We start from the raw sequence: 54,197 nt of genomic DNA on the forward strand, positions 1-54,197 counted from the left end.
GGTGGCGGCGTCGTCACGGGTCCGGAAGGACGTGACGAGCAGGCCCAGGGTCGGCAGGCACCACATCAGGCCGAGGATCGTCAGGGTGACGATCGAGACGATGCTGCGGCGGCGGCCGTCCTTCATGGTGCCCTTGGCGCGGGTCACCTGCTGGGGCTCGGTCGTGCGAGCCGCCATGGTGCTCGTGCTCATCGGTTGGCCTCCTGCTCACGGAACATCTTCACCTGGTAGATGAGGACGGGGATGATCAGCGCGAGCAGGATCACGACGATCGCCGAGGCCTTGCCGGAGTCGCTGTTGGCGAACATCTCGTTGAAGAAGAGGTTCGCGATCACGTTGGTCTTGTCGCGACCGTTGGTGAGGACGTAGACGATGTCGAAGACCTTGAGGACGAGGATCACGGTCGTGATGAAGACCGACAGGATCGTGCCCCAGATCTGCGGGATGATGACCTTCCAGAAGATCTGCCACTCGCTGGCGCCGTCGATGCGGGCCGCCTCGAGGGTGTCGTCCGGGACGCCCTTGATGGCCGAGCCCAGCAGCACCATCGCGAAGCCCACCTGCAGCCAGATCAGGATGACCATCAGCAGCAGCGAGTTGAGGCGACCGCTGGAGATCTGCAGCCAGGTCTGCGGGGTGCCGCCGAAGGCCGTGACCACGGCGTTGAGCAGACCGGTCTGGGAGGAGCCCGCGGCGTTCCACGCGTAGACGAGGTTCCAGATGGCCGAGGCACCGACGAAGCTGATCGCCATGGGCAGGAAGATCGCCGACTTCGCGATCTTCTCCCCCTGCGGCGAGAGCTTGTCGGCCAGCACGGCCACGATCACGCCGAGCGCCACCGTCGTCGCGGGGACGATCAGCAGCCACAGGAAGTTGTTGAAGATCGACGTGCGGAACTCCTGGTCCGCGATGACGTCGCGGTAGTTCTGCAGGCCGACCCACGCGGTGCTGTCCTGGTTGGCGAAGGAGTACACGAAGGTCTGGACCGTCGGGTACAGCAGCATCAGGGACATCAGGCCGAAGCCCGGCAGCAGGAAGGCGTAGGGGATGAGCCCCTCCGACAGCCGGCGCGGCAGGGCCTCGACGAACATGTTGAGGAAGTAGAAGAGGATGGCGGCGCCACCCACCCCGGCCACCAGGGCCAGCAGACCGATGATGATCTTGCTGCTGAGGAACCACTGGGGGTAGTAGGCGAAGGCCAGGAAGAGGTTGGCGATGAGCCAGACCACGACGACCATGCCCAGGAATCCCAGGACGAGGCGGCCCGGCTTCAGCCGGCCGTCGTCGACCTTGGGAGCGCTGTGCGGCGAGGCGCTGTGCCCCGCCGGGCGTTCGGTGACGGCGGTGCTCATGACTTCGGCCAGCTCTTCTCGATCTCGTCAGCGGCCTGCTGCGAGGTCTTGCTGCCGTTGACCCAGGAGACCATGCCGGTCCAGAAGCTGCCGGAGCCGACCTCCTTGGGCATGAGGTCCGACCCGTCGAAGCGGAAGATGTCGGCCTCGGTCGCCATCTTGGCCACGTTGCGCGTCGTCTCGTTCGGGTAGTTCTTCATGTCGAAGGTCTTGTGCGGGCTGAGCCAGCCGCCTGCCTTGGCCCACTCGGCGCCGAACTTGTCGCCGGCCAGGAACTCCATGACCTTCTTGGCGTCGGGGTCGTTGCCGTTGAACAGCGCCGCGAGGTCGCCGCCGCCGAGGATCGGCTTCCCGTCATACCCACCCTGGTAGGGCGGGAAGGGGTAGGTGCCGACCTGGTTGTCGAGATCGGACTGGACGTTCTTGGGGTAGAACGTCGTGGCGAAGTTGCCCTGGCGGTGCAGCATGCACTTGGGCGGGGTGGCGAAGGCCGGGGTCATGGCCTCGCCGAACTTGGTGTTGAGGATGGCCTGCGTGCCGCCGTAGACGCTGCCGGGGGCCTTGAGGATCTTGCCCATCTCGTCGAGGGCCTTGACGACGCGCGGGTCGTTGAACGGGATCTCGTGCGAGGTCCACTGGTCGTAGACCTCGGGGCCGTACATGCGCAGCATGTACTCCTCGAGCCAGTCGGTGCCGACCCAGCCGGTGGCCTGGTCGGAGTTCCAGGCCACGCACCAGGGGGCGACGCCCGTGCCCTTGATCTTGTCGGCGACCCCGTAGAGCTCCTGGATCGTCTTGGGCTCCTTGTTGAAGCCGCCCTTGTCGTAGGCGGCCTTGGGGTACCAGACGATCGACTTCACGGCCATGCGCATGGGGGCGCCGTAGACGCGGCCCTTGTAGCGCGAGGCGTCCATGAAGCCCGACACGAGCGTGCTGTCGAGCTTGTCGTAGTCGAGGTAGGTGTCGATCGGCTGGATCTTGTTCTGCCCGGCCATCTCGAGCAGACCACCCGGCTGGGGGAACAGGCCGATGTCCGGCGAGTCGCCCGAGCTGACCTTGGACTTGATGGTCGTCGTGAAGTCCGTGTCGGCGGTGTACTGGATCTTGATACCGGTCTCCTGCTGGAACTTCTGCAGCGACTGGACGAAGAACTTCTCCTCGTCGCCACCGAAGGCACCGAGGATCGTGACGGTCTTGTCGCCGTCCGCCGTCCCACCGTCGACGGTGCCGGAGAGGCCACCGCCCTCGCCACCCGCACCGCCTTGGGGGTTCTGCAGACATGCACTCGTCGACATCGCGACGACGCCGCACAGGAGCGCCGCCGTGGAGAGCTTGCGCACACGCATTTGGACTTCCTCATCCCTAGGTCCCGGGCCGTGTGCCGAGCCGGGACCCGGGAGCCTGGGGCTCCGGGTGCACGCGACGCTGCGAGCGGCCTTTGACGTTTTAGTGACCCCATAGTGGTTGCGCGCGCTCCCCCCGTCAACGGGCTGAACGCAATGCAACGAACCTGTGACATCGCCCGCTCGAACGATGTGCTGAACGATCAACATGGTTAACGTTGCCCGCTATGGAGCTACGCAGGGGTGGCCGACGACCGACCCTGGCCGACGTGGGACGTCGGGCCGGGGTGTCCGCGACGACGGTCTCCTTCGTGCTCAACCCCGACTCCAAGCAGACGATCAGCGCCGCCACCCGGGCGCGGGTCCTGCAGGCCGTCAACGACCTCGATTACCGCCCCAACCGCACGGCGCAGGGGCTGCGCCGCAAGCGCAGCGGCACCATCGGCGTGGTGGTGGACGAGCCGGCGATGGAGGCCTTCTCGGGCGAGACCGTCAACGGCGCGCACGACCTCGCCTGGAGCGAGAGCACGGTGCTGCTCGTGACGCACACCGGGCGCCGGCCCCACGGCATGCAGTCGGCGATCGAGGAGCTCGCCGACCGCCAGGTCGACGGCCTGGTCATCACCTGCTCGGGCACCCGAGGGATCGAGCTGCCGGACCGTATGCCGAACCTGCCCTGGGTCCTCGCCAACTGCTTCGACCCGGCCGGGCGCGGGCCGTGCTTCCTCCCCGACGAGGAGTTCGGCGGGCGCGAGGCCGCCCGGCTCGTGGCCGAGCAGGGCCACCGCCGCATCGCCTACCTCAGCGGTCACGCAGGCGCCTGGGCGACCCCCCTGCGGATCGACGGCTTCCTGGCCGAGCTGGAGGAGCTGGGCGTCCCGACGAGCACCGGCGACGTCGTGGTGCGCGAAGGCTTCTACTACGTCGACTCGGGCTACGCCCTGGCGCGCGAGCTGCTCGCCGGTCCCGATCGGCCGTCCGCGATCGTGTGCGGCAACGACCGGATCGCCCTCGGCGTCTACCTCGCGGCCGCGGAGGCGGGGCTGCGGATCCCCGACGACCTGTCCGTCGTCGGCTACGACGACCACGAGCCGGTGATCCAGCAGCTGACGCCGCAGCTGACGACGGTGCGGCTCCCCCTCTACGACATGGGGCGGCTCGCGGCCGAGGCGCTGGTGCACGCGACGGTGGGGGCGCTGCCCGAGCGCACGCTCCTGCCGTGCCCCGCCGTGCCCCGCGCGTCCGTGGCCCGACCCGGGGCGGCATACGGCAGCTCCCCGGCCTAGGCTGAAGGGTGACAGGCCGCCGCTCACCGACGAGGGCGAGGGTCGGCCCACCGCAGCTGGATCGAGGAGCAGGAGCACGACCATGCCCGAGTTCGCCTACGAGGCCCTACTGCCGCACGGCGCCGACGAGACCCCCTACCGCAAGCTGACCTCCGAGGGCGTCGAGCTGGTCGAGGGCCCCGACGGCAGAACGTTCCTCAAGGTCGCGCCCGAGGCGCTCACCCTGCTGTCCGAGACCGCGATGCACGACATCGCGCACTACCTGCGACCGGCCCACCTGGCCCAGCTCCGCACGATCCTCGACGACCCCGAGGCCAGCAACAACGACACGTTCGTCGCCCTCGACCTGCTCAAGAACGCCAACATCTCCGCCTCCGGCGTGCTCCCGATGTGCCAGGACACCGGCACGGCCATCGTCAAGGGCGAGCGCGGCCAGCACGTCGTCACCGACGGCGTCGACGAGGAGCCCCTGGCCCGCGGCGTCTACAACGCCTACACGCGCCTCAACCTGCGCTACTCCCAGAACGCCCCGGTCTCGATGTTCGAGGAGAAGAACACCGGCAACAACCTGCCGGCGCAGATCGAGCTGTATGCCGACACCGAGCGCGGGCACGAGACGGAGTACTCCTTCCTCTTCATGGCCAAGGGCGGCGGCTCGGCCAACAAGTCCTATCTCTTCCAGGAGACCAAGGCGATCCTCAACCCGGACGCCATGATGAGGTTCCTCGACGACAAGATCCGCTCGCTCGGCACGGCGGCCTGCCCGCCCTACCACCTCGCCATCGTCATCGGAGGCACGAGCGCCGAGTTCGCCCTCAAGACGGCGAAGTACGCGAGCGCGAAGTACCTCGACACCATGCCCACCACCGGCAACGCCGCGACCGGCCGCGGCTTCCGCGACCTCGAGCTGGAGGAGCGCGTCCTCGAGCTCACCCGCAAGCAGGGCATCGGCGCGCAGTTCGGCGGCAAGTACTTCTGCCACGACGTGCGCGTGATCCGGCTCCCCCGCCACGGCGCCTCGTTGCCCGTCGCCATCGCCGTCTCCTGCTCGGCGGACCGCCAGTGCCGCGGCAAGATCACGGCCGAGGGCGTGTTCATCGAGCAGCTGGAGATGGAGCCCGGCCACTACCTGCCCGACACGACCGACGAGCACCTGCTCGAGGGTGTGGCGGGTGGGGCTGACGGCGGCCCTGGGGCTGACGGTGCTGCGCGTCCCGACGTCGTCGAGATCGACCTGTCGCGCCCCATGGACGACATCCTCGCCGAGCTGACCAAGCACCCCGTCAAGACCCGGCTGTCGCTCACCGGCACGCTGGTCGTGGCCCGCGACATCGCGCACGCCAAGATCAAGGAGCGCCTCGACGCCGGCGAGGACATGCCGCAGTACCTCAAGGACCACCCCGTCTACTACGCCGGACCCGCCAAGACGCCCGACGGGATGGCGTCCGGGTCCTTCGGCCCGACGACCGCCGGCCGGATGGACTCCTACGTCGACCAGTTCCAGGCCGCGGGAGGCTCCAAGGTCATGCTCGCCAAGGGCAACCGCTCCAAGCAGGTCACCGACGCCTGCCAGGCGCACGGCGGGTTCTACCTCGGGTCCATCGGCGGCCCCGCCGCCCGCCTCGCGCAGGACTGCATCAAGAAGGTCGAGGTGCTGGAGTACCCCGAGCTCGGGATGGAGGCCGTGTGGCGCATCGAGGTCGAGGACTTCCCGGCGTTCATCGTCGTGGACGACAAGGGTGACGACTTCTTCGCCGAGTTCTCCAAGCCCACCGTCATGACCATCACGACCCGCGCGGACGTCGACGCATGACCGAGCGGACCACCCTGACCCCTGCCGAGGCCTGGCAGCAGCTGGTCGAGGGCAACGCCCGGTTCGTGACGGGGCGTCGCGAGCACCCCAACCAGGACGTCGACCGCCGCGCCGAGCTCGCCGCCGGGCAGGGGCCCTTCGCGGTGCTGTTCGGCTGCTCGGACTCCCGCGTCGCCGCCGAGATGATCTTCGACCAGGGCCTCGGCGACCTGTTCGTCGTCCGCACCGCGGGCCACGTGCTCGACCCGTGCGTCCTCGGCACCGTCGAGTTCGGCCCCGGCGTCCTCGGCACCCCGCTCATCGTCGTCATGGGCCACGACACCTGCGGCGCGATCAAGGCCGGGATCGAGGCGACCGACACGGGCACCATCCCCGGCGGCTACATCCGAGACCTGGTCGAGAAGGTCATGCCCTCGGTGATCCAGGCCCGCTCCTCCCACGGCGCCGGCCCCGACGCCACCCCCGACGAGGTCAACGCCTGGCACGTGCGACGCACCGTCAACATGCTCGCCGAGCGGTCGGCGCTGCTGCAGCAGCTCGTCGAGGACGGCCGGCTCGCCATCGTCGGCATCAACTACCGCCTCGCGGACGGGGACGTCCGCTACATCGCCCACCTCGGCGACATCGGCGACGCGCGTCCCGGGATCGACGTGGCGCCGGGGGTCGGGGTGGCGCCCGGGGTCGGCACGGGGCCTGGCGGCGGCACGGCGCCCGGGGTCGGCGCATGACCCGGGTCACCGACCTGGCCTACTACCCGTTGAAGTCCGCCGGCGGCGTGCCCGTGCCCGAGGCCGTCGTCGAGCACTGGAGCATCCGGCACGACCGCCGCTGGATGCTGCTGCAGGACGACGGTCGCATGATCAGCGCCCGCGAGGCCCCCACCCTGCTCCTGCTCCGCGCCGAGCACCGGACGCACGACGGGGCGCTGGTGGTTCGGCATACGGCCGGGGCGGTGGACCCGCTCGAGGTGAGCGTCCCGGACCAGGGCGAGCATCGCGAGGGCGTCGTCTGGGGCGCGGCCGTCCGTGGCCGGGAGGCGTCGCCCGAGGCGAGCGCGTGGTTCGAGGACTACCTCGGCCGCACCGGCCTGCACCTCGTGTGGTGCGACGACCCGACCTTCCGGCCGGTGGACCAGCGGTATGCCGAGCCCGGCGACACCGTGACCTTCTCCGACGGCTTCCCGTTGCTGCTGACCAGCACCCCCTCGCTGGGGCGGCTGCAGGAGTGGGTCGACGAGAGCACCGACCGGCGCGGCGAGCCGCGGGTCGAGCTGACGATGGACCGGTTCCGGCCCAGCGTGGTCGTCGACGGCGGCGAGCCGCTCGAGGAGCAGGGCTGGGACCGGGTGCGGATCGGCGAGATGACCTTCCGCATGGCCAAGCACTGCGGTCGTTGCGTGATGACGACCTACGACACGACGTCGCTGGACCGCACCAAGGAGCCGCTGCGGTCGCTTGGCGAGCACAACGCGATCGACGGCCGGCTGGTGTTCGGCGTCAACCTGGTGCCCGAGGGCACGGGCACGCTGCGCGTCGGCGACGAGGTCACCCCCATCCAGGGATCGTGAGGGTTTCGTCCAACCTTCTTGGACCGAACCCTCACGATGTCGGGGGCGGGGAGGTGCTCGGCGGGGATTGCGCACCCCCTGCCCGGGGTAGGTGAGCAGTCAGGGACCCTCGCCCACCTCGCCCTCAGGAGATCCGATGACCACCGGCCCCACCGGCACCCCGCCCCAGCAGCCCGGCCCCTCCGCCCTCGACACCTTCCTGCAGGGTGCCAAGGGGGCGGCCGTCCAGGCTCGCACGCAGGTCGCCCAGACCACCCAGGCCAACCGCGGCAAGATCTCCAGCGCCCTGGACAAGCTCGTGCGGACCGTCGACGACAAGACCGGTCGCAAGTACCACTCGCAGGTCGAGTCCGCCAAGGGTTGGGTCGAGAAGGGCGTCGACGTCGTCGCCGGCGGACCCGCGTCCCCGGGGGCCACCGGCGCGCCGGGCACCGCAGCCCCCTCCACGACCTCGTTGCCAACGGCGTCCGCTGCGTCGTCGTCGGTCCCTCCCGTCGCCCCGGCCTCGCCCTCCACCCCGGTGACGCCCCCCTCCACCACTCCCACCCCGGCTCCCGACAAGCCCAAGGAGGGCTGGCACCGCGGGCCGGACGGCCAGTGGACCCGGACCTCCTGAGGCCGAGCCGACGATGAGCTGTCCCCACTGCGGCGCCGCGATCTCCGAGGGCGCGACCTTCTGCCCGTCCTGCGGCGAGATGGTCCTGGCGACGCCCCCGCCCGCGGCGCCTGCCCCCTCGGCCCCGCCGAAGGGATCGAGCCCGGCGACGGGCGCGACGCCTGGCCCCGGGGCCGCCCCTGCCGGTAGCCCACGCCAGCAGCGTCCGCGCCCCCAGGTCGTGCCCGTGCCCCAGCGACCGACGCGCCAGCGACCCCCGAGCCAGCCTCGTGGCCGCACCCGGCAGCAGGTCCCGCAGAGCCGGCCCTACCCCGGTCAGCAACAGGGACCGTATGCCGGGTACCCCGGTCAGCAGCGCCAGCAGTACCCGCCCCAACAGTTCCCACCCCAGCAGTTCCCGCCCCAGGGCGGCGGTCCCGGCTACCCGGGCGGCTACGGCGACCGTCGTCAGGTCCGGCGTGGGCCGGGCTGCGGCGGGATGCTCCTGCGCCTGATCCTGCTGGTCCTGGCCATCCCGGTGCTCCTGACGCTGGCCGGTGCGGTGCTCGGCTTCGGCCTGCTCTCCGGCGGCCAGGACGACACCGCGTCGCCCTCGCCCACCTCGTCGTGGAGCGCCTCCCCGACCGAGAGCCCGACCGACAGCGCCACCGAGAGCCCGACCCCGACCGACGGCACGTCCGGCGCGAGCTCGGGCACCACCGGTCCCACCGGCTCCGCGTCGTCCTCCCCCGTCACCAGCGCGCCCACGACGGCCGCGGCCTACCCGGCGGCCAGGATCACCGGTCGCGAGTGCGCCCGCACCGGGACCGGACCGTATGCCGCGACCGCCGCCGGCAACGACCGCACGTCCTGCGCGTTCGCCGTCGCGGTGCAGCGTGCGTACGTCGCCGCAGGCGGAGCGGGCTCGACCACCACCGTCACCGCCTACAGCCAGGCCCGCGACGCGAACGTCCGCCTGCTCTGCACCGACGACCAGCCCGCGCAGTGCGTCAGCAGCACGGGCGCGCTGGTCTTCCTCTACGGCGGCGAGGCCGTCGTCGGCTGACCCGCCCGCACGCCTCACCGTCCGCACCCGCCACTCATCAGCCATCACCCAACAACCCACCACGGAGGATCCGATGACCCAGCCCCCGACCGACCCCACCCAGCCGCAGCCGACCCAGCCCGTCCCCACGGAGCCCACCGCGCCCGGCGTCCCCACCGCACCCACCACCCCCGGCATGCCCGCGGCACCGGTCGGCGCCCCGGCGAGCGAGCCGGGCGGCACCCCGGCACCCGGCTCGACCGAGCCCACGCTCCCCACCCCCGGCCAGGGCCCGGCACCGGTCGACCCGACCCAGCCGATCCCGGCGCCCGCCGAGCCGACCCAGCCCATCGCCACGCCGGCCCCCGTCGAGCCCCCGGCCCCGGTCGAGCCGCCCGTCCCCTCGCCGACCCCGGCGGCCACGCCCGCGCCCGCGGCCCCGGTTGCTCCGCCCGTGCCCGCCGCCCCCGCGCAGCCCGTGCCGAGCTCGATCGACACCCCCGCGCCGCAGGACGACAAGGCCAAGCTCCTGCCGTTCTACCTCGTCTGCGACGTGTCCCACTCCATGGTCGAGAGCGGCGCCCTCACCGAGGCCAACAACATCCTCCCGAGCCTCGTCCAGGCGCTCGAGAAGGACCCGATCATCTGCGACAAGGTGCGCTTCGGGGTCATGGACTTCAGCGACGACGCCCGCATGGTGCTGCCGCTGTGCGACCTGCTCGAGCAGACGACCCTGCCGCAGCTCGAGGGGCGGGGGCGGACGTCATACAAGGCGGCCTTCGACCTGCTGCGCACCCAGATCGAGCGGGACGTCAACCAGCTCAAGGCGGACGGCTTCGCCGTGCACCGCCCGGCCGTGTTCTTCCTCTCCGACGGCGCGCCGACGGACGCCGAGCCGGACTGGAAGGCCGCCTTCGCCGCGCTGACGCAGTACGACAAGGCGTCCGGCACGGGCAACCGGATGTACCCCAACATCATCCCGTTCGGCCTCCAGGGCGCCGACCCCCGCATCCTGCAGGAGGTCATCCACCCCAAGAACCCGCCGGAGCGCGCGATGCGCCTCTTCATGGCCGACCAGGACCAGACCGCGGCGTCCGCCGTCACCAAGATGGCCAAGCTGCTCGTGACCTCGGTCATCCAGTCCTCGACGGGTCTCGCCCAGGGCAGCAACGGGATCGTGCTGCCCAAGGCCGAGGACGGCGTCAAGTCCTACGCCGCGGACGACGATGTCTTCCTCTGAGCCGACCGGCCACGCAGGCGAGGGCGCTCCGGCGGGATCCGCGAGCGCCCCGCCGGCCAGCCCGTCCCAGCCGGCAGCGCCCCCGCAGCCGGAGACGTCCGACCAGGCTCCCGCCGAGCCGGACACATCCCTCGAGGCTCCCGCCATGCCGAAGGCTCCTGCTGAGGCGGGCGCTTCCGCCGAGCCCGAGCCGGCTGCGGCAGTCCCCGCGCCGGCCGCGGAGCCGATCCGGCGGACGGGCGCGTTCGAGGCCTACACGATCGGCGACCCGGGTCGGGCCTTCTCCCACGCGGTCTCGCTGACGGAGCTCAAGCACCGGGACGCGCACGACATCGTCATCGACGCGGCCACCATCCCGGACCCCGAGGGCACACCGCGGCTGATCCTGCGCGGGGCCAGCTCGCGGGGGCTGGCGCACCAGCAGTATGCCGACCCCCGCCAGGACGACCACTGCACGGTGCTCTCGCGCGACGGCGAGTGGCTCGTCTGCCTCGTGGCCGACGGCGTCTCCGCCGGGGAGTGGTCGCACCTCGCCGCCAAGATGGCGACCGAGGAGGGCGCGGCGCAGGTCATCACGATGCTCGAGACGCACGAGCCGGCCGAGATCCCCTACCGCGAGATCTACACCCGGCTCGCGGACCTGCTCGCCGACGTGTGCGCGACGCTGCCGGACTCCGAGCCGACGGTGGACCTCACGCAGCGGGACGTCGCCAAGCGGATGGCGACCACGCTGGTCATCGGCATCGTGGCCACCCGGCCGAGCGACGACGGCACCCACGCCGTCACGGTCGTGCGCCTCGGTGACACGAGCGCCTGGATCGTCGACGACGAGCGCGGCTGGATCGCGCTCGGCGAGGTCAAGAACGCCGGCAACGTCATCGCCGAGTCCGCCACCGCCTGCCTCCCGCTGGTGCCGGAGGCCGACCCGGTGCCGGTGCAGACGACGCTCGGCGAGGGTGCGGCACTCGTGCTGATGACCGACGGGGTCGGCGACCCGCTGGGATCCGGCGGGGGCGAGGTCGGTCGCGAGCTCGCACGGCTGTGGGCGCGGCCGCCGCACCCGCTCGAGTTCGCGGCGCAGGTGGCGTTCGGGCGCAAGACCTTCGACGACGACCGCGGCGCGATCGGCGTCTGGCTGGTGGTGCCCGAGTGAGCCTGTCGGCCGGCGAGCTCATCGAGCGGTCGCAGCTCGGGCAGCTGGAGTACATCGCCGAGGGCGGTCAGGGCCGGGTCTACCGGTGCCTGACGCTCCAGCTGCCCGACGTGCACCACCGCCTCGCCTACAAGGAGTTCAAGGCGGGCCAGCTCGCCAGCGGCGGCCTCGAGGCCATCGTCGGCGTGCGCTCGCGCATGAGCGCCCCCGACCGGGACCTGCTGGACTCGCACGCCGCGTGGCCGATCCGGTTGGTGCGCGACCAGGGTCGCGTCGTCGGCCTGCTGATGCCGCTCATCCCGGACTCGTTCGTCCAGGTGGGGCGGTCCATCACCGGATCCGCCATGCGCAAGGAACGCGAGATCCAGTTCCTCTTCCTCGCGGCCAACCGGTGCGCCAAGCTCGGCTTCCCGCTGGTCAACCTGCACCAGCGGCTGCACCTGTGCGAGGAGCTGGCCCGCGTCTTCGCCCTGCTGCACGCCAACAACGTCGTGTTCGGCGACTTCAACGCCAAGAACGCGTTGTTCTCCGTCGGGCCGGGACGCGCGGACGCCGGGATCATGCTCGTCGACTGCGACGCCGTGCGCGTGCGCGGGACCATGTCGGCCGTCCCACAGCTCAACACCCCCGACTGGGAGCCGCCGGTCGCCGAGCAGACCCAGCTGACGAGCTACACCGACGTCTACAAGTACGCGCTGTTCGTCCTGCGCTGCCTGTCCCCCGGCACCAACGCCTCGACGGCCCGCGACACCCGCCGGGTCGCCGACATCCTCGACCCGGAGGGGCAGCACCTGCTCGCCGCGTCCCTGTCCGAGACGCCCGGGCACCGGCCGTCGTGCGCGCAGTGGGCGGACTACTTCGCCCGGCTGCGGGCGGCCCGGCTCGCCGGCCTGCCCGTCGCTCCGACCCCCGGCTCGACCACGGTCGGGGCAGGTGCGGCATCCGCTGCGTCCCCCACGGCACCGGCCGCCACTGCCGCCCCTGCGGCGCCCCAGGCGGCTCCAGCTCCTGGCGCCGGAGGCTGGCGCCGCGCCCCCGACGGCTCCTGGATCCGCTGACCCCACCCCCAGATCCGCTCTCCCCAGATCGTGAGTGTTTGGTCCAAGAAAGTTGGACCAAACACTCACGATCCTGGGGCTGAGGGGCACTCAGAGGTCGAGCTGCAGCACCAGACGCAAGGCGTCGTCGACGTCGACGAGCTCATGATGACTCAGCCGCCCCACCCACGGCCCCAGCCGAGCGGGGTCGACGGCGGCGGTCTGCTCCACCAGCACCAGCATGTCTCGTCCCATGAGCTCGATGGCGGGGCGGAACGAGGTGGCGCGGGCCGACGTCGTGGTCGGTGCTATCAGGACGGTGGACAGCAGCAGGTCGTCCGACTGCACGACGACGGCGTAGCGGCGACCCCGCTGCTCGTGCCCACGCGCCCCTCTAGGCGCAGGCAGCTCGTGGACGTCACCACGCACGCGCGCCCTCCACGTCATCGAGGACGGCGCGGGACTCGGCGCGATCCACCTCGTCGCAGGACAGCGCCAGGGCCTCGAGACGCATCCGCTCTCGTCGCTCGAACGACGACGCTTCCTGCAGCGCTCGCCGGATCGTGTCGGTGCGGGTCTCGCCCGGTCGTGCCAGCTCGACGAGCAGCCGTTGCAACTGCTCGTCCGCGCGGAAGGTCACAGTCGTCATACGTGAATATTACCTCCGTAAGACACCAAGACCCGCGCCATTCGGCCCCGCCTCTCGACCCCCCCCAAGATCGTGAGTGTTTTATCCAAGATTCTTGGAGAGAACACTCACGATCCTGGCAGGGGATGGGGCAGGCGGGGTGAGTGGGGGGACTGGGCGGCTCGGTCAGAGGTCGAGGAGCAGGGTGGTCGGGCGCTCGATGCAGTCGGCGACGTAGCGGATGAAGCCGCCCGCGGTCCCGCCGTCGCACACCCGGTGGTCGAAGGTGAGGCCGATCGTGCCGACCTTGCGCACGGCGAGCGCCCCGTCCACGACCCACGGCTTGTCGATCATCCGTCCCACGCCGACCATGGCCGCCTCGGGGTGGTTGATGATCGGGGTGGAGCCGTCGACGCCATACCCCCCGTAGTTGTTGAGCGTGAACGTCCCGCCGGTCATCTCGGCCGGGGACAGCGTGCCGTCCATGGCCTTGGTGGTGAGCTCGCGCAACGCCGTGGACAGCTCGGCGAGGGTCATCTCGTCCGCGCCGTGGACGACGGGCACGACGAGCCCACGCGGCGACTGCGCGGCGAAGCCCAGGTTGATCGCCCCGCGCACCACGACCTCGTTGGCCGCCGTGTCGACGGTCGAGTTGAGCTCGGGATAGCGCCGGAGGCCGGCGACCATGACGCGCCCCAGCAGGGCCAGCACGCCGATGCGTGCCTCGGGCCGCGCGTCGGCGAGCTGGCGGCGGACCGCGAGGAAGTCGGTCGCGTCCACGTCGACCCAGGTGGTCGCGTCGGGGATCTCGCGGCGCGAGGTGGCGAGCCGGCTGGCGATCGTGCCTCGTATGCCGGTCAGCGGGATCCGGCGATCCGGGGTCGGGGACCCCGCGGTCGACGTCACGCGCGACTCCGACTGCGGCGCAAGGGATCCCGGCGCGCCACCCTCACCGCGGGCCGTGACGACCGCCATGACGTCGCACCGGCGGATGATGCCACCCGGCGCCGTCGGGGTGACGGTCCGCAGGTCGATGCCGTGCTCGTCGGCGAGCTGACGCACCAGCGGGGAGATCACGCGGACGGCGGCGCCGGGCTTGCTGGACACCTCGGGCGGCACGTGCTCGTCGACGACCGGTCCCGCCGTGTCGCCCATGACGGGCGCGGCCGACGGCAGCGACGACCCGGCGGCGGGGGCCGTCGGGCCACCCGCCCCCACGCGGCGACGCCGCCGACGGGAGCCCTCGCTCGTGCCGTAGCCGATCAGGACGGCGCCCGAGCCGGCGCGCTCCTCCTCGCGATAGGTGTCGACGGCGACGTCGGACGCCTCGCTCGCCCCACCGCCGGTGATCCCGTCCGCAGGCACGTCGACGTCCACCGTGATGAACGGCGCACCCACGTCGACCACGTGCCCGGCCTCGCCGTGCAGGGTGACCACGCTGCCGGCATACGGGCAGGGCAGCTCGACCTGGGCCTTGGCGGTCTCGACGACCGCGATGGGCTGGTCGACGACGACGGTGTCGCCGGGGCCGACGAGCCAGCTGACGACCTCGGCCTCGGTCAGGCCCTCGCCGAGGTCCGGCAGGTGAAAGACCTTGTGGCTCATCGGGTACCCGCCCCCGCCTGCGCCGCTGAGGACGCTGTGGACGCTGCCGGCGCAGTCGCAGCCGGCTCGAGGTGGCGCGTGTCCGGCTCGTCGTCCCACTGCAGCCGCGCCAGGGCGTCGAGCACGCGGTCCACCGAGGGGAGGTGCAGGTGCTCGAGCTTCGGTGCGGGATAGGGGATGTCGAAGCCCGTGACGCGCAGCACCGGCGCGGCCAGGGAGTGGAAGGCCCGCTCCTGGACGCGGGCGGCGATCTCCGCCCCGACGCCCGCGAAGCCCTGGGCCTCCTGCAGCACCAGGCAACGGCCCGTGCGGCGCACCGAGGCCACGACCGTCTCGTCGTCGAAGGGCACGAGCGACCGCACGTCGACGACCTCGACGTCCCAGCCCTCCTCGCGCGCGGCCTCGGCGGACTCCAGCGCCACCGACAGGGTGGGGCCGTAGGCCACGATCGTCGCCGCGCGCGAGACGTCGGAGGCCGACCGTCGCACCGCGGCCCGACCAAGGACCTGGTCGTGGGTCAGCGACCCGCTCCCCCAGCGCGCCGACAGGTCGTCCAGGTCGACGTCGCCCTTGGACCAGTAGAGGCGCTTGGGCTCCATGAACACCACGGGGTCGGGGTCGTCGATCGCCGCCCGCAGCAGCAGGTAGGCGTCCTCGACCGTCGCCGGCGTCACGACCTTGAGCCCCGGCGTGGCGGCGTAGTAGGCCTCCGAGGAGTCGCAGTGGTGCTCGACCCCGCCGATGCCCCCGGCGAACGGGATGCGGATCGTCATCGGGATGGTCACGGAGCCGCGGGTGCGGTTGCGCATCTTGGCGACGTGCGAGGTGATCTGCTCGAACGCCGGGTAGGCGAACGCGTCGAACTGCATCTCGGCGACGGGCCGGAAGCCCGCCATGCACAGCCCCACGCCGAAGCCGATGATCCCCGACTCCGCGAGGGGGGTGTCGAAGCAGCGGTCGTCGCCATAGGTCGCCGCGAGGCCGTCGGTGATCCGGAAGACGCCGCCGGCCACCCCCACGTCCTCGCCGAAGACGAGCACGTCCGGGTCGGTGGCGATGGCGTCCGCGAGCGCCCGGTTGAGCGCGGAGGCAAAGGTGACGGTGCTCATCGGACGTCCTCCGTCGACGGGTCGTGGGCTGCCTGCGAGTCGGACTCGGACGCGGCGTCGGCGTCGGCGTCGAGCTCGGCGTCGAGCTCGGCGTGCAGCATCGCCTGCTGCTCGCGCAGCTGAGGCGTGAGGGTCGCGTAGACGTGCCGGAACAGGTCGTCGGGGTGCGTCTCGGGGTCGAGGTTCATGCGCTCGCGCAGGTCCGCGGCGAGCCGCTCGCCCTCGGCCTTGGCCTCCTCGACGAACGCGTCGTCGACCAGACCCTGGTGGCGCAGGTACTTCTCGAGGCGGGCCACGGCGTCCTCGTGGGCGATGGCCGCCAGCTCCTCCTTGGAGCGGTACCGCAGGTGGTCGTCGGCGTTGGTGTGCGCCTCGAGCCGCGTGGTGTGCAGCTCGAGCAGCACCGGACCCTTGCCCGCGCGCGCCCAGGCGACGGCCTTGTTCATGACGGCGAGCACGGCCACGGCGTCGTTGCCGTCCACCTGCTCGCACACCACGCCGTAGCCGATCCCCTTGTAGGCCAACGACGGTGCCGCGGTCTGCTTGCTGAGCGGCACCGAGATCGCCCACCCGTTGTTCTGCACCACGAAGACCGCGGGGACCTTGAAGACGGCGGCGAAGTTGAGCCCCTCGTGGAAGTCGCCCTCGCTCGTGGCCCCGTCCCCGATGAACGCCATCACGACCGTATCGCGGCCCCGTCGCTGCTCGCCGTGCGCCAGCCCGGCCGCGTGCAGCAGCTGCGTCGACAGCGGCGTGCACTGGGCCGCGACGTGGGTCTGGGCGACGTCATACCCGCAGTGCTGGTCACCGCGGAGCAGGGTGAGTACCTCGACCGGGTCGACCCCGCGGCTGACCAGGGCGACGCTGTCGCGGTAGGTCGGGAAGACCCAGTCCTGCTCGCCCAGCGCGAGGACCGAGCCGACCTGGCAGGCCTCCTGGCCGCGCGAGCTGGGATAGACGGCCAGGCGCCCCTGCTTGGTGAGCGCCGTCGCCTGGATGTCGAAGCGCCGCCCGACCACCATCCGGCGGTAGCACTCGACGAGCTGGTCGGCGTCCGGCTCGACGTAGTCGTCGGTCACCGGCTCCACCCGGTTGCCCTCCCCGTCCAGGAAGCGCACCGGCTCCGGAGCGGGGATCAGCCCGGCCTGGAACGGCTCGTGCCGGTGCGGGTGGTCGGGATGGTCGACGGCCTGCGCGGCTGCGCGGCCCGCGACGTGGTCGGGTGTCGTCATCGACAGCCTCCGGTATGTCGTGGAGCGGTGAGACGCCATGGTGCGCCCCGCCGGCCCGATGGTTCAATGAGGCGGCGGAGAACCGGACGATCGGCTCTCCAACCGACCGGATGGGGGCCACATGTCTGACGAGACGCGGACGAACGCACCGCTCGACGAGGTCGACCGCGCGCTGCTGGGCGCCCTGGTGGACGACGGGCGGCAGTCGCTGCGCACCATCGCCGAGCGGCTGCACGTGTCGCGCGCCACCGCCTATGCCCGGCTGGACCGGCTGGTCGAGCAGGGCGTGGTCGACGGCTTCACCGTGCGCGTCAACCCCGAGGCGGCCGGGCTGGGCACGTCGGCGTACGTCCTGGTGTCGGTCGAGCAGAACTCCTGGCGGGAGGTCCGCGACGCGCTCGTCCAGGTGCCGTGCGTCGAGCACGTGGCGCTCGTGGCTGCGGAGTACGACGTCATCGTGCTCGTGCGGGCGCAGGACAACGCGGCGCTGCGGTCGGTGGTCTTCGACCGCATCCAGACCATCCCCGGGGTGACCAGCACGCGGACCCTGCTGATCTTTGCCGAGTCGCGCGGCGAGGTCCCGTCCTTCCCCTGACCTACCTCAGGTAGTCACGTCCGCCTGGGTTGGCACCGCAGGCCGATGTGTCGAACCCAGGCGGATCCTGCCGGCGGGGGCCATCGACACAGCCATGGCCGGGCGGGGCCGCTCAGGCCCGGTCACAGCGAGAGGTTGTCCTTGACGACCTTGGCGAGGCGCTCCGCGGCCTGCCTGGCGTGCTCCTCGGTCTGCGCCTCCACCATCACGCGCACGAGGGGCTCGGTCCCCGACTTGCGCAGCAGCACCCGGCCCGAACCCTGCAGCTCGTTCTCGACCTCGGCGACGGCGATCTTGACGGCGTCGTTGCGGTCCACGGCGTCCTTGTCGACGCCCTTGACGTTGACGAGGGTCTGCGGCAGGCGGGTCATGACGGAGGCGAGCTCGGCCAGCGAGCGCCCCGACTCGACGACCCGCGCCGCCAGCATGAGGGCGGTCAGGACCCCGTCACCCGTGGTGCCGTGGTCGAGCATGATCACGTGACCCGACTGCTCGCCACCGAGCGACAGGCCGTTGGCCCGCATGTCCTCCAGGACGTAGCGGTCGCCGACGCCGGTCTGGCGGATGGCCACGCCCTGGCGCTCCATCGCCTGCAGCAGGCCGAGGTTGCTCATGACCGTCACGACGAGGGTGTCGCCCGCCAGTCGTCCCTGCTCCTTGAGGGCCAGCGCAAGGATCGACATGATCTGGTCGCCGTCGACGACCGTGCCCTGCGCGTCGACCGCGAGGCACCGGTCAGCGTCGCCGTCCCAGGCGAAGCCGAGGTCGGCGCCGCGAGCGACGACCGCCTCGGACAGGCGGTCGAGGTGGGTGGAGCCGTAGCCGTCGTTGATGTTGAGGCCGTCCGGGGAAGCGCCGATCACGTCGACCGTGGCACCGGCCCGCTCGAACACCTCGGGACCGACCTGGCTGGCCGCGCCGTGCGCCGCGTCGACCACGAGGTGCAGGCCGTCCAGACGGGTCGGGACCGCCTCGAGCAGGTGCTCCATGTAGAAGTCGGCGCCCTGCGGGAACGGCCGGATGCGTCCGACCGCGGCACCGGTCGGACGCTCACCCGCGGACTGCTGCTCGGCGTCCAGGCGCTCGAGGATCTCGTCCTCCTGCGCGTCCGAGAGCTTGTGCCCGCCCTTGGCGAGGAACTTGATGCCGTTGTCGGGCATCGCGTTGTGCGAGGCCGACAGCACGGCGCCGATCGAGGCGTTCATGCGGGCCGTGAGATAGGCGATGGCCGGGGTGGGCAGCACGCCCGCGTCGAGGACGTCGACGCCCGCCGACGCGAGGCCCGCGCAGACCGCCGCACCCAGGAACTCGCCCGAGGCGCGGGGGTCGCGGCCGACGACCGCCACGGACCGCTGGCCACCGAAGGCGCCCTTGTCGCCGAGCGTCCTCGCGGCCGCCACCGACAGGTGCAGGGCCAGGTCCGCGGTGATGTCCCGGTTGGCGAGGCCGCGGACGCCGTCCGTGCCGAAGAGTCGAGCCACAGGAGGCCTTTCGTCGTCGGGCCGCGCGAGGGCGGGCCCGGGTCAGCTGAGAGTGGTCTGCCCTCGACCGTACTACGCAAGGGGTCGACGGCGTCCGCATCGCCCCGGCACGCCGAACGGCGGCCGCCCCGAGAGGGGACGACCGCCGTTCGATGGCACTAGGCCGGTGCGGCGCGGAACGAGATCAGCGCTTGGAGTACTGCGGGGCCTTGCGGGCCTTCTTGAGACCGGCCTTCTTGCGCTCGGGCACGCGGGCGTCGCGGGTGAGGAAGCCGGCCTTCTTGAGGGTCGGACGGTTCAGCTCCTCGTCGACACCGTTGAGCGAGCGGGCCACGCCGAGGCGGACCGCGCCGGCCTGGCCGGAGGGGCCACCGCCGTGGACGCGCACGAGCACGTCGTAGGCGCCGTCGAGCTCGAGCACCTTGAGGGGCTCGTTGACGATCTGCTGGTGCACCTTGTTGGGGAAGTACTCCTCCAGGGTGCGGCCGTTGATCTTCCACTCGCCGGTGCCGGGGACGATGCGCACGCGGGCGATGGCCTGCTTGCGACGACCGGTCGCCGCGCCGGGGGCGGAGGCGGAGGGCTTGCGGGCGGGCTCGACCGCGGTCGAGGACTCGCTGGTGTACTCGGTGAGCTCGGGCTCGTCGGTGTCGAGAACGTTCTCGACGTCGATGCTGGTGTCAGCCACGTTGTTTCCTTAAATCTCTACGGCAGCGTCGCGCGAGGCGGATTACTGCGCGACCTGGGTGATCTCGAAGGGGACAGGCTGCTGGGCCTGGTGCGGGTGCTTGTCGCCGGTGTAGACCTTGAGCTTGGTCAGCTGCTGGCGGGCCAGCGAGTTCTTCGGCAGCATGCCGCGGATGGCCTTCTCGACGGCCCGGGTGGGGTCCTTGTCGAGCAGCTCGGCGTAGCTCTGGCTCTTCAGACCACCCGGGTAGCCGGAGTGGCGGTAGGCCCGCTTCTTCTCGAGCTTGGCGCCGGTGAGGGCGACCTTCTCGGCGTTGATGATGATGACGAAGTCGCCCATGTCCACGTGGGGGGCGAAGGTCGCCTTGTGCTTGCCACGCAGGAGCGTGGCGGCCTGGACGGCCAGACGGCCAAGCACGACGTCGGTCGCGTCGATCACGTGCCAGGTGCGAGTGACCTCGCCCGGCTTCGGGGTGTACGTACGCACGGTGTTTCTGCCTTACGTTCGATGAGTGTCTATCGGCGGTATGCCGTGAGCTCCCGGCGACCTGCGCTGGGGTGCATGCCCGCAGAGGGCACACGGCACAACAGTCCTCAAGTCTACCGGCTGCCCGGTGCGACCCCAAACGGTGGCGCGGGACCCGTCATACGGCCCCTGACCTGGGATGACAGGGGTCCACGGTGTTTGTGCAAAACTATTGTGCAAACAGAGTGTGCAAAGTTATTGTGCACGTATGACGATCCCGCCGCCCCCTCCCCCGCTGTCATCGGTCCGGCTCACCGCCACGGCCGTCAAGGTCCTCGCGCACCCGCTGCGATCGCGGCTGGTGGGGGCACTGCGACGCGAGGGCCCTGCGACCGCAACGGCGCTCGCCAAGGTGATGGGCACCAACAGCGGCGCGACGTCATACCACCTCCGCAAGCTCGAGGAGGTCGGTCTCGTGACCGAGGTGGGCGACCGGCAGGGCCGACGCCGTCTCTGGGCCGCGTCCGCCGACCTGACCATGGTCAACCCCAGCGAGTTCCTCGACGACGAGGACGCCGACACGGCGCTCGGGTGGCTGGAGCGTGACTGGCTGCAGCACTTCCACGACAAGTTCGGGGCGTGGCTGGACGCCCGCCACCGCTGGCCCGCCTCCTGGCAGGACGCCGCCTCCATGAACGACACCATGCTCGTCGTCACCGACGCCCAGCTGGCCGAGCTGCGGGACAAGGTCTCAGAGCTGGCCGACTCCTACCGCACGGCCGGGCAGGGCAACCCCGAGGCCAAGCGGGTCTCCTTCTACTACGTCGCCTACCCGATCGACCTCGACAAGACCCCTCGTCGCCGCTGACCCCCACCCGCCGACCGGTCACGTCCCGACACCCCACCACCGCCGACCGCTCACGTCCCGACACCCCACCACCGCCGACCGGTCACTTCCCGACACCCCACCCGTCGAGAACTGACCAATCGGCGTAGGAGCCGTCATGCCCACCCTCTCCCCCCGCACCGTCTTCCTGACCCTCAGCGCGACCCGGTGGGCGCCGGCGGGGCTCGTCGTGGGCCTGTTCGCGCTCGTAGCCCGGGAGCGCGGCCTGACCGTCGCCGAGACGCTCTCCTACGTCTCCTTCCAGGGCGTCGCCGTCATCCTGCTCGAGCTGCCCTCGTCCGTCCTCGCAGATGCGCTTGGCCGCCGGCCCCTCCTGCTCGTCGCCGGGGTCGTCAACGTCATCGCGGCCGTCGCCTACCTGCTGGCGGACAGCTTCTGGGCCTTCGCGGTGGCCGCCGCCCTGATGGGGGTCTATCGCGCGCTCGACTCCGGCCCGCTCGAGGCGTGGTACGTCGATGCCGTCCACGAGACCGACCCCGACGCCGAGGTGGCCGGTGACCTCGGCGCGCAGGGCACCATCCTCGGGATCACCATCGCCGGCGGTTCTGTCCTGTCGGGCGCCCTGGTGGCCTGGCACCCCTGGCGTGACCACAGCGCCCTGCTCCTCCCGCTAGTCCTCTATGCCGTCCTCTGCGTGGCGCACCTCGTGGCGACGGCGGCGCTGCTCCGCGAGCGGCCACGAGGCGTCGCGGGCATGGTCGGTTCGGTCCATCCACCCTCCCCTCACCGTGCGGCGCTGCGTCAGGTCGCCGCCTCGCTGCGCGAGACCCCAGCCGTGATCGCGGACAGCGTCCGGCTCGTCGTCCACAACCGGGTGCTGGCCGGGATCGTCGCCGTCGAGATTGGTTGGTGCGCAGCGCTGGTCGTCTTCGAGACGCTCCTCAGCCTGCGCCTGTCCGAGCAGCTGGGTGGGGCGGCCGCGGCGGGTCGATGGATCGGACCGGTGTCGGCGGCCGGTTGGGCGGTGTTCGCCGTGGGCTCGTCCCTGGCCGGGCGGCTCCACCGACGCATCGGGGTGGCGCGCACGGCCATCCTCGCCCGGGTGCTCAACGGCCTGGGTGCGCTCGTGATGGGGCTGGCCGCCGGACCCGTCGCCCTGGTCGCGGCCTACCTGTTCACCTACGGCCTGCACGGCGCCGCGGGCGTCGCCCACAACGCGCTGCTGCACCGCGAGGCCACCTCCGCCAACCGCGCGACGGTGCTGTCGCTGAACTCCCTGGTCTTCTTCGCGGCGGCCGCTGCCTGGTCACCGGTGCTGGGCCTCGTGGCCGGCCGGACGAGCATCGCGACCGCCATGGTCGTCGGTGGCCTCGTCTCGGTCCTCGGCCTGCTCGGCTACCTCCCTGCGGCGAGGAAGGAGGGACGACGGACCCACCCCGTCAGGGCACGGCCACCCCGCGCGCAGAGGTGAGCAGGGCGTACCACTGCTGCCGGCTCAGCTCCTCGGCCACGCGTCGGGCGCCCGCGCAGGCGGCGATGCGGCCCGGGTCGGTACTGCCCACCACGGGCGCGATGCGGGCGGGGTGCTTCATGAGCCAGCCGAGCACGATCTCCTCCCGGGTTGCCTGGAGCTCGTCCGCCAGCCTCTGCACGAGCCGGGCGGTGCGCCGGTCGCCGCCGTCGGAGTCCTCGGGCAGACGACCCGAGTAGCGGCCCTGCGCCAGGCTCCCCCACGCCTGGACCTGCACGCCGTGCTCCTGGCAGTGCTCGAGCGTGCCCTCGGGGAAGGGCGCTGAGGTGGACGACCCCGTGTTGACGCAGATCCCCTCCTCCACGAATCCCCGGTGGTGCAGGGACAGCTCGAGCTGGTTGACGGCGATGGGCAGGTCCAGGTGCCGCTGCAGGGAGCGCATCTGGGCCGCCGAGAAGTTGGAGACGCCGACGGCGCCCACCAGGCCGTCGGCGACGAGCCCGTGCAACGCGTCGGCTGCCTCCTGCGGCACCATCAGCGGGTCCGGCCGGTGGAGCAGCAGGGTGTCGACGTGGTCCACGCCCAGTCGCTCGAGGCACGCGAGGGTCCGGGTGCGGATGGCCTGGGCGGACAGGTCGTAGTGCCCGACCACTTCGTCCGACGGCAACGTGATCCCCACCTTGGTCTGCAGGCGGATCCGATCCCGCAGCCCGGGGTGTCGGCGCAGCACCAGCCCGAACGCCCGCTCGGCCTTGCCGCGCCGATAGATGTCGGCGTGGTCGAAGGTCGTCATACCCGCGTCCAGCGCGGCCAGCACGGCCCGCTCCGCCGCGTCGACCGCCTCGGGGGTGACCTCCTCGCCGTCCCAGTCGCCACCCAGACCCATGCATCCGTAGACCAGCTCGTTCATGAGCTCAGTCTCGCCGGTCTGGCAGCCCGGTGCACGGGCTGCCGGACCGCGGGCCCGACCCGGAGCGGTGGACCGACCACGCGCGGTGGACCGACCACGCGCGGTGGACCGATCCGACGCGAGGGACGGGATCGGACCCCCGGCCGGGTCAGCGTGCCGGCTGGACGAACACCGCCACGGTGCGCGCCGGAACGGTCGCGACGCCCGTCGCGGCGTCCCAGCGGGACTGCCGGACGACCGCGTCGGCGCCCTGCTGCTGGACGGGCGACAGCGTCATGGTCGCGCGCTTGAGGCCCGGCAGCGGCTGGCTGACCGCCTCGGGGGTGGCGTTGAACACCACGACCACGCCGTCCAGGGCCGGGTCGACGGCCGTGCCGCGGGTGTCGTCGATCCGCATCACGACGACGCCCGGCCGGGCGTCGGTGGTGCCGCTGACCGGATAGCTCAGCTTGGCCTTGATCTGGTCGGCTGTGCCCAGGCGGAACAGCGGGGTGGAGAAGCGCAGGCGCAGCAGGTCCTGGGCCTGCGTCGTCGCGGTCCGCACGTCCGCTGCGGACGGCTTGAGCGAGGCGTCGGCCAGCAAGGGGCGCATGGACTCCCACTTGGCCTTGTTGGGGCCTGCGGGAGGCAGGCCGTGGCCGAAGCCGTTGTCCGCGCCCGTCCAGGAGAGGGTGTTGAACCAGTCACCGCTGTTGTAGCTGTCCCGGTCGAAGCTCTTGCTGCGGAGCAGGTCGGCGCCGGCGTGCCAGAAGCTCGGCGACTGGCCGAGAGCCGTCGTCGACAGGGACAGGGTGTTCATCCGGACCCGGTCGGCCATGCTCGTCGAGCGGGGCAGCTTCATGGTCAGTGCGTCCCACAGCGTCTCGTTGTCGTGGGCGTCGACATAGCTGATCGACTCGGCCGGCTGGTCCGCATAGCCGGCCTTGGCGCCGTTGTAGTCAACCTGCTCACCAGTGACCGTCGTCCCCCGCGTGGAGCGGAAGCTGAACGACCGCAGCTGACCGGCGAGGCCCAGCTGGAGGAGGTCGGTGTCGTTGGCCAGGTCGGCGGCCCCGCCGGCGACGGGGGTCCCGTTGGGGTCGGTCGCGACTCCTGAGCCGAATCCCTGGGCGCGGGGGTCGTCGTCGAACGGGCCGCCACCGCGCACGGCGTCGCGGAGCCGGTCGTTGAACGCCCCGATCCCCGTCCCACCGAGCTGCCCCTGCGTGGCCTGGCGGAAGAGCGCGTCGTCGGCGACCTCGCCGAAGTTCCAGCCCTCGCCGTAGACGTAGACGCTCCGGCCGTCGACACCGTCCCGGGCCGGCGTCAGGGCGTCGAGCGCGGACCGCACCTTGACCATCGACTCGCGGCTGTGGTGACCCATGAGGTCGAAGCGGAAGCCGTCGACCTTGTAGTGCCGGGCCCACAGGACGACGGCGTCGACCATGGCCTTCTCTGCCATGGCGTGCTCAGTCGCGATGTTCTGGCAGCACGTGGAGGTGTAGACCGCGCCCTTGGCGTCGAGGCGGTGGTAGTAGCCGGGGACGATGCGGTCAAGGACGGACTTGGGGTCCTGCCCCGAGGCCGGGGTGTGGTTGAACACCTGGTCCAGGACCACCCGCAGGCCTGAGCGGTGCAGCCCCCCGACCATCGTGCGGAACTCCGCCACCCGGGCGCCGCCGTCGGCGCTCGCGTCGCTGGACGCGTAGGACCCCTCGGGCGCCATCCAGTGCAGGGGGTCGTAGCCCCAGTTGTAGCCGTCCTTGTCGGCGACCTTGGTGATGCAGGCCTGCTGGCCCTCGCTCGCGGGCCCCATGGACGCCAGGTCGCATCCCGGTGCCTGCTGGTCGGCGCGCCCCTCGGGGATGGACGCGATGTCGAAGGTCGGGAGCAGGTGCACGGTGTTGAGACCCGCCTTGGCCAGCGAGCGGAGGTGCTTGGTGCCGTCGCCCTCGTCGGCGAACGCGAGGTAGGAACCCCGGTGGGCGGCCGGCACGGAGGCGTCACCGATCGAGAAGTCACGCACGTGCAGCTCGTAGATCGTCGAGTCGACGGACTGCTTCAGGGCCGGCGCCCTGGTGTCCCGCCACAACCGGGGAGCAAGGGCGGGGTCGGCGAGGTCCACCGCCACGGACCGCGCCGAGCCGGGGGTGAGTGCCACCGAGTAGGGGTCGGTGACGACATTGGTCTCGATCGTGCGCGTGGTCGGCGCGTAGACGACGACCTCGTAGGCGTAGCGGGCGTCCTTGAGCCCGGGCCGGGTGGCCGTCCAGGCTCCGTCCTGCCCACGATCCATCCGGGTCCGCGTCGCCGCGCTGACGGGGGCCTCCGCCGCCGCGCCACGGGGCCACGACAGGAGGGTGACCTGCTGCGCCGTGGGCGCCCACACCGCGAAAGAGGGGGTGGCGCCGCGGAAGCTCACGCCGTAGGAACGGGCCGTGGCGCGCGGCGCGTACAGCGCGTCGATCACCGGTGCGATCTGCACGCCCGTGGCGTCCTGGAGCCGGCCGAGGTGGTCGTACATGCCCACCGCGACCTGCCCGCGCAGGATCTCGGGGGCCTGGCGGGACGCCGCCCGGTCGAGCCGCAGGGCGTGGTAGCCCTCGAGCTCGGGGTGGGCGGCCAGCACGGCCGCCGGCAGCCCGGCCGGGTCCCGCGTGAGCGAGGCCTGGCCGCCGTCGGGCGAGGTGATCGTCTCCGCGTCCATCGCCAGTCGCGCGCTCGGGGACCAGTGCAGGCGCCACCGCAGGAGCGCGGGGTCGGTGCCCTGTGGCACCGCCGCGGCGGGCCACGCCATCAGGTCCGGAGCGACCCAGACGGCCCGCTGGGTGCCGAGGTCGGGGGCCGAGCCGGCCCGGGACGTCTTCACCGTCGTCATGTGGGTGCCGATCGTGTAGGAGATGGTGACCACCGTGCCGTCCGACGGCACGGTGAGCGGCATGTTGGACCCTCCGGCAGCGCCGCCCGCACCATAGCTCTCGGTCCACGACAGCCCGTGCGCCACCTTGAACTCGTAGGTACCTGCCGGTATCTGGTCGCTGGACCAGGTGTAGGTGCCGTCACCGTCGGGATCCTGGAGCCACGGCCGCATGCAGTCGGGGGCCCAGTCACCGCCGCAGCCCAGCTTGGCCTGGTAGGAGCCCGGGGCCGTGATGATCGGGCCCTGGGCATCACTGGTGGCGTGGTGCGTGGCGTGGTCGTAGTAGAAGGTGACGTTGCCGCCTGGTGCGGTGTAGTCGATGTTGGTCCCGCCCCGGACGCCGCCGGCGCCGTAGTTCTCGTCCCACGCGCGGTTGATCGCCGCCTTGTAGGAGTGCTGGCCCGCCGGGATCGTGGTGAACGTGCGCTTCCAGACCTGGTCCTTGGCGTCCAGCGCGAGCTGCGCCTGGTCGCAGGCCGGCGCCCAGTCCTCGCTGCAGCCCATCTCGGTGTTGTGCGTGCCGGGGACCGAGACCGCCTGGGGCTGGGTCACCGGGCCGACCCCGCCGCCCGGCGTGGGGGCGGTGCCCGGCTCGCCGACGATCCCGTAGGACGAGGACGCCGACACGTTGCCGGTGCCGTCCTTGGCCACCGCGCGGTACTCCAGCAGGGTCCCCTTGGCCAGGCCGCTCACGTCGTGGAAGACCCGGTAGGGGGCGTTGTCGTCGGTGCCGAGGGTCGTCCACGAGGACGTCCCCACCGGGCGGTAGGCGAAGGTGACCTGGGCGAAGGTGTTCTCCGGGATGGCCGCCGAGATCTCCGCGCGACCGCCGACGGTGGCGCCGGCGCCAGGAGAGGTGAGGTAGACCGCGGGCGCGGCCGGCCGGTGGGTCATGGACCCGGTCGAGGACCAGACGCTCACCGACAGCGGGGGCACGGTCGCGGTGACCCGCCCGTCCTTGTCGGACTTGAGGGTCGACCTCGTGCCGTGCACGGGCAGGAAGGGCCGCTGCCTGACGTAGGTCGAGAAGGAGGCGGACGCGGCCTTGGTGCTGTTGTTGACGGCGACGACGTACTCACGACCGGTGGCCCGGTCGATGCGCGAGAAGGCGTAGATGCCGGCCGCGTCCGAGGCGTAGCGGTGGATCTGGGCACCGTCCGCGAGCGCGGGGTTGGCCTGCCGCAGCGCAGACAGCTCGGAGATCGTCCGATAGAGCGGTGCGGACCTGTCGTAGCGATCCCGCGACCCGGGGGCTCCGCCGATGACGGGCTCCTCGGCATACTGCTGGACCTTGGTGGCGAACATGTCCTGGCGCGAGTCCTTGTCGCCCCCGGCCCCCGCGAAGCCCTGCTCGTCGCCGTAGTAGGTGACGGGCTGTCCCCGGGTGAGGTACATGATCTCGTTGGCCAGCCGCGTGCGCTGCAGCAGCTCGCCGCCGGTGTAGCCCGCCTTGGCGAGCATCATGCCGACGCGTCCCATGTCGTGGTTGCCGAGGAAGGTCGGCAGCTGGTAGGCGTTCGAGTCGGCGTCGGTGTAGTAGTCGTCCCCGGCGAACAGGTCGCGCAGGCCGGTCGTGGCCTTGCCCTGGGCGGCAGCCACGGCTGCGCCCTGGAAGCCGAAGTCCAGCGTGGCGGGGAGCTTGCCGGCCGTGGTGTAGGTGGACGTCACCTTGGGGTCGCCGTCGTAGACCTCGCCGAACATGAAGAAGTCCTTGCGGCCGATCGACCGCGCGTGGTCCAGGACCCGTGGTGAGAACCGCTGCCAGAACTCGAGATTGACGTGCTTGACCGTGTCGATGCGGAAGCCGTCGATGCCGAGGTCGACCCACGCGGCGTAGACGTCGCCCATCCCGTCGACCACCTCGGGCCGCTCGGTGAACAGGTCGTCCAGACCCACGAAGTCGCCGTAGGTCGTCGACTCGCCCGCCCAGGTCGAGTCCCCGCGGTTGTGGTACATCGTCGGGTCGTTGAGCCAGGAGGGCACCCGCACCGTCTTGTCCGCCTCGGTGCGGTAGGTCGGGGTGTAGGGGAAGGACGACTGCGCCGACAGGGGCGGGAACTGCTTGTTGACGTAGTCCCGGTCGTCGAACGCCTGGCCCGCGGCCGTCCTGTAGGGGACCGCCGACTTCGGCACGTAGGAGTACTGCTTCTGGGCGTAGTCCAGGACGTCGGCCGTGTGGTTGGTGATGATGTCGAAGTAGACCTTCATCCCCTTGGCGTGCGCTGCGGCGACGAGGGCCTTCATCTCGGCGTTGGTGCCGAGGTGCGGATCGATCTGGGTGAAGTCGGTGACCCAGTAGCCGTGGTAGCCGGCGCTGGCGTCCGCGCCGGTCCCCTGGACCGGGCGGTTCTTGAACGACGGCGTGAGCCAGATCGCGGTCGTCCCGAGGCCCTTGACGTAGTCCAGCCGCTGCTGCAGACCGGCCAGGTCGCCGCCGTGGTAGAAGCCCTTGTCCGACGGGTCGAGCCCGGTCTCGAGCCGCCCCCCGGTGAGCCCTCCCTGGTCGTTGCCGCGATCACCGTTGGCGAACCGGTCGGCCATGACGAAGTAGAAGCGCTCGCGCGTCGTCGGCGGGCGCAGGCTGTCCTGGGCCAGGGCCTTGTCGGCGGTGGTCGCGCCCCCGGCGAGGCCGAGCGGGGCGATCCCGGTGCGGTGCGTGGTGTCGTCGTAGGTCACCTGCAGGCGCGCCGGGCCCTTGAGCACGAGCGGGGCGTTGTCGCCTCCCTTGGTGCCGTCCAGCGCGTAGGACTCCTCCCACGTGCCGTTGATCGCCGTCTTGACCTCGTAGGACCCGGCCGGCACGTCGAAGGTGCGCTGGTAGGTCGAGGTGCCCGGCTCCGCCACGAGACGGGTCTGCTCGCAGGCGGGCTGCCAGTCGTCCGAGCAGCCCAGCTCGGACTGCAGCGATCCGACGAGGGTGACCGTGCGCGTCTGGGCGGCCGCGGCGGCCGCGGCGATGGGGGCCTGCGGCAGGCCGATCGCGGCGAGGGCCAGGGCGGCGAGGGTGGCCAGTGCCGGGCGGGCACTGCGGCGAATCGTGAGAGGCACGATGTCTCCTGGGAATTCATGCACGCAGTGGGGGCCGCGAGCACCTGACGGGCCACGTCGTCGTGGTCCAGTCGCCAGTATGGCGCCCGCCACCGACATACCGCCCCTCGACCCCTGCAAGAACTTGCACATCTTGCAGCAACCGCGTCACCGTGCTGCCTGCCGGCGCTCAGTCACCCGGCAGGGATCTGAGGGTCCTGGCCGCCCGCGCCCGTCCGGCGAGCTCCTCGTCCGGTGGGTAGCGGACCTCGTCAAGGCTTAGCCCGTGCGGCGGCATCACGGCGACGCCCGGGTCCCGGCGCGCGCCCACGAGCACGTCGCGCAGCCAGGCACCGTCCCGTCGGCCCTCCCCCACCGGCACGGCGCCGCCGATCAGGGCTCGCACCATGGAGTGGCAGAAGGCATCGGCCCGCACCGTGGCCACGAGCACGCCTTCCTCGTCCCGCACCCAGGAGTACTCCAGCAGGGTCCGGATCGTCGTCGCGCCCTCCCGCTGCTTGCAGAACGCCGCGAAGTCGTGCAACCCGACCAGTCCTGCGCACGCCTCTTGCATCCGCTCCAGGTCCAGCGGCCGCCGCACCACCGTGGTGTCGCGCCGACGCAGCGGGTCCAGCCGGGCCGGGTCGTCCAGCAGCCGGTAGCGATAGCGTCGCTCGAGCGCCGAGAACCGAGCGTCGAACCCGTCCGGGGCCACCCGGACGAAGCGGACCACCAGGTCGTCGGGCAGCACCCCGTTGAGCCGGCTCACGGCCGCCTGCACGGGCGCACGGTCCGACCGCCCCGGCAGCCGGGCCAGATCGTCCTCCACCACGTCCAGGTGGCAGACGGCGCCCCGCGCGTGGACCCCGGCGTCCGTGCGCCCGGCCACCGTGAGCCGCGGCGCCAGGTCACTGCGCAGGATCGTGCGCCACGCCGTGGCCAGGGTGTCCTCGACGGTCCTCCGGCCCGGTTGCGCCGCCCAGCCGCTGAAGTCGGTCCCGTCATACGCGAAGTCGACCCGCAGGCGGACCGGGGCCGTCGGCACGAGGGGAGCGTCCATGACCGTCGATCCTAGCCAGGCTGGGACTCTGCTCCGGACCATCGCCGCGGGCGTGCGGCAGACCAGCGAGCCGGGCCGTCCCCCGGACGACCGCACCTCGCGACAGCCGTATGCCGAAGGGCCCGTCGCCCCGGGTGGGGGTGACGGGCCCTGCAGGCGTCAGGCGAAGCGGTCAGGCGTCGCCCTTGGTCTCGGTCTTGCTGTCCGTGGCGGCGTCGGCCGCCTCGGTGGTGGGCTGGTCCTCGACCGGCTCGGCGGTCTCGACCGGGGCGGCCTTGGCGGAGTCCTTGGACGCGCGCTTGGTCGCCGCCTCGGCCTCCTTGACGGTGGCCTTCTTGGCGACGGGCTCGCGGACGAGCTCGATCACGGCCATGGGGGCGTTGTCACCCTTGCGGGCACCGATCTTGGTGATGCGGGTGTAGCCGCCCTGGCGCTCGGCCATGTCGGGCGCGATCTCCACGAACAGACGGTGCACGACACCCTTGTCACGGACGACCGTGAGCACCCGACGACGAGCGTGCAGGTCGCCGCGCTTGGCGAAGGTGATCATGCGCTCGGCCAGGGGGCGCAGGCGCTTGGCCTTGGCCTCGGTGGTCGTGATCTTGTCGTGCTCGAAGAGCGACGTGGCCAGATTGGCCAGCATCAGGCGCTCGTGGGCCGGACCGCCGCCGAGACGAGGACCCTTGGTGGGGGTAGGCATGGTTTCTCCTAGATAGTCCGACCGACCGCAGGGGGCGCCGACCGTGGCGCCGTGAGGTCAGTCCTGCTTTCGGTCAGTAGTTCAGTACTGCTCGTCCTCGAGGGCGATGTCGTCCTCGTAGCTGTCGTACGCCTCGGTGATCGCCGACGGGTCGAACCCGGGCGGGCTGTCCTTGAGCTGCAGGCCCATGCCCACGAGCTTGGCCTTGACCTCGTCGATCGACTTCGCACCGAAGTTGCGGATGTCGAGCAGGTCGGCCTCGCTGCGACCCACGAGCTCGCCCACCGTGTGGATGCCCTCGCGCTTGAGGCAGTTGTAGGACCGGACGGTCAGGTCGAGGTCCTCGATCGGCAGGGCCAGGTCGGCGGCGAGCGCGGCGTCCGTCGGGGACGGGCCCATGTCGATGCCCTCGGCCTCGACGTTGAGCTCGCGGGCGAGCCCGAAGAGCTCCACCAGCGTCTTGCCGGCGGAGGCCATCGCGTCGCGCGGAGCCATGGAGTTCTTGGTCTCGACGTCGACCACCAGGCGGTCGAAGTCCGTGCGCTGCTCGACACGCGTCGCCTCGACCTTGTAGGTCACGGCCAGCACCGGGGAGTAGATGGAGTCGACCGGGATGCGACCGATCTCCTGCTCGCCGGACTTGTTCTGCTGCGACGAGACGTAGCCACGCCCACGCTCGACGGTCAGCTCCATCTCGAGCTTGCCGTTCTCGTTGAGCGTCGCGATGTGCAGGTCGGGGTTGTGCACCTCGACGCCCGCGGGCGGGGTGATGTCGGCGGCGGTGACGGCGCCGGGACCCTGCTTGCGGAGGTACATCACGACCGGCTCGTCGTGCTCCGAGGAGACGACCAGACCCTTGATGTTGAGGATGAACTCCGTCACGTCCTCCTTGACACCGGGGACGGTGGAGAACTCGTGGAGGACGCCGTCGATGCGCAGGCTGGTGACGGCGGCACCCGGGATGCTCGACAGCAGCGTGCGCCGCAGCGAGTTGCCGAGGGTGTAGCCGAAGCCCGGCTCGAGGGGCTCGATGGTGAAGCGGGAACGGGCCTCGGAGAGCATCTCCTCCGAGAGCACCGGACGCTGTGCGATCAGCACGGTTTTCTTCCTTCCCATGGACGCCCGCTATATGACGTCTCATGAATCCCCTGGCGGGGCGGCCGCTCACCTCTGTCCGTGAGCCGGCCGGCCGGTCCGTCCGCGGGACGGACCGTGGTCTCAGACGTATGGCGGCGAGCCGGGCCGCAACCCGGCCCACCGCCATGCGTCGTGATGCCGATTACTTCGAGTAGAGCTCCACGATCAGCTGCTCCTCGACGGGGACGTCGATCTGCTCGCGCACGGGCAGCTGGTGGATCAGGATCCGCAGGGAGCCCGGGACGACCTGCATCCACGCCGGGATCGGCCGGTCGCCGAACGTCTGGCGAGCCAGGTCGAACGGGAACGTGTTGACCGACTTGGGGCGGATGTCGATGATGTCGTACTGCGTCACCTGGTAGGACGGGATGTCCACGCGGACGCCGTTGACCGTGAAGTGGCCGTGGGCGACGAGCTGACGAGCCGCACGACGGGTGCGGGCCAGGCCGGCGCGGTAGACCACGTTGTCCAGGCGGGACTCGAGGATCTGGAGGAGGTTCTCGCCGGTCTTGCCGGGGCGACGCGAGGCCGTCTCGTAGTAGTTGCGGAACTGCTTCTCCAGGACGCCGTACATGTAACGGGCCTTCTGCTTCTCGCGCAGCTGGAGGAGGTACTCCTTCTCCTGCACGCGACCGCGGCCGTGCATGCCGGGCGGGTAGGGGCGGTTCTCGAAGTTCTTGTCGCCACCGACCAGGTCGGTCTTGAGACGACGGGACTTCTTGCTCATGGGTCCGGTGTAACGAGCCATAAGTCAGCTATCTCCTTCCGTGTCTCAGACGCGACGGCGCTTGGGCGGGCGCACGCCGTTGTGGGGGGTGGGCGTGACGTCGCTGATGGCGCCGACCTCGAGGCCGGTGGCGGTCAGCGAGCGGATCGCCGTCTCGCGGCCCGAGCCCGGGCCCTTGACGAAGACGTCGACCTTGCGCATGCCGTGGTCCATCGCCCGACGGGCAGCGGCCTCGGCGGCCATCTGCGCGGCGAACGGGGTGGACTTGCGGGAGCCCTTGAAGCCGACCTGGCCGGCGGACGCCCACGAGATCACCGCTCCGGTCGGGTCGGTGATCGAGACGATCGTGTTGTTGAACGTGCTCTTGATGTGAGCGTGCCCGTGGGCGACGTTCTTCTTCTCCTTGCGGCGGACCTTCTTCGCCGCAGCCTGACGGCCCTTGGGAGGCATGTGGCTGGTTTCTCCTGTAACTCGGTAAGTGAAGACTGTGCGTGAAGTGGACCGACTGATGTGCCGCGCCGCAAGGGTTCCAATCCCCCGGCTGGGCGTCCGGTTCACATCGGTTGGTTACTTCTTTCCGGCCTTCTTCTTGCCGGCGACCGTGCGCTTCGGGCCCTTGCGGGTGCGAGCGTTGGTCTTGGTGCGCTGACCGCGGACGGGCAGGCCACGACGGTGGCGCAGCCCCTCGTAGGACCCGATCTCCACCTTGCGGCGGATGTCGGACGCGATCTCGCGACGGAGGTCACCCTCGATCTGGTAGCTCTCCTCGAGGTGGTCGCGGAGCTTGACCAGCTCCTCCTCGGTGAGGTCCTTGACACGCGTGTCCGGGTTGACGCCCGTGGCCGCGATGGTCTGCTCGGCGCGGGTGCGACCCACGCCGAAGATGTACGTCAGTGCGACCTCGACGCGCTTGTCGCGCGGCAGGTCGACTCCAACGAGACGAGCCATGTGGTTCATTCTCCTGGTGCGAACGGAGGTCTGGCGCAGCACCGTTCCGACATACCTCGCCGTCGTCGCTCGGCACCCTCTAGGTCGGGCGCCTCGCTCGGACGAGGTCTCGGTCCCCGGCCTCCGTGCCGGGGGTGACGTCCAGGACTCGACGGGTCGAGGCCTGAGGCCGGGTGCTGCTGGCAATGCTTCGTGCGCGTTCGGCGGAAGCCTGCGCGTGCGGGTCGGCCCGGCGGATGCCGCGCTGACCGGTGGATCAGCCCTGACGCTGCTTGTGGCGAGCGTTCTCGCAGATCACCATGACCCGGCCGTTGCGGCGGATCACCTTGCACTTGTCGCAGATCTTCTTGACGCTCGGCTGAACCTTCATCTGCCTACTGTCTTCAGATCGGGCCCGGGGCACGGACGTGCACCGGGCAGGGGTGGATCGGGTGGTGCCTACCGACCACCGGACCGGACGAGCCGGTCAGCGGTAGCGGAAGACGATGCGCCCTCGGGTCAGGTCATACGGGCTGAGCTCAACGACGACCCGGTCCTCGGGGAGGATGCGGATGTAGTGCTGACGCATCTTGCCGGAGATGTGAGCGAGCACCTTGTGACCGTTGGTGAGCTCCACCCGGAACATCGCGTTCGGGAGAGCCTCCACGATCGTGCCCTCGATCTCGATGACACCGTCCTTCTTGGCCATGTCCTCCACATTCCGTCGGGGCGTGCGCCGCCTGCCGGGAGCAGGACGGAGAACGCCGTGGCACTGTCTGATCGGGTACTACCGGCGCACGTGGTGACGAGACCTGGACCTGCCATGACCAGCCGCCGGGACAGGTGGGTCTGAGTGCTCGTGAGCCGACGCACCAGCCTACGCCATACCCCCGCACGCAGGGAAATCGGTGCAGGCGCGCTGAATGGGGGCGCTGGATGGGGGCACTGGATGGGGGTGCCTGCGGGGCATCAGGGCTGGTCGAGCGGGCCGTATGCCGCGCCGGCCGCCCTCAGGCGCTCGGCTCCCCCGTCGACCTCCGTGAGGACCCACAGACCCGCGTCGGTGACCGCCACGGAGTTCTCCCAGTGGCTCGCGGCCGACCCGTCGTCGGTGACGACCGTCCACTCGTCGGCGAGCACGTGGTTGTCCGCCGACCCCAGGGTGATCATGGGCTCGATCGCCAGGGTCACCCCGCTGCGCACCGCCGGCCCCCGGTCGCGGACCCGGTAGTTGTAGACCTGCGGGTCCATGTGCATCGCCGTGCCGATCCCGTGCCCGACGTAGTCCTCGACGATCCCGTAGTCGACCCCGTCGCGCTGCCCGGCGGCCTCGATGGAGTCCTCCACCGCGGCCCCCACGTCGTGCAGGCGGCCACCGACGCGCAGGGCGGCGATGCCGGCCCACAGGGAGGCCTCGGTGGCGTCGGACAGGGCGAGCTCGGCGGGCCTGGCCGCCTCGCGCCCCCCCACGAAGAACGTGCGGGCCGCGTCGCCGTGCCACTGGGTGCCGTCCTCGACGACGTAGCAGCCGCAGTCGACCGACACGAGGTCACCGTCGCGCAGCACGCGGTCCCCGGGGATGCCGTGGACGATCTGCTCGCCGACGGAGACGCACAGGGTGTGGCGGTAGCCCGGCACCTCGGCGAAGTTGGGGAACATGCCGTGGTCGCGAATGAAGGTCTCGGCCAGCTCGTCGAGACGACCGGTGGTCATGCCGTCCCGCAGCTCCTCGGAGAGCATCTGCAGGGTGCGGCCGACGACCAGCCCGGCGCGACGCATCGCGCGGATCTGGTCGGCGGTCTTGGTCTGGATCCTGGAACGTCCGAACACGTGGGCGGCTCAGCCCCGCACGGTCTGCAGGAGCCGCGCGGTCACGTCGTCGACGTCGCCCATGCCGTCGACCTCGCGGATCAGGCCGCGCTCGCGGTAGAGATCGATGAGGGGCTGCGTCTCGCGGGTGTAGATCGCCATGCGCTCGCGGATGACCTCCTCGGTGTCGTCCACGCGCCCCTCGACCTCGGCCCGCTTGAGCAGTCGCTGCACCACGGCGTCGGTGTCGACCGTGAGGACGAGCACCGCGTCCAGAGCGCGGCCCATGCGGTCCAGCATCCCGTCGAGTGCCTCGACCTGCCCCACGGTTCGCGGGTAGCCGTCGAGCAGGAAGCCCGGCTCGCAGTCCGGCTCGGAGAGCCGGTCGGCCACGATCGCGTCCGTGATCTCGTCGGGGACGTAGCCGCCGCCGGCGATGATCTCCTTGACCTTGAGACCGAGCTCGGTCTCGTTCTTGATGTTGGCGCGGAAGATGTCGCCCGTCGAGATCGCGGGGATCCCGAGGTCCGCGACGAGTCGTGCGGCCTGGGTGCCCTTGCCGGCACCGGGCGGACCCATGATGATCAGCTGCATTAGCGCAGGAACCCTTCGTAGTGGCGTTGCTGGAGCTGGGACTCGATCTGCTTCACCGTCTCCAGGCCCACACCCACCATGATCAGCAGGGAGGCGCCGCCGAACGGGAAGTCGCTCTGCACGTTCATCGTCGTGAACGCGATGACGGGGATCAGCGACAGCAGCCCGAGGTAGAGCGCGCCCACCGACGTCAGCCTGGTCAGGATGTAGTCGAGGTACTGCGCGGTGGGACGGCCGGCTCTGATGCCGGGGATGAAGCCGCCGTACTTCTTCATGTTGTCGGCGACCTCCTCCGGGTTGAAGGTGATCGACACGTAGAAGAACGTGAAGAACACGATCAGCGTGAAGAAGATCAGGGAGTACCACGGCCCGCTACCCATCCCGAGGTGGGTCTGGATCCACTCGGCCCAGGCGGGCGGGTTGGCGTTGTTGCGCTGGAAGGTCGCCACCATGGTGGGCAGCTGCAGCAGCGACGACGCGAAGATGATCGGGATGACATTGGCCATGTTGATCTTCATCGGGATGTAGGTGCTGGTGCCGCCGTACACCTGGCGGCCGACCATGCGCTTGGCGTACTGCACGGGCACGCGACGCTGGCACTGCTCGACGAAGACGACGATGGCGACGATGACCAGGCCGACGAGCATCACGAGGAAGAAGCGTCCCAGCTGGCGGCCGTTCGCCGCGACCGAGCCCCACAGGGTGCCGGGGAAGCTGGAGACGATGGAGGTGAAGATCAGCAGCGACATGCCGTTGCCGACGCCGCGGTCGGTGATGAGCTCGCCCATCCACATGACCAGGCCCGTGCCGGCGGTCATGGTGACGACCATGATCAGCAAGGCCGGCAGCGACTCGTCGGGCATGATCGAGGTGCACTGGCCGCCGAACAGCTGGTCGGGGTTGCGGGCGTAGGTCACGTACGTGGCGGACTGCAGGATCGCCAGCCCGATCGTGAGGTAGCGCGTGTACTGCGTCAGCTTGGTCTGCCCCGACTGGCCCTCCTGCTTGAGGGCCTCGAACCGCGGGATGACCACGGTCAGCAGCTGCACGATGATGCTCGCGGTGATGTAGGGCATGATGCCCAGCGCGAAGATCGACAGCTGCAGCAGGGCGCCGCCGCTGAACAGGTTGAGGATGCCGAGGGCGCCGGTGTTGGTCTCGGCACCCTGCAGGCAGGCCTGGACGTCCGTGTAGCTGACACCGGGCGCGGGCACGATCGACCCGACGCGGAACAGCGCCATCACGAACAGGGTGAACAAGATCTTCTTGCGAAGGTCCGGCGTCTTGAACGCACGGGTAAAGGCCGACAGCACAGGTCCTCCTCGGCGACCACGACAACTTACGCAGGGTAGCATCCGCACCCCTGGTGCCCCGCACGCCCAAGGCCCCGGAAGCGACGCTTCCGGGGCCTTGGTGCGGGTGATGTCGGGCGGGAACGGCGGTGCCGGCCTCCCCCGGCGATCAGGCCTGGGTGGTGGAACCGCCCGCGGCCTCGATCTTGTCCTTGGCAGAGCCGGAGAACTTGTCAGCGGTCACGTTGACCTTGACGGTGATCTCGCCCTGGCCGAGCACCTTGACGAGCGAGCCCTTGCGGACCGCGCCCTTCTCCACGAGACCCTCCACGGTGACGTCGCCACCCTCGGGGTACAGCGCCGAGATCTTGTCGAGGTTCACGACCTGGTACTCGGTCTTGAACGGGTTCTTGAAGCCGCGCAGCTTGGGCAGACGCATGTGCAGCGGCGTCTGACCACCCTCGAAGCCCTCGGGCACCTGGTAACGGGCCTTCGTGCCCTTGGTGCCACGACCGGCCGTCTTGCCCTTGGAGCCCTCACCGCGACCCACGCGGGTCTTGGGGGTCTTGGCGCCGGGGGCGGGACGAAGGTGGTGAACCTTCAGGGCGTGCGTGGTGCCGTCGGCAGGGAGCTCCTGCTCGCCGGACTTCTTGGCGGTAGCCATCAGTCAACCTCCTCGACGGTCACGAGGTGCGCCACGGTGCGGACCATGCCCCGGATCTCCGGGCGGTCCTCCTTGACGACGACGTCACCGATGCGCTTGAGACCGAGCGTGCGCAGGGTCTCGCGCTGGTTCTGCTTGCAGCCGACGTGGCCGCGGGTCTGGGTCACCTTGAGTCGAGACATCAGGCACCAGCCCCAGCGGCACGGGCGCGCAGCAGAGCGGCGGGTGCGACGTCCTCGAGGGACTTGCCGCGGCGGGCGGCAACGGCCTCGGGGCGCTCGAGACCCTTGAGGGCCTCGACCGTCGCGTGGACGATGTTGATCGAGTTGTCCGAGCCGAGCGACTTGGACAGCACGTCGTGGATGCCGGCGCACTCGAGCACGGCGCGCACCGGACCACCGGCGATGACACCGGTACCGGGAGCCGCCGGACGCAGGAGCACGACGCCCGCGGCCTTCTCACCCTGGACGGGGTGCGGGATGGTGCCCTGGATGCGGGGGACGCGGAAGAACGCCTTCTTGGCCTCCTCGACGCCCTTCGCGATCGCGGCGGGCACCTCCTTGGCCTTGCCGTAGCCCACGCCCACGGTGCCGTCACCGTCGCCCACCACGACGAGCGCGGTGAAGCTGAAGCGGCGGCCACCCTTGACGACCTTGGCGACGCGGTTGATGGTCACCACGCGCTCGATGTACTGGCTCTTCTCGGCGGAGTCGCGACGGTCGTTGCGCTCGCGACGGTCACGGCGGTCGTTGGTGCGCTCGCCACCGTTCTGGCCGGTGCCGGCGCCGGTTCCGCGGCGCTGAGGTCCTGGCATCAGATGTTCCTCTTTCCTGAAACGTACGTCTGGTGAGCGGTCACAGGTCCAGACCACCCTCGCGGGCGCCGTCGGCGATCGCGGCGATGCGGCCGTGGTACTGGTTGCCGCCACGGTCGAACACGACCGCGGACACCCCGGCCGCCTTGGCGCGCTCGGCCACGAGCTCGCCGACGCGCTTGGCCTTGGCCGTCTTGTCGCCCTCGAAGGAGCGCAGGTCGGCCTCCATCGTGGACGCGCTCGCCAGGGTCTTGCCGACGGAGTCGTCGACGACCTGGACGAACATGTGGCGCGCGGACCGGTTGACCACGAGACGAGGACGCGTCGTGGTGCCGGCGATGCGCTTGCGCAGACGCAGGTGGCGGCGGCCGCGAGCGGCGCTCTTGCCCTTGCCGCGCTTGACGATGAGTCGTGCCATGGCTTACTTACCAGCCTTTCCGACCTTGCGGCGGATCTGCTCGCCCGCGTAGCGGACGCCCTTGCCCTTGTAGGGGTCGGGCTTGCGGAGCTTGCGGATGTTGGCAGCGACCTCGCCGACGAGCTGCTTGTCGATGCCCTTGACCGAGAACTTCGTCGGGGCCTCGACCTGGAAGGTGATGCCCTCCGGCGGCTCGACGACGATCGGGTGCGAGTAGCCGAGGGCGAACTCGAGGTTGCTGCCCCGGGCCATCACGCGGTAACCGGTGCCGAAGATCTCGAGCTTCTTCTCGTAGCCGTTGGTCACGCCCTCGACCATGTTGGCGATGAGCGAACGGGTCAGGCCGTGCAGGGCACGGGACTGGCGCTCGTCGTTGGGACGCTTGACCTCGATCGTGCCGTCCTCGGTCTTCTCGACCGTGATCGGCTCGGCCACGACGTGGCTCAGCTCGGCGTTGTTCTTCTTGACGGTGACGGTCTGACCGTCGATGTTGACCTCCACACCCATAGGCACGGAGACCGGGAGTCGTCCAATTCGGGACATGAGATTCTCCTTTCGCGCCGTGGGTTACCAGACGTAGGCGAGGACTTCCCCACCTACGCCCTTCTGGGCAGCCTGCTTGTCGGTCAGGAGGCCGGTCGACGTGGAGATGATCGCCACGCCGAGGCCGCCGAGGACCTTGGGCAGGTTGGTGGACTTCGCGTAGACGCGCAGACCGGGCTTGGACACCCGGCGCACGCCTGCGATGGACCGCTCGCGGTTGGGGCCGTACTTGAGGTTGATGGTCAGCGTCTGACCCACCTCGGCCTCTTCGATCTTCGAGCCGGCGATGTAGCCCTCGGCCTCGAGGATGTCCGCGATGTTCTTCTTCAGCTTCGAGAACGGCATGGAGACGACGTCGTGGTGCGCCGAGTTGGCGTTCCGGACGCGGGTCAGCATGTCCGCAATCGGGTCAGTCATGGTCATTGGGCTGCTTGCCCTTCCTCACCGCGGTTTCAGTGACGGGGCCTGGCGCCGAGGAATCTCGGTGCCCGGCCGTCGTGCCGACCTGCGATGTAGAGCGGAGTGGAAATTCGAGGTTTGGGTTTACCAGCTGCTCTTGGTGACGCCGGGGAGCTCTCCCGCGTGCGCCATCTCGCGCAGGCAGATCCGGCACAGGCCGAACTTGCGGTACACCGAGTGCGGACGGCCGCAGCGCTGGCAACGCGTGTAGGCGCGCACCTTGAACTTCGGCTTGGCGTTCGCCTTGTTGATCAGAGCGGTCTTGGCCACGGTCAGTTCTCCTTGAACGGGAAGCCGAGCTGCTTGAGCAGGGCGCGCCCCTCGTCGTCGTTCGTGGCGGTGGTGACGATGGTGATGTCCATGCCGCGAACCCGGTCGATCTTGTCCTGGTCGATCTCGTGGAACATCGACTGCTCGTTGAGACCGAAGGTGTAGTTGCCGCGACCGTCGAACTGCTTGCCGGAGAGACCCCGGAAGTCGCGGATGCGCGGGAGGGCGACCGACAGCAGACGGTCGAGGAACTCCCACATGCGGTCACCGCGGAGGGTGACGTGCGCGCCGATCGGCATGCCCTCGCGCAGCTTGAACTGAGCGATCGACTTGCGAGCCTTGGTCACGGTGGGCTTCTGACCGGTGATGGCGGTCAGGTCGCGCACCGCGCCCTCGATCAGCTTCGAGTCGCGAGCGGCCTCGCCGACACCCATGTTCACGATGACCTTGACGACACCGGGAACCTGCATGACGTTGGCGAAGGAGAACTCCTCCCGCAGGGCGGGCTTGATCTCCGCGGCGTAGCGCGCCTTGAGGCGAGGCTGCGTCTTCTCAGAGGTGGTAGCAGTCATGTCACAGGTCCTTGCCCGAGCGGACGGACACGCGCGTGCGGACGGTCTTGGACCGACCGTCACGCTCGACGGTCTCGACGCGCGTCTTGGTACGGGTCGGCTTCTTGGTCTCCGGGTCGACGACCTGCACGTTGGACACGTGGATCGGCGCCTCGGTGTGGACGATGCCACCGGTGCGGTTGGCACCCTGGCCGGCCTTGGTGTGCTTGGTCACCCGGTTGACGCCCTCGACCAGGACGCGCCCGGTCTCGGTGCTCACCGAGATGACCTTGCCCGTCTTGCCCTTGTCGGGGCCGGTGATGACCTGGACCAGGTCACCCTTCTTGATCTTCATCTTCGCCATGGGTTACAGCACCTCCGGCGCCAGAGAGATGATCTTCATGAACTTCTTGTCACGCAGCTCGCGGCCCACCGGGCCGAAGATGCGCGTGCCACGCGGGTCACCGTCGTTCTTGAGGATGACGGCCGCGTTCTCGTCGAACTTGATGTAGGAACCGTCGATACGACGACGCTCCTTGGTCGTGCGGACGATGACGGCCTTGACCACGTCGCCCTTCTTCACGTTGCCACCGGGGATCGCGTCCTTGACGGTGGCGACGATGACGTCGCCGATGCCGGCATACCGACGACCCGAACCGCCGAGCACGCGGATGCAAAGGATCTCCTTGGCACCGGTGTTGTCGGCGACGCGCAGTCGCGACTCCTGCTGGATCACTGTCGAACTCCTGTCGTCGAGCTGGTTCTCACCGGATCCCTCCGGTTGAGCCTGGCCGAACTGTTGGTCGGGCTGGCCTCAGGTGATCCTGGGGCCGATGCTTGCGGGTGAGCGGCCGAACTACTTGGCGCGCTCGAGGATCTCGACCACGCGCCACCGCTTGGAGGCGGACAGCGGACGGGTCTCCATGATCAGGACACGGTCGCCGATGCCCGCCGAGTTCTCCTCGTCGTGCGCCTTGACCTTGCTGCTGCGCCGCAGGACCTTGCCGTAGAGCGCGTGCTTGACGCGGTCCTCGACCTCGACCACGACGGTCTTGTCCATCTTGTCGCTCACCACGTAGCCCTGACGGGTCTTGCGGTCGTTGCGCTCGAGGGTGGTCTCGCTCACGGTGATGGCAGCTTCCTTCTGGTTGTCGCTCATGCCTGGCCACCCTTCGCGGGGGCGGCGCCGATGCCGAGCTCGCGCTCGCGCATCTCGGTGTAGATGCGAGCGATGTCCTTGCGGACAGCGCGCAGACGGCCGTGGTTCTCCAGCTGGCCCGTGGCCGACTGGAAGCGGAGGTTGAACAGCTCCTCCTTGGCCTTCTTCAGCTCGTCGACCAGACGGTCGTCGCCGAGGCCACGCAGCTGCTCGGAGGTCAGGTCCTTGGATCCGACTGCCATCAGATGTCACCACCTTCACGCGCCACGAAACGGCACTTCATCGGGAGCTTGTGCATCGCGAGGCGCATGGCCTCACGGGCGACGGGCTCCGGGACGCCGGCCAGCTCGAACATCACGCGGCCGGGCTTGACGTTGGCGACCCACCACTCGGGCGAGCCCTTTCCGGAACCCATGCGGGTCTCGGCGGGCTTCTTGGTCAGCGGGCGGTCCGGGTAGATGTTGATCCAGACCTTTCCACCACGCTTCATGTAACGCGTCATGGCGATACGAGCGGACTCGATCTGACGGTTGGTGACGTAGGCCGGCTCGAGCGCCTGGATCCCGTAGTCACCGAACGCGACCGTGGTGCCGCCCTTGGCTGCGCCGCTGCGACCGGGGTGGTGCTGCTTGCGGTGCTTCACACGACGGGGAATCAGCATCAGGACTCAGCTCCCTGCTCCGCAGGCTGGGCCTGCGCGGTGTCGGACGCAGCGCCGGCCTCGGCCGGGGCGGCGTCGCGGTTGCTGTCACGACGGGGGCCACGGCCACCACGGCCGGGGCGGTCGGCGCCGTCGCGGCGCGGGCCGCGGGACGGACGCGGGGCGGCGGCCTGCTGGGCAGCCAGCTCCTTGGCCGTCACGTCGCCCTTGTAGATCCACACCTTGACGCCGATGCGACCGAACGTCGTACGAGCCTCGTAGAAGCCGTAGTCGATGTTGGCGCGCAGCGTGTGCAGCGGGACACGGCCCTCGCGGTAGAACTCCGAGCGGGACATCTCGGCGCCGCCGAGACGTCCGGCGCACATGACCCGGATGCCCTGGGCGCCGGCGCGCTGGGCGGACTGCATGCCCTTGCGCATGGCGCGACGGAACGAGACGCGGGCCGAGAGCTGCTCGGCGATGCCCTGGGCGACCAGCTGGGCGTCGACCTCGGGGTTCTTGACCTCGAGGATGTTCAGCTGGACCTGCTTGCCCGTGAGCTTCTCGAGCTCGCCGCGGATGCGGTCGGCCTCGGCGCCACGGCGACCGATGACGATGCCTGGGCGCGCCGTGTGGATGTCCACGCGGACGCGGTCACGGGTGCGCTCGATCTCCACGCGGGAGATGCCGGCGCGCTCCATGCCGTTGGACAGGAGACGACGGATGGCGACGTCTTCCTTCACGTAGTCGCGGTACCGCTGACCGGCCTTGGTGCTGTCGGCGAACCACCGGCTGCGGTGGTCGGTGGTGATACCGAGGCGGAAACCGTGCGGGTTGACCTTCTGACCCATTAGCGGGTGCCTCCCTTGCTAGCGGCCTCCGGCTGGGCCACGAAGACGGTGATGTGGCTCGTGCGCTTGCGGATGCGGAAGGCGCGACCCTGGGCCCGCGGCTGGAACCGCTTCATGGTCTGGCCCTCGTCCACGTACGCCTTGGTGATGACGAGGTTGCGCTCGTCGAAGGCCTGCGAGGCCTGGTCGGCCTTGACGCGGGCGTTGGCGATGGCGCTCTGGAGAACCTTGAGCACCGGGTCGCTCGCCGACTGCGGGGCGAACTGCAGCGTGGCGATAGCCTCGCCGGCCTGCTTGCCGCGGATCAGGTCGACGACGCGGCGAGCCTTCATGGGCGTGACGCGCACGTGGCGCGCAACGGCCTTGGCTTCCATCTGGAATTCCTTGTCGTTGTTGGCCATCAGCGACGACGCCCCTTCTTGTCGTCCTTCTCGTGACCCTTGAAGGTACGGGTGGGGGCGAACTCGCCGAGCTTGTGGCCGACCATCGACTCGGTGACGAACACCGGGACGTGCTTGCGGCCGTCGTGGACGGCGAGGGTGTGACCGAGCATGTCCGGCGAGACCACCGAACGGCGCGACCAGGTCTTGATGACGTTCTTGGTGCCGGCTTCGTTCTGGGCGTCCACCTTCTTCTGAAGGTGGTCGTCGATGAAGGGGCCCTTCTTCAGGCTACGAGGCATGTCCAAAGGCTCCTATCAGCGCTTCTTGCCAGTACGACGACGACGGACGATGAGCTTGTCGCTCGGCTTGCCCGGCTTACGGGTGCGACCCTCGGGCTGGCCCCAGGGGCTCACCGGGTGGCGACCACCGGAGGTCTTGCCCTCACCACCACCGTGCGGGTGGTCGATCGGGTTCATGGCGACACCACGGACGGTCGGGCGCTTGCCCTTCCACCGCATGCGGCCGGCCTTGCCCCAGTTGATGTTGCTCTGCTCGGCGTTGCCCACCTCGCCGACCGTGGCGCGGCAGCGCAGGTCGACGTTGCGGATCTCGCCGGACGGCATACGCAGCTGGGCGTAGGGGCCGTCCTTGGCGACGAGCTGCACGCGAGCACCGGCCGAGCGGGCGATCTTGGCCCCGCCACCGGGCTTCAGCTCGATGGCGTGGATGACCGTACCCACGGGGATGTTCTTGAGCGGCAGCGCGTTGCCGGGCTTGATGTCGGCGCCCGGGCCGTTCTCGACCATGTCGCCCTGGGACAGGCGGTTCGGGGCGAGGATGTAGCGCTTCTCGCCGTCCGCGTAGTGCAGCAGCGCGATGCGGGCGGTGCGGTTGGGGTCGTACTCGATGTGAGCGACCTTGGCGGGCACGCCGTCCTTGTCGTGACGACGGAAGTCGATCACGCGGTAGGCGCGCTTGTGGCCACCGCCGATGTGGCGGGTGGTGATGCGGCCGCTCGAGTTGCGTCCACCGCTCTTGGGCAGCGGGCGCACCAGCGACTTCTCAGGTGTGCTGCGCGTGACCTCTACGAAGTCCGCGACGCTCGAGCCACGACGACCCGGCGTCGTGGGCTTGTACTTACGGATAGCCATGTCTGATCCCTCAGTGTCCTAGTCGATCCTCGGTCGCCGGCGTCAGACGCCAGCGCCTCCGAAGATGTCGATCGACCCTTCCTTGAGGGTGACGATCGCGCGCTTCGTGTCCTTGCGCTTGCCGAGGCCGAACCGCGTGCGGCGGGTCTTGCCCGGGCGGTTGAGCGTGTGCACGGAGTCCACCTTGACCTTGAAGATCTGCTCGATGGCGATCTTGATCTCGGTCTTGTTGGCCCGGGGGTCCACCACGAAGGTGTACTTGCCCTGGTCCATCAGTCCGTACGACTTCTCGGAGACGACCGGCGCGAGCAGGATGTCGCGGGGGTCCTTGATGGTGCTCACTTGGTGTCCTCCTCAGCCTTGGCGTCCGCCGGGGTGCCCTTGGCCAGGAAGGCCTCGAGAGCGCCCTGGGTGAAGACCACGTCGTCCGCGCAGAGCACGTCGTACGTGTTGAGCTGGTCGGCGACCAGGATGTGCACGTTGGCGATGTTGCGGACGGACGCCATGCCCAGCGTGTCCTCGCGCTCGATGACGACGAGCAGGTTCTTGCGCTCGCTGATGCCACCGAGGACGTTCGCGGCCACCTTGGTGGACGGCGCGTCACCCTCGACGAGGGAGGACAGGACGTGGACGCGACCGTGACGAGCGCGGTCCGAGAGGGCGCCACGCAGGGCGGCGGCCTTCATCTTCTTGGGGGTGCGCTGCGAGTAGTCACGCGGCACGGGCCCGTGGACGACGCCACCGCCGGCGAACTGCGGCGCACGCGTCGAACCCTGACGGGCACGACCGGTGCCCTTCTGGCGGTACGGCTTGGCGCCACCGCCGCGCACCTCGGCGCGCGTCTTGGCCTTGTGCGTGCCCTGACGAGCGGCGGCGAGCTGGGCCACCACGACCTGGTGGATCAGCGGGATGTTGGTCTGGACGTCGAAGACCTCGGCCGGCAGCTCGACGGAGCCGGCCTTGGCGCCCTTGGCGTCCAGGATGTCGATGGTCGTCATGTGGATCAGGCCCCCTTGGCGGCCGTGCGCACGAGGACCACGCCACCGCGGGGACCGGGGACGGCACCCTTGATGATCAGCAGGCCCTTGTCGGCGTCCACGGCGTGGATCGTGAGGTTCTGGGTGGTCTGGCGCACGCCGCCCATGCGGCCGGCCATGCGCATGCCCTTGAAGACGCGACCCGGGGTGGAGCAGCCACCGATCGAGCCCGGCTTGCGGTGGTTGCGGTGCGCACCGTGGGAGGACGAGACGCCCTTGAACCCGTGGCGCTTCATGACGCCCGCGAATCCCTTGCCCTTGGTGGTGCCCGTGACGTCGACGTCCGAGCCGACCTCGAAGGCCTCCGCCGTGATCTCCTGGCCGACGGAGTAGTCCGCGGAGTCGGAGGTGCGGAGCTCGACCAGGTGGCGGCGCGGCGACACACCGGCCTTCTCGAAGTGGCCGGTCATGGGCTTGTTGACCTTGCGCGGGTCGATCGCGCCGAAGGCGATCTGGACGGCCTGGTAGCCGTCCTTCTCGGTGTCGCGGACCTGCGTGACGACGCAGGGGCCCGCCTTGATGACCGTGACGGGGATGAGGCGGTTGTCCGCGTCCCAGACCTGGGTCATGCCGAGCTTCTCGCCAAGGACGCCCTTGACGTTGCGCTCGATAGCAGCGTTAGTCATGTCGGGTTCCTCAGAGCTTGATCTCGATGTTGACGTCCGCCGGCAGGTCGAGACGCATCAGCGAGTCGACGGCCTTGGGCGTCGGGTCGATGATGTCGATGAGACGCTTGTGCGTCCGCATCTCGAAGTGCTCGCGGCTGTCCTTGTACTTGTGGGGCGAACGGATGACGCAGAACACGTTCTTCTCCGTCGGGAGGGGCACGGGGCCCACCACCGTCGCGCCCGCACGGGTCACGGTGTCCACGATCTTGCGCGCCGAGCTGTCGATGACCTCGTGGTCGTACGACTTAAGCCGGATGCGGATCTTCTGTCCCGCCATCGCTTCGTTGACTCTCTCTCGTCTGTCCTGCTGGTCTGTGGCCGATCCAGTCGTCCTCCGGCCCCCGCGGTCGGGCGTGTCGCACCCGCTTCGCGGCACGAGCGCACGCAGGATCTGCGGGCTAACCCGTGATGGGGCCGGTCCGTCTGGGCCGGGGCTCGAGCTCCCCCGCAGGGAAGTCACAGGCCATCAGCCAGTCCGAGGACCGTCCGGTGGTGCTAGTAACCTCTCGCGAGGGACGGTGGCGCCGACATGTCCGTGAGGACAGGCGTCGACCACGCGTCAAGCAACCTGTCTAGTCTGACAGATCGACGAGCAGGATCCAAATCCTGGGACGCCCGGCGGAGCGGGTCCCAGCACCGGCGCCAGCCGACACGCCGTCACCGTCCTCTCTCGTCCGTCTGGGAGCATGGGGGCCATGCCCGGAACCGACCCCGCTTCGTCCTCCTCGGCGCTGCGCCCAGCGCCGGCGACGGCCCTCACCGGGCTGACGGCCCGTGACGCCACCGCGCGGGAGCAGGCGGTCGCCGATCTGCTGCGCGAGGCCGGAGCGATGGGACGCAAGGAGCGCCAGGCGCTCGGCAACCAGCTCGTGGAGCTGTTGCAGGCCCCCGACGCCCACACCCGGTCCTTCGCGGCGGTGCCGCTGGCCTACCTCGCTCACGCGCACGCCTGGCGGCGGGCGTGGACCGAGCCCTTCCTGACCTGGTGGGCGGAGGAGCCGGACCAGCGTGGGTACGACGCCCAGCTCGGCTGGGTGCACGCCGTGGCGCACGGCGCCGACGTGGTGGGGGTGCTCGGCGAGACGGGGACCGTGCCGGCGGCGCAGCTGCTCGCCGCGGTGTCCCGCAGGCTTCTCCACCCGGCGGCCACCGTGTGGCGCGACCAGGAGGAGGACCGTCTGGCGCTGGCGATCGCGCAGGTGCTGCTGCAGGACGACCTGACCGAGAAGGTCGCGACCCGGTGGATCAAGGAGCTGACGCCCAGGGTGGGCGACCCCACCGTGCCGATACCGGCGCACACCATCAACACCTGTCGCACGCTGCGCAGCCTCTACGTCCTCGTGGACGGCCGGGTCCCCGCCGAGCGTCCTCGCTCCGTCAAGCACGCGGGACGGGTGCAGCAGCACATCAGGTCCCTGCTCGAGGCCGTCGAGCCGTGGCTCGCACCGCAGGGCTGACGCGAGCCGTCGCCCTGGCGGCAGCCCTCTCGATCGGGGGGTGCCAGGGCGGTCAGCAGCCAGCAGGTCCGGTCGGGTCCGCGCCGGCGACCCTGGCGTCCCCCTCGACCGGGGGCCGGGCACCCGCCGGCCCGGGCCTGGTCTCGAGCAGCGGGGACTCCCCCGCCGCGACCTGTCGCCACGCCGTGCCGTCCGCTGCGCGCCTCACGCCCGGGCAGGACCTCGTCGAGGGCCTGTCAGGCACCTGGGTCGTGATCGCCGACGGCGACATGGTGTCCGGGTGGCAGGTCACCCCGGAGGGCGCTCGGCTCTCGGTCCAGGACGGTCGTGCCTGCTCCGACCGGGCAGGCACCCGCGTGGTGCGCACGACCTGCACCCTCGTGGACCGGGCGCGCTGGGTGCGACGGGGCACCGTGCGGTCGCTGCAGGTGACGCCGTCATGGGTGGCGCGCTCGTGGCCGGGCGCCACGGAGGCCCTCGTCACCCGGCTGCGCTCCGCCTACCCGGAGATGACGCGCCCGGGGATGGCTGACCAGCTGCGCTGCCACATGGCCTTCGCCGCGAGCAAGGAGCGGTGGAACCTCGAGCCGGGCAGGCCCGACGTCGGCTATCCGGCGACCGTCGCGGCGGGCTGCAACCCGGGCGACCTCGTCGACCCCGACGGACGCTGAGTCCGTCGCCCGGTCGACATCCCCCTCATCGTCCGGGGAAGGCCGGCTTCTCCTTGGCCACGAAGGCCCGCACGCCCTCGACCTTGTCCTCGGTCTCGAAGGCCCGGCGGAAGGCCTGGGCCTCACGATCCAGACCCTCCGGCACCGGGAGCGGAGCCACCTCGGACATCAGTGCCTTGCAGGCGGCGACCGCCACAGGGCTCTTTGTCGCCAGCTCGGCGACGGTGGCCTTGGCGCCCTCGAGCAGGGCGGCCGGGTCGGCATACACGCGATTGACCAGGCCGATGCGCAGGGCCTCGTCGGCCTTGACCATGCGCCCCGTGAAGATCAGCTCGCGAGCCATGGCCGCACCGACGCGCCGCGCCATACGGACCGATCCCCCGAAGCCTGGCACGAGGCCGAGGCTGACCTCAGGCTGGCCGAACCTGGCGTTCTCGGAGGCATAGATCCAGTCGCAGGCCATGGCGAGCTCGCACCCACCACCGAGGGCGAAGCCGTTGACGGCGGCGATGACCGGCAGCGGCAGTGCCTCGAGCCGCTCGGTGACTCCCTGCATCCGGCGCGAGTAGGCCTCCCCCTCGTCCGGGCTCATGCTCTGCATCTCGACGATGTCCGCCCCCGCCACGAAGGCCTTGTCCCCCGCCCCCGTGACGATGATGCCCTTGACGGGCCAGCGGCCGGCGGAGCCCACCTGGGACTCGACCGCCACGGTGAGGGCCTCCAGGTCGGCGATGACCTGTCCGGCCAGGGCGTTCATCGCCGACGGGCGGTTGACGGTGACGACGAGCGCGTCGCCGTCCTGCTCGACCAGCAGGGTCTCGAAGGTGCCGAGGTCCATGGGACTTCCTCCAGTGGTGGGGTGCGCGGGATGCCGGTGCCCAGCCTGCCGCATGGTGGCGGGTATGACGAAGGCGGGGCCCGGACATGATGTCCGGACCCCGCCTCGAGATCGCTCCCGCAGGAGCTCAGATCACTTCAGGATCTTGGTGACCTGACCCGCACCGACGGTGCGGCCACCCTCACGGATGTTGAACTTCAGGCCCTCCTCCATGGCGATGGGCTGGATGAGGTCGACCTTCATCTCAGTGTTGTCGCCGGGCATGATCATCTCGGTGCCCTCGGGGAGGTGGACGACGCCCGTCACGTCAGTGGTACGGAAGTAGAACTGGGGACGGTAGTTGTCGTAGAACGGCGTGTGACGGCCACCCTCGTCCTTGGACAGGATGTAGACGCTGGCCTCGAACTCGGTGTGCGGGGTGATCGAGCCGGGCTTGCAGACGACCTGCCCGCGCTCGACGTCCTCGCGCTTGGTGCCGCGGAGCAGCAGACCGACGTTCTCGCCCGCACGACCCTCGTCGAGGAGCTTGCGGAACATCTCGATGCCGGTGACCGTGGTCTTCTGCGTGCGCTCCTGGATGCCGACGATCTCGACCTCCTCGTTGACCTTGAGGATGCCGCGCTCGATACGACCGGTGACGACGGTGCCACGACCGGTGATCGTGAAGACGTCCTCGATCGGCATCATGAACGGCTTGTCGGTGTCGCGAGCGGGCTCCGGGATGTACTCGTCCACGGTGTTCATGAGCTCGAGCACGGACTTGCCCCACTCGGGGTCGCCCTCGAGCGCCTTGAGCGCGGAGATGCGCACGACCGGCAGGTCGTCGCCCGGGAACTCGTACTCGGACAGGAGCTCACGGACCTCCATCTCGACGAGCTCGAGGATCTCCTCGTCGTCGACCATGTCGGTCTTGTTGAGCGCCACGACGATGTAGGGGACGCCGACCTGGCGGGCCAGGAGGACGTGCTCCTTCGTCTGCGGCATGGGGCCGTCGGTGGCGGCGACGACCAGGATCGCACCGTCCATCTGAGCAGCACCGGTGATCATGTTCTTGACGTAGTCGGCGTGACCCGGGCAGTCGACGTGCGCGTAGTGACGACCCTCGGTCTGGTACTCGATGTGAGCGATCGAGATCGTGATGCCGCGCTGACGCTCCTCGGGAGCCTTGTCGATGTCCTCGAACGCGAACTGGGGGTTCAGGTCCGGGTACGCGTCGTGCAGAACCTTCGAGATCGCAGCCGTCAGCGTCGTCTTACCGTGGTCGATGTGACCAATGGTGCCGATGTTGACGTGCGGCTTGGTCCGCTCGAACTTAGCCTTCGCCACTGGGGGTCCTCCTCAGGACTTCTTTGGTGTTACGCCGTACGACCAAGCAGGACGTGGCGTCGTCTGTCAGGGATGGTGCTTGTTTGAGACGCAATCCGGAAGTCTAGCGGGCAAGCCGCCAGACCTCCGAATCGGTTACTCGCCTCGGGTCTTCTTGATGATCTCCTCCGCGACGTTCTTGGGAACCTCGGCGTAGGAATCGAACTGCATCGTGTAGTTGGCGCGACCCTGGGTCTTGGAACGCAGGTCGCCAACGTAACCGAACATCTCGGACAGCGGGACGAGAGCGCGAACGATCTTGGCGCCGCTGATGTCCTCCATGGCCTGGATCTGGCCACGGCGGGAGTTGAGGTCACCGATCACGTCGCCCATGTAGTCCTCGGGCGTACGCACCTCGACGGCCATCATGGGCTCGAGCAGGGCCGGGTCGGCCTTGCGGGAAGCCTCCTTGAACGCCATCGAGCCGGCGATCTTGAACGCCATCTCCGAGGAGTCGACGTCGTGGTAGGCACCGTCGAGCAGGGTGGCCTTGACGCCCACCATCGGGTAGCCGGCGAGGACGCCCTGGTTCATGGCCTCCTCGATGCCGGCGCCGACCGACGGGATGTACTCGCGCGGGACGCGGCCACCGGTGACCTTGTTCTCGAACTCGTACATCTTGCCCTCGGACGTGTCCATGGGCGCGAAGGTCAGCTGGACCTTGGCGTACTGGCCCGAACCACCCGTCTGCTTCTTGTGGGTGTAGTCGTACTTCTCGACGGCGCGACGGATGGTCTCGCGGTAGGCGACCTGCGGCTTGCCGACGTTGGCCTCGACCTTGAACTCACGACGCATGCGGTCGACGAGGATGTCGAGGTGGAGCTCGCCCATGCCCTTGATGATGGTCTGGCCGGTCTCCTCGTCGAGCTCGACGCGGAAGGTCGGGTCCTCCTCGGCGAGCTTCTGGATGGCCGTGGAGAGCTTCTCCTGGTCACCCTTGGTCTTGGGCTCGATGGCCACGTTGATGACCGGCTCGGGGAAGGTCATGGACTCCAGCAGGACCGGCTGGTCCTGGGCCGCCAGGGTGTCGCCCGTCGTCGTGTCCTTGAGACCGATCATCGCGTAGATGTGGCCCGCGGTCGCGTGGTCGACGGGGTTCTCCTTGTTGGCGTGCATCTGGAAGAGCTTGCCGACGCGCTCCTTCTTGCCCTTGGTCGCGTTGAGCATCATGTCGCCCTGCTTGACCTCGCCGGAGTAGACGCGGACGTAGGTGAGGCGGCCGAAGAACGGGTGCGACACGACCTTGAAGGCCAGCGCCGAGAAGGGCTCCGAAGCGTCGGAGTGACGCTCGATGATCTTCTCCTCGTCCTTGGGGTCGTGGGCCTGGATGGCCGGCACGTCCAGCGGCGAGGGGAGGTAGTCGACGATCGCGTCGAGCAGGGGCTGCACGCCCTTGTTCTTGAACGCGGTGCCGCACAGGACGGGGTTGACCTCGCCCGCGAGGGTGATCTTGCGGACGGCCGCCTTGATCTCCTCGGGCGTCAGCTCCTCGCCACCGAGATACTTCTCCAGCAGCTCCTCGTCGGACTCGGCGACGCGCTCGACGAGCTTGCTGCGCCACTCCTCGGCCTTGTCGGCGAGCTCGGCCGGGATCTCCTCGATCTCGTAGTCCTGACCGATCTTGACGTCGCCGTGCCACACGAGCGCGCGGTTGTAGACGAGGTCGATGACACCGACGAAGTCGCTCTCGGAGCCGATCGGGATCTGCAGGACCAGCGGCTCCGCGCCGAGGCGGTCCACGATGGTCTGCACGGTGTAGTAGAAGTCCGCGCCGAGCTTGTCCATCTTGTTGACGAAGCACATGCGTGGGACCTGGTACTTGTCGGCCTGGCGCCACACGGTCTCGGACTGCGGCTCGACACCCTCCTTGCCGTCGAACACCGCGACCGCACCGTCGAGGACGCGCAGCGAGCGCTCCACCTCGACCGTGAAGTCGACGTGCCCGGGGGTGTCGATGATGTTGATCTGGTGGCCCTCCCAGAAGCACGTCGTCGCGGCGGACGTGATGGTGATGCCGCGCTCCTGCTCCTGCTCCATCCAGTCCATCGTCGCCGAGCCGTCGTGCGTCTCACCGATCTTGTAGTTGATGCCGGTGTAGAACAGGATCCGCTCGGTCGCCGTCGTCTTGCCGGCATCGATGTGGGCCATGATGCCGATGTTGCGGACCTTCTTCAGGTCCGTCAGGACGTCGAGTGCCACGTCTGTTTTCTCATCTCTTCGAGTCGGTGATGAAGCAGGCCGGGTGGCTCCGCGATCGGGAGGCCCGGTGGTGCCGGCGACCCAGGTGGTGCCCGGGTCGCCGGCGTGCAGGTCTTACCAGCGGTAGTGCGCGAAGGCCTTGTTGGACTCGGCCATCTTGTGGGTGTCCTCGCGACGCTTGACAGCGGCGCCGAGGCCGTTGCTGGCGTCGAGGATCTCGTTCATCAGACGCTCGGTCATGGTCTTCTCGCGACGCTGGCGCGAGTAGCCCACGAGCCAGCGCAGGGCCAGCGTGGTGGAACGGCCGGGCTTGACCTCGACCGGGACCTGGTAGGTCGCGCCACCGACACGGCGGCTCTTGACCTCGAGGGCCGGCTTGACGTTGTCCAGGGCGCGCTTGAGGATCAGCACGGGGTCCGAGCCGG

General features: G+C 70.0%; 63 protein-coding genes and 1 pseudogene (2 of these 64 only partly in view). 15 read left to right on the forward strand and 49 right to left on the reverse strand.

From position 1 onward, the window contains the following. From B4K29_RS03725 to B4K29_RS03735, 3 genes are all read right to left on the reverse strand, one after another. Positions 1–126: the 5' end (the start) of a carbohydrate ABC transporter permease gene (locus B4K29_RS03725; protein ID WP_029211861.1), read on the reverse strand. Its footprint begins 723 nt before the window's first position; the window shows 126 of its 849 coding nt (coding positions 1–126); it begins with the start codon at positions 124–126; the stop codon falls past the left edge of the window. A gap of 62 nt (positions 127–188) precedes the next feature. Continuing rightward, positions 189–1,352: a carbohydrate ABC transporter permease gene (locus B4K29_RS03730; protein ID WP_286966430.1), complete on the reverse strand. Its 1,164-nt coding sequence runs from the start codon at positions 1,350–1,352 to the stop codon at positions 189–191. Next, positions 1,349–2,698 (reverse strand): ABC transporter substrate-binding protein, encoded by a 1,350-nt coding sequence (locus tag B4K29_RS03735; RefSeq protein ID WP_286966431.1) that lies wholly within the window; start codon positions 2,696–2,698, stop codon positions 1,349–1,351. The genes B4K29_RS03730 and B4K29_RS03735 overlap by 4 nt, the downstream gene beginning before the upstream one ends. A gap of 224 nt (positions 2,699–2,922) precedes the next feature. Between B4K29_RS03735 and B4K29_RS03740 the strand changes: the two genes are divergently transcribed. The 10 genes and pseudogenes from B4K29_RS03740 to B4K29_RS03780 all read left to right on the forward strand — a co-directional run bounded on the left by B4K29_RS03740 (position 2,923) and on the right by B4K29_RS03780 (position 12,452). After that, a complete protein-coding gene (locus tag B4K29_RS03740; RefSeq protein WP_239263930.1) occupies positions 2,923–3,981 on the forward strand; it encodes a LacI family DNA-binding transcriptional regulator in 1,059 nt (352 codons plus the stop codon). Between the two features lie 82 nt (positions 3,982–4,063). After that, a complete protein-coding gene (locus B4K29_RS03745; protein ID WP_286966433.1) occupies positions 4,064–5,794 on the forward strand; it encodes a fumarate hydratase in 1,731 nt (576 codons plus the stop codon). Beyond that, on the forward strand, positions 5,791–6,522 hold the full coding sequence (locus B4K29_RS03750) for a carbonic anhydrase (protein WP_029211856.1): 732 nt from the start codon (positions 5,791–5,793) through the stop codon (positions 6,520–6,522). Before B4K29_RS03745 ends, B4K29_RS03750 begins: the two co-directional genes overlap by 4 nt. Further along, positions 6,519–7,361 carry an MOSC domain-containing protein gene (locus B4K29_RS03755; protein ID WP_019286303.1) on the forward strand — a complete coding sequence of 281 codons (843 nt, stop codon included), beginning with the start codon at positions 6,519–6,521 and terminating at the stop codon, positions 7,359–7,361. The genes B4K29_RS03750 and B4K29_RS03755 overlap by 4 nt, the downstream gene beginning before the upstream one ends. Positions 7,362–7,497: 136 nt before the next feature. Then, positions 7,498–7,977, forward strand: a complete 480-nt coding sequence (locus B4K29_RS03760) for an antitoxin (RefSeq protein ID WP_286966435.1) — start codon at positions 7,498–7,500, stop codon at positions 7,975–7,977. 13 nt (positions 7,978–7,990) lie between these two features. After that, positions 7,991–8,053 (forward strand): annotated as a pseudogene (locus B4K29_RS18405) (zinc-ribbon domain-containing protein); the annotation flags it as partial. Positions 8,054–8,203: 150 nt separating this feature from the next. Further along, positions 8,204–9,022, forward strand: a complete 819-nt coding sequence (locus B4K29_RS03765) for a hypothetical protein (protein ID WP_240483979.1) — start codon at positions 8,204–8,206, stop codon at positions 9,020–9,022. A gap of 73 nt (positions 9,023–9,095) precedes the next feature. Further along, positions 9,096–10,241, forward strand: a complete 1,146-nt coding sequence (locus B4K29_RS03770) for a vWA domain-containing protein (RefSeq protein ID WP_286966437.1) — start codon at positions 9,096–9,098, stop codon at positions 10,239–10,241. A gap of 145 nt (positions 10,242–10,386) precedes the next feature. After that, on the forward strand, positions 10,387–11,394 hold the full coding sequence (locus B4K29_RS03775) for a protein phosphatase 2C domain-containing protein (RefSeq protein ID WP_029211853.1): 1,008 nt from the start codon (positions 10,387–10,389) through the stop codon (positions 11,392–11,394). Then, positions 11,391–12,452, forward strand: coding sequence for a hypothetical protein (locus B4K29_RS03780; RefSeq protein ID WP_286966438.1), 1,062 nt, complete (start codon positions 11,391–11,393; stop codon positions 12,450–12,452). Before B4K29_RS03775 ends, B4K29_RS03780 begins: the two co-directional genes overlap by 4 nt. Before the next feature lie 90 nt (positions 12,453–12,542). On the opposite strand, the gene B4K29_RS03785 is transcribed toward B4K29_RS03780, so the two are convergent. The 5 genes from B4K29_RS03785 to pdhA all read right to left on the reverse strand — a co-directional run bounded on the left by B4K29_RS03785 (position 12,543) and on the right by pdhA (position 17,005). Beyond that, positions 12,543–12,860, reverse strand: a complete 318-nt coding sequence (locus B4K29_RS03785) for a type II toxin-antitoxin system PemK/MazF family toxin (RefSeq protein WP_239263897.1) — start codon at positions 12,858–12,860, stop codon at positions 12,543–12,545. Further along, complete coding sequence (locus tag B4K29_RS03790) at positions 12,850–13,080, reverse strand: hypothetical protein (RefSeq protein ID WP_029211850.1); 231 nt, start codon at positions 13,078–13,080, stop codon at positions 12,850–12,852. The genes B4K29_RS03785 and B4K29_RS03790 overlap by 11 nt, the downstream gene beginning before the upstream one ends. Before the next feature lie 165 nt (positions 13,081–13,245). Further along, a complete protein-coding gene (locus B4K29_RS03795) occupies positions 13,246–14,664 on the reverse strand; it encodes a dihydrolipoamide acetyltransferase family protein (RefSeq protein WP_029211849.1) in 1,419 nt (472 codons plus the stop codon). Then, a complete protein-coding gene (locus B4K29_RS03800) occupies positions 14,661–15,773 on the reverse strand; it encodes an alpha-ketoacid dehydrogenase subunit beta (RefSeq protein WP_019286312.1) in 1,113 nt (370 codons plus the stop codon). Before B4K29_RS03800 ends, B4K29_RS03795 begins: the two co-directional genes overlap by 4 nt. Further along, positions 15,770–17,005, reverse strand: coding sequence for a pyruvate dehydrogenase (acetyl-transferring) E1 component subunit alpha (gene pdhA, locus B4K29_RS03805; protein ID WP_286966439.1), 1,236 nt, complete (start codon positions 17,003–17,005; stop codon positions 15,770–15,772). The genes B4K29_RS03800 and pdhA overlap by 4 nt, the downstream gene beginning before the upstream one ends. A 121-nt stretch (positions 17,006–17,126) precedes the next feature. On the opposite strand from pdhA, the gene B4K29_RS03810 reads away from it, so the two are divergent. After that, entirely contained in the window at positions 17,127–17,600 is a 474-nt protein-coding gene (locus B4K29_RS03810) for an Lrp/AsnC family transcriptional regulator (RefSeq protein WP_019286315.1), read from the forward strand. Positions 17,601–17,722: 122 nt separating this feature from the next. Here B4K29_RS03810 and glmM read toward each other — a convergent pair whose 3' ends face one another. The 3 genes from glmM to rplM all read right to left on the reverse strand — a co-directional run bounded on the left by glmM (position 17,723) and on the right by rplM (position 20,255). Then, positions 17,723–19,081, reverse strand: coding sequence for a phosphoglucosamine mutase (glmM, locus tag B4K29_RS03815; protein ID WP_019286316.1), 1,359 nt, complete (start codon positions 19,079–19,081; stop codon positions 17,723–17,725). Between the two features lie 184 nt (positions 19,082–19,265). After that, the gene (rpsI, locus tag B4K29_RS03820; protein WP_019286317.1) at positions 19,266–19,769 is read right to left on the reverse strand and encodes a 30S ribosomal protein S9; all 504 of its coding nucleotides are present in this window, start codon (positions 19,767–19,769) and stop codon (positions 19,266–19,268) included. Positions 19,770–19,811: 42 nt separating this feature from the next. Continuing rightward, entirely contained in the window at positions 19,812–20,255 is a 444-nt protein-coding gene (gene rplM / locus B4K29_RS03825; RefSeq protein ID WP_019286318.1) for a 50S ribosomal protein L13, read from the reverse strand. Positions 20,256–20,502: 247 nt separating this feature from the next. On the opposite strand from rplM, the gene B4K29_RS03830 reads away from it, so the two are divergent. After that, positions 20,503–21,102, forward strand: coding sequence for a winged helix-turn-helix domain-containing protein (locus B4K29_RS03830; protein WP_019286319.1), 600 nt, complete (start codon positions 20,503–20,505; stop codon positions 21,100–21,102). 136 nt (positions 21,103–21,238) lie between these two features. Beyond that, positions 21,239–22,552: an MFS transporter gene (locus B4K29_RS03835; protein WP_286966440.1), complete on the forward strand. Its 1,314-nt coding sequence runs from the start codon at positions 21,239–21,241 to the stop codon at positions 22,550–22,552. Here B4K29_RS03835 and B4K29_RS03840 read toward each other — a convergent pair. The 34 genes from B4K29_RS03840 to rpsJ form a co-directional block, all read right to left on the reverse strand. Then, positions 22,521–23,462 (reverse strand): aldo/keto reductase, encoded by a 942-nt coding sequence (locus B4K29_RS03840; RefSeq protein WP_286961796.1) that lies wholly within the window; start codon positions 23,460–23,462, stop codon positions 22,521–22,523. The genes B4K29_RS03835 and B4K29_RS03840 overlap by 32 nt on opposite strands. 148 nt (positions 23,463–23,610) lie before the next feature. Beyond that, positions 23,611–29,409, reverse strand: a complete 5,799-nt coding sequence (pulA, locus tag B4K29_RS03845) for a pullulanase-type alpha-1,6-glucosidase (protein ID WP_286966441.1) — start codon at positions 29,407–29,409, stop codon at positions 23,611–23,613. Between the two features lie 169 nt (positions 29,410–29,578). Beyond that, positions 29,579–30,448: a tRNA pseudouridine synthase A gene (locus B4K29_RS03850; protein WP_029211844.1), complete on the reverse strand. Its 870-nt coding sequence runs from the start codon at positions 30,446–30,448 to the stop codon at positions 29,579–29,581. A 172-nt stretch (positions 30,449–30,620) separates the two neighbouring features. Further along, positions 30,621–31,148, reverse strand: coding sequence for a 50S ribosomal protein L17 (gene rplQ / locus B4K29_RS03855; RefSeq protein WP_286966443.1), 528 nt, complete (start codon positions 31,146–31,148; stop codon positions 30,621–30,623). A gap of 81 nt (positions 31,149–31,229) precedes the next feature. Further along, a complete protein-coding gene (locus tag B4K29_RS03860; RefSeq protein WP_286966444.1) occupies positions 31,230–32,246 on the reverse strand; it encodes a DNA-directed RNA polymerase subunit alpha in 1,017 nt (338 codons plus the stop codon). A 181-nt stretch (positions 32,247–32,427) separates the two neighbouring features. Then, a complete protein-coding gene (gene rpsD, locus B4K29_RS03865) occupies positions 32,428–33,033 on the reverse strand; it encodes a 30S ribosomal protein S4 (RefSeq protein WP_019286329.1) in 606 nt (201 codons plus the stop codon). Positions 33,034–33,057: 24 nt separating this feature from the next. Then, a complete protein-coding gene (rpsK, locus tag B4K29_RS03870) occupies positions 33,058–33,462 on the reverse strand; it encodes a 30S ribosomal protein S11 (protein ID WP_019286330.1) in 405 nt (134 codons plus the stop codon). 117 nt (positions 33,463–33,579) lie between these two features. Beyond that, positions 33,580–33,960, reverse strand: coding sequence for a 30S ribosomal protein S13 (gene rpsM, locus B4K29_RS03875; RefSeq protein ID WP_037214654.1), 381 nt, complete (start codon positions 33,958–33,960; stop codon positions 33,580–33,582). Between the two features lie 256 nt (positions 33,961–34,216). Next, complete coding sequence (gene rpmJ, locus B4K29_RS03880; protein ID WP_019286332.1) at positions 34,217–34,330, reverse strand: 50S ribosomal protein L36; 114 nt, start codon at positions 34,328–34,330, stop codon at positions 34,217–34,219. 96 nt (positions 34,331–34,426) lie between these two features. Continuing rightward, positions 34,427–34,648 (reverse strand): translation initiation factor IF-1, encoded by a 222-nt coding sequence (gene infA, locus B4K29_RS03885; protein ID WP_006946284.1) that lies wholly within the window; start codon positions 34,646–34,648, stop codon positions 34,427–34,429. A gap of 260 nt (positions 34,649–34,908) precedes the next feature. Beyond that, the gene (map, locus tag B4K29_RS03890; RefSeq protein ID WP_019286333.1) at positions 34,909–35,769 is read right to left on the reverse strand and encodes a type I methionyl aminopeptidase; all 861 of its coding nucleotides are present in this window, start codon (positions 35,767–35,769) and stop codon (positions 34,909–34,911) included. Between the two features lie 9 nt (positions 35,770–35,778). Further along, positions 35,779–36,342 carry an adenylate kinase gene (locus B4K29_RS03895; protein WP_029211839.1) on the reverse strand — a complete coding sequence of 188 codons (564 nt, stop codon included), beginning with the start codon at positions 36,340–36,342 and terminating at the stop codon, positions 35,779–35,781. Further along, positions 36,342–37,655 (reverse strand): preprotein translocase subunit SecY, encoded by a 1,314-nt coding sequence (gene secY, locus B4K29_RS03900; RefSeq protein WP_286966445.1) that lies wholly within the window; start codon positions 37,653–37,655, stop codon positions 36,342–36,344. The genes B4K29_RS03895 and secY overlap by 1 nt, the downstream gene beginning before the upstream one ends. Positions 37,656–37,803: 148 nt before the next feature. Continuing rightward, complete coding sequence (gene rplO / locus B4K29_RS03905; RefSeq protein ID WP_051274125.1) at positions 37,804–38,298, reverse strand: 50S ribosomal protein L15; 495 nt, start codon at positions 38,296–38,298, stop codon at positions 37,804–37,806. Continuing rightward, a complete protein-coding gene (gene rpmD, locus B4K29_RS03910; RefSeq protein WP_019286337.1) occupies positions 38,298–38,480 on the reverse strand; it encodes a 50S ribosomal protein L30 in 183 nt (60 codons plus the stop codon). The genes rplO and rpmD overlap by 1 nt, the downstream gene beginning before the upstream one ends. Further along, positions 38,480–39,112, reverse strand: a complete 633-nt coding sequence (gene rpsE, locus B4K29_RS03915) for a 30S ribosomal protein S5 (RefSeq protein ID WP_029211836.1) — start codon at positions 39,110–39,112, stop codon at positions 38,480–38,482. Before rpsE ends, rpmD begins: the two co-directional genes overlap by 1 nt. A gap of 40 nt (positions 39,113–39,152) precedes the next feature. Next, on the reverse strand, positions 39,153–39,530 hold the full coding sequence (gene rplR, locus B4K29_RS03920) for a 50S ribosomal protein L18 (RefSeq protein WP_019286339.1): 378 nt from the start codon (positions 39,528–39,530) through the stop codon (positions 39,153–39,155). Between the two features lie 3 nt (positions 39,531–39,533). Further along, positions 39,534–40,073, reverse strand: coding sequence for a 50S ribosomal protein L6 (gene rplF, locus B4K29_RS03925; RefSeq protein ID WP_029211835.1), 540 nt, complete (start codon positions 40,071–40,073; stop codon positions 39,534–39,536). 24 nt (positions 40,074–40,097) lie between these two features. Beyond that, complete coding sequence (gene rpsH / locus B4K29_RS03930; RefSeq protein WP_019286341.1) at positions 40,098–40,496, reverse strand: 30S ribosomal protein S8; 399 nt, start codon at positions 40,494–40,496, stop codon at positions 40,098–40,100. Between the two features lie 120 nt (positions 40,497–40,616). Next, on the reverse strand, positions 40,617–40,802 hold the full coding sequence (locus B4K29_RS03935; RefSeq protein ID WP_019286342.1) for a type Z 30S ribosomal protein S14: 186 nt from the start codon (positions 40,800–40,802) through the stop codon (positions 40,617–40,619). A 2-nt stretch (positions 40,803–40,804) separates the two neighbouring features. Beyond that, positions 40,805–41,374 carry a 50S ribosomal protein L5 gene (gene rplE / locus B4K29_RS03940; protein WP_029211834.1) on the reverse strand — a complete coding sequence of 190 codons (570 nt, stop codon included), beginning with the start codon at positions 41,372–41,374 and terminating at the stop codon, positions 40,805–40,807. A gap of 1 nt (position 41,375) precedes the next feature. Beyond that, a complete protein-coding gene (rplX, locus tag B4K29_RS03945; RefSeq protein WP_286966446.1) occupies positions 41,376–41,717 on the reverse strand; it encodes a 50S ribosomal protein L24 in 342 nt (113 codons plus the stop codon). A 3-nt stretch (positions 41,718–41,720) separates the two neighbouring features. Continuing rightward, a complete protein-coding gene (rplN, locus tag B4K29_RS03950) occupies positions 41,721–42,089 on the reverse strand; it encodes a 50S ribosomal protein L14 (protein WP_029211833.1) in 369 nt (122 codons plus the stop codon). 120 nt (positions 42,090–42,209) lie between these two features. Beyond that, positions 42,210–42,512, reverse strand: coding sequence for a 30S ribosomal protein S17 (rpsQ, locus tag B4K29_RS03955; RefSeq protein WP_286958247.1), 303 nt, complete (start codon positions 42,510–42,512; stop codon positions 42,210–42,212). Then, positions 42,509–42,754, reverse strand: a complete 246-nt coding sequence (gene rpmC, locus B4K29_RS03960; protein WP_019286347.1) for a 50S ribosomal protein L29 — start codon at positions 42,752–42,754, stop codon at positions 42,509–42,511. Before rpmC ends, rpsQ begins: the two co-directional genes overlap by 4 nt. After that, positions 42,754–43,173: a 50S ribosomal protein L16 gene (gene rplP, locus B4K29_RS03965; protein ID WP_019286348.1), complete on the reverse strand. Its 420-nt coding sequence runs from the start codon at positions 43,171–43,173 to the stop codon at positions 42,754–42,756. Before rplP ends, rpmC begins: the two co-directional genes overlap by 1 nt. Next, complete coding sequence (rpsC, locus tag B4K29_RS03970) at positions 43,173–44,003, reverse strand: 30S ribosomal protein S3 (RefSeq protein WP_019286349.1); 831 nt, start codon at positions 44,001–44,003, stop codon at positions 43,173–43,175. The genes rplP and rpsC overlap by 1 nt, the downstream gene beginning before the upstream one ends. Next, complete coding sequence (gene rplV, locus B4K29_RS03975; RefSeq protein ID WP_029211831.1) at positions 44,003–44,377, reverse strand: 50S ribosomal protein L22; 375 nt, start codon at positions 44,375–44,377, stop codon at positions 44,003–44,005. Before rplV ends, rpsC begins: the two co-directional genes overlap by 1 nt. A gap of 26 nt (positions 44,378–44,403) precedes the next feature. Beyond that, complete coding sequence (rpsS, locus tag B4K29_RS03980) at positions 44,404–44,685, reverse strand: 30S ribosomal protein S19 (RefSeq protein ID WP_019286351.1); 282 nt, start codon at positions 44,683–44,685, stop codon at positions 44,404–44,406. A 15-nt stretch (positions 44,686–44,700) separates the two neighbouring features. After that, positions 44,701–45,537, reverse strand: a complete 837-nt coding sequence (rplB, locus tag B4K29_RS03985; RefSeq protein WP_029211830.1) for a 50S ribosomal protein L2 — start codon at positions 45,535–45,537, stop codon at positions 44,701–44,703. Positions 45,538–45,579: 42 nt separating this feature from the next. After that, positions 45,580–45,879: a 50S ribosomal protein L23 gene (gene rplW, locus B4K29_RS03990; protein ID WP_019286353.1), complete on the reverse strand. Its 300-nt coding sequence runs from the start codon at positions 45,877–45,879 to the stop codon at positions 45,580–45,582. Beyond that, complete coding sequence (gene rplD, locus B4K29_RS03995) at positions 45,876–46,535, reverse strand: 50S ribosomal protein L4 (RefSeq protein ID WP_286966447.1); 660 nt, start codon at positions 46,533–46,535, stop codon at positions 45,876–45,878. The genes rplW and rplD overlap by 4 nt, the downstream gene beginning before the upstream one ends. A 5-nt stretch (positions 46,536–46,540) precedes the next feature. After that, complete coding sequence (gene rplC, locus B4K29_RS04000; protein ID WP_019286355.1) at positions 46,541–47,200, reverse strand: 50S ribosomal protein L3; 660 nt, start codon at positions 47,198–47,200, stop codon at positions 46,541–46,543. A 10-nt stretch (positions 47,201–47,210) separates the two neighbouring features. Continuing rightward, the gene (gene rpsJ / locus B4K29_RS04005) at positions 47,211–47,519 is read right to left on the reverse strand and encodes a 30S ribosomal protein S10 (protein WP_012867945.1); all 309 of its coding nucleotides are present in this window, start codon (positions 47,517–47,519) and stop codon (positions 47,211–47,213) included. A 418-nt stretch (positions 47,520–47,937) separates the two neighbouring features. On the opposite strand from rpsJ, the gene B4K29_RS04010 reads away from it, so the two are divergent. Both B4K29_RS04010 and B4K29_RS04015 read left to right on the forward strand, forming a co-directional pair. Beyond that, a complete protein-coding gene (locus B4K29_RS04010) occupies positions 47,938–48,699 on the forward strand; it encodes a DUF2785 domain-containing protein (protein ID WP_169516839.1) in 762 nt (253 codons plus the stop codon). Then, complete coding sequence (locus B4K29_RS04015; RefSeq protein WP_286966448.1) at positions 48,678–49,370, forward strand: DUF2599 domain-containing protein; 693 nt, start codon at positions 48,678–48,680, stop codon at positions 49,368–49,370. Before B4K29_RS04010 ends, B4K29_RS04015 begins: the two co-directional genes overlap by 22 nt. Positions 49,371–49,395: 25 nt before the next feature. Here the strand turns inward: B4K29_RS04015 and B4K29_RS04020 are convergent, their stop codons facing one another. The 4 genes from B4K29_RS04020 to rpsG form a co-directional block, all read right to left on the reverse strand. Beyond that, positions 49,396–50,208, reverse strand: a complete 813-nt coding sequence (locus B4K29_RS04020; protein ID WP_286955233.1) for an enoyl-CoA hydratase-related protein — start codon at positions 50,206–50,208, stop codon at positions 49,396–49,398. Between the two features lie 132 nt (positions 50,209–50,340). After that, positions 50,341–51,534 carry an elongation factor Tu gene (gene tuf / locus B4K29_RS04025; protein ID WP_029211823.1) on the reverse strand — a complete coding sequence of 398 codons (1,194 nt, stop codon included), beginning with the start codon at positions 51,532–51,534 and terminating at the stop codon, positions 50,341–50,343. 135 nt (positions 51,535–51,669) lie between these two features. Further along, the gene (gene fusA, locus B4K29_RS04030) at positions 51,670–53,772 is read right to left on the reverse strand and encodes an elongation factor G (RefSeq protein ID WP_029211822.1); all 2,103 of its coding nucleotides are present in this window, start codon (positions 53,770–53,772) and stop codon (positions 51,670–51,672) included. A gap of 114 nt (positions 53,773–53,886) precedes the next feature. After that, a protein-coding gene (gene rpsG / locus B4K29_RS04035; RefSeq protein WP_019286361.1) for a 30S ribosomal protein S7 crosses the window boundary here: on the reverse strand, positions 53,887–54,197 show its 3' portion. It continues 160 nt past the right edge of the window; the window shows 311 of its 471 coding nt (coding positions 161–471); its start codon lies beyond the right edge, outside the window — the gene reads right to left on this strand; the stop codon is at positions 53,887–53,889.

Source organism: Arsenicicoccus sp. UBA6765, assembly GCF_002453335.1.
Taxonomy (GTDB): Bacteria; Actinomycetota; Actinomycetes; order Actinomycetales; family Dermatophilaceae; genus Arsenicicoccus; species Arsenicicoccus bolidensis.

Coding starts and splice junctions, on each gene's coding strand:
- rpsS (WP_019286351.1), bottom strand. CDS start 44,685: ATGCCTCGTAGCCTGAAGAAGGGCCCCTTCATCGACGACCACCTTCAG.
- B4K29_RS03745 (WP_286966433.1), top strand. CDS start 4,064: ATGCCCGAGTTCGCCTACGAGGCCCTACTGCCGCACGGCGCCGACGAG.
- rpsM (WP_037214654.1), bottom strand. CDS start 33,960: ATGGCTCGTCTCGTTGGAGTCGACCTGCCGCGCGACAAGCGCGTCGAG.
- B4K29_RS03850 (WP_029211844.1), bottom strand. CDS start 30,448: ATGGACGCTCCCCTCGTGCCGACGGCCCCGGTCCGCCTGCGGGTCGAC.
- rplX (WP_286966446.1), bottom strand. CDS start 41,717: ATGGCGAAGATGAAGATCAAGAAGGGTGACCTGGTCCAGGTCATCACC.
- B4K29_RS03730 (WP_286966430.1), bottom strand. CDS start 1,352: ATGAGCACCGCCGTCACCGAACGCCCGGCGGGGCACAGCGCCTCGCCG.
- B4K29_RS03800 (WP_019286312.1), bottom strand. CDS start 15,773: ATGAGCACCGTCACCTTTGCCTCCGCGCTCAACCGGGCGCTCGCGGAC.
- B4K29_RS03895 (WP_029211839.1), bottom strand. CDS start 36,342: ATGCAGCTGATCATCATGGGTCCGCCCGGTGCCGGCAAGGGCACCCAG.
- rplF (WP_029211835.1), bottom strand. CDS start 40,073: ATGTCCCGAATTGGACGACTCCCGGTCTCCGTGCCTATGGGTGTGGAG.
- rplE (WP_029211834.1), bottom strand. CDS start 41,374: ATGACTGCTACCACCTCTGAGAAGACGCAGCCTCGCCTCAAGGCGCGC.
- rpsE (WP_029211836.1), bottom strand. CDS start 39,112: ATGCCAGGACCTCAGCGCCGCGGAACCGGCGCCGGCACCGGCCAGAAC.
- B4K29_RS03740 (WP_239263930.1), top strand. CDS start 2,923: ATGGAGCTACGCAGGGGTGGCCGACGACCGACCCTGGCCGACGTGGGA.
- rplB (WP_029211830.1), bottom strand. CDS start 45,537: ATGGCTATCCGTAAGTACAAGCCCACGACGCCGGGTCGTCGTGGCTCG.
- infA (WP_006946284.1), bottom strand. CDS start 34,648: ATGGCCAAGAAGGACGGTGTCATCGAGATCGAGGGCACGATCGTGGAG.
- B4K29_RS04010 (WP_169516839.1), top strand. CDS start 47,938: ATGCCCGGAACCGACCCCGCTTCGTCCTCCTCGGCGCTGCGCCCAGCG.
- rplC (WP_019286355.1), bottom strand. CDS start 47,200: ATGACTAACGCTGCTATCGAGCGCAACGTCAAGGGCGTCCTTGGCGAG.
- rplO (WP_051274125.1), bottom strand. CDS start 38,298: ATGGCTACCGCCAAGAAGTCCGGCGAGCAGGAGCTCCCTGCCGACGGC.
- rplV (WP_029211831.1), bottom strand. CDS start 44,377: ATGGAAGCCAAGGCCGTTGCGCGCCACGTGCGCGTCACGCCCATGAAG.
- rpsK (WP_019286330.1), bottom strand. CDS start 33,462: ATGCCTCCCAAGGGCCGTCAGGCTGCGGCGAAGAAGGTCCGCCGCAAG.
- B4K29_RS03795 (WP_029211849.1), bottom strand. CDS start 14,664: ATGAGCCACAAGGTCTTTCACCTGCCGGACCTCGGCGAGGGCCTGACC.
- B4K29_RS04020 (WP_286955233.1), bottom strand. CDS start 50,208: ATGGACCTCGGCACCTTCGAGACCCTGCTGGTCGAGCAGGACGGCGAC.
- rpsJ (WP_012867945.1), bottom strand. CDS start 47,519: ATGGCGGGACAGAAGATCCGCATCCGGCTTAAGTCGTACGACCACGAG.
- B4K29_RS03840 (WP_286961796.1), bottom strand. CDS start 23,462: ATGAACGAGCTGGTCTACGGATGCATGGGTCTGGGTGGCGACTGGGAC.
- B4K29_RS03830 (WP_019286319.1), top strand. CDS start 20,503: ATGACGATCCCGCCGCCCCCTCCCCCGCTGTCATCGGTCCGGCTCACC.
- B4K29_RS03755 (WP_019286303.1), top strand. CDS start 6,519: ATGACCCGGGTCACCGACCTGGCCTACTACCCGTTGAAGTCCGCCGGC.
- rpmD (WP_019286337.1), bottom strand. CDS start 38,480: ATGTCTCGACTCAAGGTGACCCAGACCCGCGGCCACGTCGGCTGCAAG.
- rpsH (WP_019286341.1), bottom strand. CDS start 40,496: ATGACCATGACTGACCCGATTGCGGACATGCTGACCCGCGTCCGGAAC.
- rpmC (WP_019286347.1), bottom strand. CDS start 42,754: ATGGCAGTCGGATCCAAGGACCTGACCTCCGAGCAGCTGCGTGGCCTC.
- rplR (WP_019286339.1), bottom strand. CDS start 39,530: ATGGCACGACTCATCGTCAAGCGCGGCAAGGGCAAGAGCGCCGCTCGC.
- rpmJ (WP_019286332.1), bottom strand. CDS start 34,330: ATGAAGGTTCAGCCGAGCGTCAAGAAGATCTGCGACAAGTGCAAGGTG.
- rplP (WP_019286348.1), bottom strand. CDS start 43,173: ATGCTGATTCCCCGTCGTGTGAAGCACCGCAAGCAGCACCACCCCGGT.
- B4K29_RS03750 (WP_029211856.1), top strand. CDS start 5,791: ATGACCGAGCGGACCACCCTGACCCCTGCCGAGGCCTGGCAGCAGCTG.
- B4K29_RS03735 (WP_286966431.1), bottom strand. CDS start 2,698: ATGCGTGTGCGCAAGCTCTCCACGGCGGCGCTCCTGTGCGGCGTCGTC.
- B4K29_RS03835 (WP_286966440.1), top strand. CDS start 21,239: ATGCCCACCCTCTCCCCCCGCACCGTCTTCCTGACCCTCAGCGCGACC.
- B4K29_RS03810 (WP_019286315.1), top strand. CDS start 17,127: ATGTCTGACGAGACGCGGACGAACGCACCGCTCGACGAGGTCGACCGC.
- rpsD (WP_019286329.1), bottom strand. CDS start 33,033: ATGGCTCGTTACACCGGACCCATGAGCAAGAAGTCCCGTCGTCTCAAG.
- B4K29_RS03760 (WP_286966435.1), top strand. CDS start 7,498: ATGACCACCGGCCCCACCGGCACCCCGCCCCAGCAGCCCGGCCCCTCC.
- rplD (WP_286966447.1), bottom strand. CDS start 46,535: ATGACGACCATCGACATCCTGGACGCCAAGGGCGCCAAGGCCGGCTCC.
- rpsC (WP_019286349.1), bottom strand. CDS start 44,003: ATGGGTCAGAAGGTCAACCCGCACGGTTTCCGCCTCGGTATCACCACC.
- B4K29_RS03775 (WP_029211853.1), top strand. CDS start 10,387: ATGCCGAAGGCTCCTGCTGAGGCGGGCGCTTCCGCCGAGCCCGAGCCG.
- rplQ (WP_286966443.1), bottom strand. CDS start 31,148: ATGCCTACCCCCACCAAGGGTCCTCGTCTCGGCGGCGGTCCGGCCCAC.
- B4K29_RS03770 (WP_286966437.1), top strand. CDS start 9,096: ATGACCCAGCCCCCGACCGACCCCACCCAGCCGCAGCCGACCCAGCCC.
- pdhA (WP_286966439.1), bottom strand. CDS start 17,005: ATGACGACACCCGACCACGTCGCGGGCCGCGCAGCCGCGCAGGCCGTC.
- B4K29_RS03790 (WP_029211850.1), bottom strand. CDS start 13,080: ATGACGACTGTGACCTTCCGCGCGGACGAGCAGTTGCAACGGCTGCTC.
- rpsQ (WP_286958247.1), bottom strand. CDS start 42,512: ATGAGCGACAACCAGAAGGAAGCTGCCATCACCGTGAGCGAGACCACC.